A 56,149-nucleotide genomic window follows, 5' to 3' on the forward strand; every position below is an offset into this window, starting at 1 on the left:
TCGGCGGTTTTCGCCGCTTTGACTGCCATTTTTGCCAAGGTCGGCATTGAAAACATTAACTCCGATTTTGCCACCCTCATACGCACCTTTGTTATTATTGGAGCACTCTGTCTTTTTCTTACAGTGAGCGGCCAATGGCAGGGACTCTCGACCATTTCAACTAAGACATGGACGTTTCTCATTCTGTCAGGTTTGGCGACTGGGGCATCGTGGCTCGCGTATTTCAGGGCATTGAAGATTGGGGATGCAGCGCGTGTTGCACCAATCGACAAGCTATCAATCGTTATGGTTGCTATATTCGGTGTAGTATTCTTGGGTGAGCGGCTGTCGGCCATAAATTGGCTCGGCGTCATTCTGATTGCTGGCGGTGTTATTCTCTTGAGCCTCCGACTCTAGAAAAGGCGTGACAACCAAATCCGGACTGGATTGTCACTATCAAGCAATAGCTTGGTGGCCAGAGCCAAGCAGACGACTATAAGGAGCGGCTTGATTATCTTTGCTCCGTTTTTCATTGCCATGCCTGCGCCGACGCGTGCGCCAATAAATTGCGCAACACCCATCATCAAGCCTATTTTCCAATTGATTGCCCCAAGAAACGCGAAGGTGAGGAGACCGCCAACGTTAGATGAGAAATTCAGCAGCTTTGTATGGGCTGTTGCTTTCAGCAGGCCATAGCCCGCAAGGGAAACAAATGACAGCATAAAGAATGAACCAGTACCCGGTCCGAAGAGCCCATCATAAAAACCAATCAAAGGTACGATCGTGAAGCCGAAGACAAAGGGTGTTAGGCGTTGTGCTCGGTCTATATCGTCCATATTCGGCTTCACCGCGAAGTAAATCGCAATGGCTATCAGCAACAATGGCAGAAAGGCACGCAATACATCTCCGGGCAAAAAGCCTGCCAGCAAAGCGCCGCCAACTGCACCAAGAGCTGACATCAAAGCTGATGGCAGCTGTTTTTTCAGATCAACGTGACCCTTTTGAGCGTAGGCGATTGTAGCGGACGCCGAGCCAAAGACTGATTGCAGCTTGTTGGTTCCAAGCGATTCAATTGGCGACATTCCGGTCAGTAGCAATGCTGGAACAGTCACCAGTCCACCGCCTCCGGCAATAGAGTCGATGAAACCTGCTGCAAACGCGGCAGCGATCAAAATCAGATGAACATTGTCGAAGAACGTGGGCATTGCGGGAGACTCGTTGGAACGACGCGGACAATAGTTGGATTTCGTTGTTTGGCGAGTGGTTTTGCGCAAGGTTTTCCCCCAGCGGGACGAATAACCCGCTGCTGTGTTGTTTGCGCACTTGAATTTGAGGGATTGCGCTGCAATCAATCAGGTAAATCACTTTGGGGGCACAATGAGCGAGAGCATTTTTGATCGGATTACAGCATTTCTGGGCACGAAAAGTGCTGTACAGAAAGTGGCGGATGATCCGGTGTTGACAGCAGAGCTTTTGCTGCTCTTGCATGTAGCCTTGGCTGATGGAAAAACAGAAAAGGCAGAATATGCTGCGATTATGCGCATCGCATCGACAGATTTTGGTATTTCACCTGATGAGTTTGGCGAAGTTGCTGAGTATTTGAAAGACTTCGGTTACGAGACAACGAGCAGTCAGGCAGCTCTAGCCTTCGCCGATGTTCCTTTTGAGCGTAAGGTGCAATTGTTGCGCCATCTTCTGACGATTGCCAACGCGGATAATGAGCTTGATCCCAAGGAAGCCAACCTTATCCGAAAAACAGCAGAGATGTTGGGCGTTACTCCGGAAGAACTGCACAAGCCTCATTGATGGTTACGGTCTATTCCCTTGGCCTTGGCTGCGAGCTGGGATGCGCTCCATCCGAGTTGCTCGTTCTCGTGGAACAGGTCTTGAGTGAGGTTGTTCAGGACCATTCGCAGCTGACTGGTGTGTTCACCATAGACCAACGCAGGGATGAGCCAGCCATAGGCGGTGTAGCCGCTAGTCTTGGTGTTCCTTTACGAACATTTGACGCAACTACACTTGAGGCCATGACGCCACGTCTGCTGAACCCTTCCAAAAGGGTTTTTGCGCTTGTCGGGTGTCATGGTGTGGCAGAAGCGGCAGCTCTGGCAGGCGCGGGCCTTGGCTCACGTCTTATTGTCGGGAAAACAAAATCAGCTCATGCCACTGCAGCACTTGCGGTTTGTGACACGAATCCATAGCGAGTTTCGATGATTGTTCATTTTATTGGTGCGGGTCCCGGTTCACCGGATCTTATAACAGTGCGGGGATTGAAGCTTATTCAGTCTTGTCCCGTTTGTCTTTATGCAGGTTCGCTGGTTCCGCCGGAGATGGTTGCAGAGGTGCCGGAAGGCGCGCGAGTCGTTGATACGTCATCGCTGAATCTTGACCAGATTATTGCTGAGTTTGAGATGGCGCATGCACAAGGCAAAGATGTGGCTCGTGTTCATTCCGGTGATCCTTCGATTTATGGAGCCATGGCCGAGCAAATGCGTCGTCTTGATGCGCTTGGCATTGAATATGATGTGACACCGGGAGTACCTGCATTTGCTGCTGCCGCTGCTGTGCTTAAAAAGGAACTCACAGTTCCAGAAATATGCCAGACCATTATCCTTACGCGCACATCCATGAAATCGTCCGCCATGCCGGAAGGTGAGGAGCTGTCAACGCTGGGTAAGTCTGGTGCCACACTGGTGATCCATCTGTCGATCCGTAATCTGAAGCGCATCGAGGAAGAACTTTCGCCGCTTTACGGCGCGGATTGTCCCGTCATTATTGCCTACCGGGTAGGGTGGCCGGATGAACAATTTCTTCACGGAACGCTTGCGGATATTGCGAGCAAGGTCGCAGATTCCGGTTTGACCCGATCCGCAATGATTTTCGTCGGGCGAGGATTGTCGGCTGACGGGTTCAGAGATTCCGCGCTTTATCACAAGAGCCATAGCCACACATTGCGCTCCGGCTCAGAGTAAGTTCAGTGTTTCTTCGACAAAGTGAGTAACGCTTTCTATGTCCGGTAACGTATGGATTTTAGGACGAAGCGGCCGTTCAACCATAATGACTGGAATGCCCAGATCTCGCGCCGCCCGGATCTTCGCGTAGGAAGCCTTTCCGCCAGAATTACGGCAGACAATATGGCTGATCTTCTTAGTATCAAGGAAATGAGTTTCACGTTCGACTGTACCAGGTTTTGACAGTTCAAGTTCGAAATCAACAAGGTCGAGAGGGGTCTCCGGCGGGTCGATCATACGCACAATGAAAAGCACATTGTTTCGCTCGGAAAATGCGGAGATATGCTGTTTGCCGAGAGCCAGCAGGACGCGTGCCTTTGATGGAATAATTTCTGCCGCTTGTTGCAAAGAGCCAACTAAAGTCCATTTGTCACCAGGCTTGGCCTGCCAAGGCGGACGCTCAAGCCTCACGAACGGAAGATTTGCTGCAATTGCCGCATTAATTGCATTGTCTGATATTTGCGTGGCGAAGGGATGGGTAGCATCGATCATCAGGGTAATTTTCTCAAGGCTGAGATAATTAGCCAATCCCTTCGATCCTCCAAACCCGCCCACACGAACCTCACCCTCGATTTCAGCCGGTGCGAGAGTTCTCCCGGCAAGCGATGAAATTACACGGCGATCTGGGGCTTGCAGCCGGGATGCAAGCTTCGATGACTCCGCCGTTCCGCCCAAAATGAGAATTATGTGTTCAGACACGGGCGAGCACTATGCCTTTGCGATCAGTCACGATTACCTCTACTTCAACTGGCGCGCCCTTCAGCGTGTGAATTGCAGTCTGTTTAGCTTTCAAGGCAATTGACTTTGCCAGATCAATCTCAAGGCTCTGAGTTATTTCAAGCACTTCCTGAGCTGTGTTCGCATTTAGAATCCGACTTCTCTCGGCCCCATCAAGTCCGAGACTTTCGGCTTCATCCGCTAAAAAAGCCATATTGACTTGACTGCGACCCGAATGAAGATCAAGCGCGCCTTGCGCAAGTTTTGTCAGTTTTGCAAACCCGCCTGCAATTGTGAGCTTGTCGATTGGGTGAACACGCAGATATTTGAGCAACCCACCAGCAAAGTCGCCCATATCAAGAAGAGCGATCTCCGGCAGATCATAGATCGCCTGCGCTGCGTCCTCAGATGTCGAACCAGTCGCGGCGAGTACATGCTTCAATCCTGCCGCGCGGGAAACATCAATGCCGCGATGGATGGAATGTATCCACGCCGCGCACGAAAAGGGGTGAACTATTCCCGTTGTTCCCAATATGGAAATACCCCCTACAATACCAAGGCGAGGGTTCCAGGTCTGCTTCGCCAGTTCCTCACCCTCGGGAACTGATATTGCAATTAGCAAGTCGGCGGGCAAATCATACTGTGCGCATATCTCTTCACAAACCTTCGTCATCATCGTTCGAGGTACGGGGTTAATTGCAGCTTCGCCGGGAAGAATGGGGAGGCCGGGCAGGGTAACTGTGCCGACACCTTCGCCAGCAACAAACTGTATGCCGCTTCCCGGCGGTGCCGGAAACACCGTGGAGATTATGGTCGCGCCATGTGTAACATCAGGATCATCCCCGGCATCTTTGACAATACCCGCCATCGCATAACCTTCTCCAATCGATTCTATGGCAAGCTGGAAATGCGGAACTTCACCTTTCGGCAGAATGATTGCGACCGGATCGGGAAATTCACCGGTAATCAGGGCAAGTAAGGCAGCTTTTGTGGCCGCAGTCGCACACGCGCCAGTGGTCCAGCCACGTCGCAATGGTGGCCCATCCGCTTCCTGTGGTTTGCGCAAAGCTGTCTCAGGCTCTTCATTCATTCCGACCTTATAGACCAGCTTGCGCAATCGTTGCATGATTTTTCCGACAGGTGCATTCTTGCAGACAGAAAAATTGTGCTATGCGCAGATGAGCGGGGTTAAGCAATGCGCGCAAAGCGAAACAAGTTACCGAAATTTGAGGCCGGACATGTCTGGCTTGTGGGAGCGGGGCCGGGTGATCCAGGGCTTTTGACATTACATGCGGTCAATGCGCTCGAACAGGCCGATGTCATTGTCTACGATGCGCTTGTCAATGAAGAATGCCTTTCATTTGCCGATCCCTCCGTAGTTCTGGAGTATGCTGGCAAACGTGGCGGCAAACCGTCGCCACAGCAACGCGATATCTCCTTGCGACTTGTAGAACTCGCTCGTGCAGGAAATCGGGTACTACGCTTAAAGGGCGGTGATCCATTCGTGTTTGGCAGAGGCGGCGAGGAGGCGCTGACATTGATGGAAAACAATGTGCCTTTCCGGATCGTGCCCGGTATAACCGCGGGCATCGGTGGTCTTGCCTATGCGGGTATTCCGGTAACACATCGTGAAACCAACCAGAGTGTAACCTTCCTGACAGGGCATGACGCAACCGGCCTTGTCCCAGATTCAATGGATTGGCAGAGTATTGCAAAGGGCTCTGCTGTCATCGTCATGTATATGGCCATGAAACATATTGGTCTTATCGCCTCCCGCTTGATGGATGCAGGCCGCTCGCACGATGAGCCTGTAGCATTTGTTTGCAACGCCAGCACGGATCATCAACAAGTTCTGGAAACGACACTTGAAAAAGCTGCGTCCGATGTGGCGGCAGCCAATCTTAAACCGCCAGCTATCGTGGTTGTCGGGCAGGTTGTGCGATTACGCGGCGCGTTGGATTGGCTGGGCGCTCTTGAAGGCCGTGTCCTTAAACAGGACCCGTTAGGTACCCGGCGGGCAAAGGACGCAGGATGAAAGGTTTGCTGATCGCCGCGCCGTCATCAGGCAGCGGAAAAACCACTGTTACGCTGGGTCTGTTGCGGGCATTACGCAATCTTGGGGTAAATATCGCGCCGGCGAAGGCAGGACCCGACTATATTGATCCAGCTTATCATACGGTTGCGAGTGGCGTTCCATGTTTGAATCTTGACCCTTGGGCGATGCGACCCGACTTGATTAGCGCACTTGCTTCCCGTCATACTGAAGGCGAGAAAACGCTGATCGTTGAAGGGATGATGGGACTGTTTGACGGTGCTTTGGATGGGAAAGGCTCTGCAGCTGATCTGGCGAGCCATTTGTCTTTGCCGATCGTGCTTGTTGTCGACTGCGCGCGTCAATCACATTCAATTGCAGCGCTCGTCAGCGGTTTCCGCAATTTTCGACGAAATGTCATGATTGCCGGACTTATCCTTAATCGGGTGGGTAGCACGCGCCATGAAATGATGCTGCGCTCTGCGTTGAGCCCGGTGGGCATCCCGATACTTGGCTCGTTGCCCAAAAGCGAACAATTGCAATTGCCTGAGCGCCATCTCGGTCTCGTTCAAGCGGGTGAACACCGTGACCTCGAGAGTTTCATTGAAAGTGCTGCTTCCACGATTTCGGAACGAGTGGATATTCATGGCATCCTTGATATTGCAGGGCGGTATGGTTCGACGGAATCCATGGCTAATATTAAGCGTATCCCACCGCTTGGGCAGAGAATAGCAGTGGCGCGAGATAATGCTTTTGCTTTTTCTTATGTCCATTTGCTTGATGGTTGGCGCAGGCGTGGCGCTGAGATCAACTTCTTTTCCCCGCTTGCCGATGAAGCTCCTGCTGCTGATAGCGATGCGATCTATCTGCCCGGTGGTTATCCTGAGCTTTATGCGGGGCAACTGGCTGCAGCGGGTGGCTTTGCTAAAGGCATCGCTCAGGCAGCAAGTAAAAGCACGTTAATCTATGGTGAGTGCGGCGGGTACATGGTCTTGGGCGAAAGCATTGAAGATGCCGCAGGCATCACGCACAAGATGCTAGGCCTTTTGCCCGTTGAAACGAGCTTTTTGAAACGGAAAATGCATTTGGGCTATCGCCGATTGGAACCTCTCGAGGGCTCACTCTTCAACGCGCCTTTGACTGCTCATGAGTTTCACTATGCCAGTATTATACGCGAGGGAGAGGCCAAACGCCTCTTCCGCGTTAGGGATGCGTTGGGCGAGGATCTTGGAGAGGTTGGCTTGCGCGTAGGCTCGGTCAGTGGCTCTTACATGCACATAATTGATTTGGTTGGGTAATGCAGATTGAACATGGTGGTGCGCTTGACCGCGCTGTGATGCATTTTGGTGGTCCGCCTGCAGACTGGATTGATCTTTCGACTGGTATCAACCCGGAGGTCTTTCCCTTACCCGTGATCTCAACGGCAATCTGGAATCGGTTGCCGGACCAGATGCTGTTGGCCTCAACAGTTGAGGCGGCAAGAATCTACTATGGTGTTGGAAGCGAGGCAGGCATTGTTGCCGCGCCCGGTACTCAGGCTTTGATCCAGATATTGCCGGAACTGAAGACGGTGGGTGAGGTGGCAATACTTGGTCCGACCTATCAGGAGCATGCGTTTTCATTCCAGCAGGCGAAATGGCACGTTTCGCATTGTGCCAGCATCGAAGAAATTTCTGAATCGGCAAATGTTGCGGTGATTGTTAATCCGAACAATCCTGATGGGCGGATTACTTCTGTGGAAAGCTTGGTCGATCTTGCTAGAAAGATGCACGGTAGAGGTGGTTTTCTCATTGTCGATGAAGCGTTCGCCGACCCGCATCCAGAGACAAGCCTGGCTGCCCATGCGGGTATGGACGGACTTATTATTCTCAAGTCATTCGGGAAGTTCTTTGGTCTTGGTGGCTTGCGTCTCGGCTTTGCTCTGACCAGTCAAGGAACTGCTGAACGATTAAAGCTACGGCTTGGTCCGTGGGCTGTATCGGGACCGGCGCTGGTCATTGCAGCTCATGCCTTTTCCGATGCGAAACGACTAGACGATTACACGTCTCGATTGAAGATTCGCCGCAAATTGCTTGCAGATGTTCTAGCCGAGGTAAAGTTAACTGAGATTGGTGGGACAATGCTATTTTCTCTCATTGAGTTCGAGCAAGCTCACAAACTCCATGATGAACTCTGCCAGAAACATGTCCTGACACGAAAATTTGCTTATGCACCACACTGGCTACGATTTGGACTCCCGCTGGATGAGTCCGCCGCCAGCCGTTTGCATAAGCGCCTTGTTCTCGCAATAAGCGCAGTTCAAAGCTGATGTTTGATTCAACAGGATAGAATCTATATGGAAATCAATCTCTTGATCCTGTTTCTTGCGTTGCTGGCGGATCGCTATTTTGGTGATCCAGAATGGCTATGGCAAAAAATTCCACATCCTGTCGTTATGTTTGGCAAAGCTATTTCATATGTGGACAAGCGCTTCAATAAAGCAACCAATTCGGACCAGCAGAGACGGCGTGACGGCTTTCTGGCTATACTCGTACTGCTTTTACTGTCTGCCGCCGCCGGGTTCTTTGTTCATCTCGCGCTACGGACAATTCCGCCGTTTGGTGGGCTTATCGAAGCTATTATCGTAGCGGTATTTTTAGCCCAGAAAAGCCTTGGCGAGCATGTGGAGCGGGTCGCGGGGGCATTGCGGGAAGAGGGACTGATTGGGGCTCGGCGCGCCGTTTCCATGATTGTTGGTCGTGATCCGGACGTTCTCGACGAATCTGCTATTAGCCGTGCTGCAATTGAGAGTCTTGCAGAGAACACTTCCGATGGCATCATTGCACCGGCGTTCTGGTATGCCTTGCTGGGTCTGCCGGGCCTGTTCGTTTATAAAATGCTGAATACGGCTGACTCAATGATCGGGCACCTGAATGATCGCCATCGTAATTTTGGTCGTTTTGCTGCAAAGCTTGATGATGTTGCAAATTGGATACCTGCACGGTTGACCGGCCTGTTGATCGCAAGCGCGGCGTGGACCTTTCATGGGTATGGTGCTGCAAAGCAATCCTTTGATGTCATGATGCGGGACGCCCGACTGCACAGATCGCCAAATGCGGGTTGGCCGGAGGCTGCAATGGCTGGGGCAATCGATGTGGCATTGGCGGGGCCACGTATCTATGGTGGCGTTATAGCCAATGAACCGATGTTGAATGGTGCGGGGCGACGCGATGCGGGATCGGAAAATATCGAAGATGCACTTCATATCTTCCGGGCAACAACCGCAATCTTCGCGATAGTGGTCCTGATTTTCTTTGCGGCTGGACTATTCTTCTAACGCATGTACCGCAATTTCGGGTCGAGAAGGTCTCTCAAGCCATCACCCAGCAGGTTAAGTCCAAGCACAGTCATCATGATGGCAAGCCCTGGAAACAGTGCCATGTGTGGTGCAAGGCTGATCATCGTTTGTGCCTCGAACAACATGCGTCCCCAGCTTGGCATGGGCGGCTGAGAGCCCAGACCGACATAGGACAGACCAGCTTCGGCGAGAATACCAAGTGAAAACTGGATAGTCCCTTGGATGATCAGGACATTGGCCATGTTTGGCAGGATATGGTCTATGGTTATGCGCCCCTCATCTTTGCCGATTGCACGAGCCGCCAGAACAAACTCCCGCACCCAAAGTGACAAGGCCGCACCTCGTGCAACCCGCGCAAAAACCGGGATGTTGAAAATTCCGATAGCAATAATTGCGTTGATTGCTCCGGGGCCAAATATTGCGGTGATCATAACTGCCGACAGGAGAGCGGGGAAAGCAAAAACAAGATCATTGAAGCGCATAAGAATTTCATCGACAACACCACCGCTGGCAGCAGCCCAAAGACCTAGCGGAATGCCGATACCCGCGCCAATTGCTACTGAAACAAATGCCACCAGAATTGACGCGCGGCTGCCGACCATAATCATCGAGAGGATATCACGGCCGAAATGATCCGTGCCCAGCCAGTGCGTCATGGACGGTGGCTTTAATTTGGCTACGACATCTAAAGCGGAGACGTTGTAGGGCGTCCACATGAACGAGAGGCCTGCCATAATCGCTATAATCAACGTAATGATGGCACCAATCAAAAATGATCTGTTGGTGAGTACGTTCCTTAAGTCTGCCCTGGTGCTCATCTACGGCTCCACAAGCGTGGATCGACGATGGCATAAGCAAGATCGACAACCAGATTGACGATGATCACAGTGGCAACAAGAAGGATTACAACACCTTCTACAACGATCAAATCCCGCTGGGTAATAGCCTGGAATACAAGCCGTCCAAGGCCGGGGAGATAAAAGACATTCTCAACAATGATTGTACCGGCAAGCAGGAAGGAGAATTGCATGCCCAGAATTGTCAGGACCGGTATTAGCGCGTTGCGCAAAGCGTGATGATAAAGCACCCGGCGGCGGGATAGTCCTTTAGCGCGGGCAGTCCTGATGTAATCTTCACCGAGCACGTCGAGCAAAGACGAACGGGTTACCCGGGCAAGAATGGAAGCCTGAGGCAGGGCCAACGCGATAGATGGCAAAATCAGAGATTTGATACTTGGCCAAAGGCCATTCTCCCATCCTGTAAATCCGCCAGCCGGCAACAAACGCAGCATAACTGCGAATACGTAGACAAGAAGGAGAGCGAACCAGAAATTCGGAATCGCTATGCCGATTTGTGCTGCTCCCATCGCGGCGGTATCTGCAATGCTGCCACGTCTTGACGCTGAAAACAGACCGACCGGAATGGCAATAACAGTGGAAAGCGCTAATGAGATCAATGCCAGAGGCAAAGAAACAGCCACTCTTTCCTTGATAAGATCAAATACGGGAACTGAATAGGTATAGGACTTGCCAAAATCACCTGTGAGCAAGCCGCCAAGCCAACTGAAATACCGCGAAATCAGCGGCTGGTTAAATCCCATCTGCTCCTGCAAGGTGCGGACAGCATCCTCGGTGGCATTCATACCCAGCATTAATCGCGCCGGATCACCCGGTACAATTTCGAGAACGGCAAAGACAATGATTGATGCTGCGAGCAATGTAACTATGCCAACCGACACGCGTTTTGACGCGTAACTCAGCATGTGATTCCTTTGCTCAAGCTGCCTAGCATTTCAATCGATCCATTTGACAGCAGTAAGATCGTTGGCTTGAATCGGCCCATTTTCCCAAAGACCTTCAATCTTTGCATCCCAAATTCCAGTTTTCGGCAACTGAAACAGAAATGCCGCTGGCTCGTCGGCTGCAAGGAGCTTCTGCGCCTGTTGGTAAAGCTCTGTACGCTTTGGACCATCGGAAGTCGCTTCAATCTGCTTGATCAGTTCTTTGAATGTTGCGCTGTCATAATTGAAATAATAGTCATCGCGCGCAAAAATGTTGAGATCGTTCGGCTCAGTGTGAGAAACGATCGTCATGTCATAATCTTTGTTTTTAAAGACCTGATCGAGCCACTGTGCCCACTCGACCGGGATGATTTCTGCATCAATACCGATCTCACGTAGCTCTGCTGCAATAATTTCACCGCCGCGCCGCGCATAGGTAGGAGGTGGCAGTTTTAGCGTCGTCTTGAAGCCATTAGGATGGCCTGCCTCAGCCAGAAGCTTTTTGGCAAGCTCTGGATCATAGGTTGTCTCTGCCGTCAGGTCAAAATAAGCTGGGTGATGCGGCGGAAAGAATGAACCAATCGGTGCGCCGAATCCGAACATGGCGCCGTCGATAACTGTCTTTCTGTCGATGGCGTGCGCAATGGCTTGCCGCACGTTTACATTATCGAATGGCGGTTTCTTGTTATTCATCCCCAAGACGGTTTCGCCTTCAGTGGTGCCAATGACTACCTTGAAGCGTGGATCAGTCTGAAACTGTGCAATGGTTTCATAGCTTGGGAAAACCGGAAATGCCTGTACATCTCCGGCCAGTAAAGCTGCCGTTGCTGCTGCTGGATCGGGAATAATGCGGAATGTTGCTTTTTCGAGCTTCGCAGGCGTTCCCCAGTAATCCGGATTTTTCGCAATAACAATTTGCGAGCCTTTTTCCCAATTCTCCAACTTGAAAGGACCTGTACCTATCGGCTTGTCCTTGTTGGTATCGGCGCTTTCCGGAGCGACAATTACCGCATCACCCCAAGCCATATTATAGAGGAAATCACCGCTGGGCTGTTTTAAAGTCACTTTAACTGTCAGCGAATCTACAGTCTCGACAGTATCTATCGCAGCGAAGAGACCTTTCTGGGCATTTGTCGATTTGTCACCGCGCGCCCGGTCGAGCGAAAACTTTACATCCTCCGCATCGAAGCCTGTGCCGTCATGAAATTTTACATCTTTATGCAGCTTGAACGTATAGACCTTGCCATCGTCTGATAGAATCCAGCTCTCCGACAGAGCAGGTAAAACATCACCCTTTGGCCCAATCCGCGTCAGGCCTTCGAATATGTTTGCATATACAATCTCATCGATAGCAGCCGCTGCTCCCGCTGTAGGGTCCAGATGGGGTGGCTCCAGAACTATGCCGAGCACGAGATCAGTCTTTGCCGCAAAGGATGTTGTCGCCGGAAGCAACGCAATTGCTGTGCCAATTAGAAATGACTTCCAGATATTCATTCGACGTCTCCCCTTAAATCGAACCGGACAATAATATCTTCAAGCCAAGAGCCATGACTTTGGCTGACTCGATCATATCTTCAATTCCAACATATTCATCCGGTCGATGTGCAAGATCGAGAATTCCGGGGCCATAAGCAATGCAATCATGCAAAAGTCCAATGCGTGCAATATGCTTTTGATCGTAAGTGCCGGGCGAGATCACATAGTCAGGCTCTTTACCGAATACCGATCTAATCCCTTGCGCGACGGCAGACACCACGGGAGCGTCGCGTTCGGTCATCAATGGCTGTACTTCCATGATGTCGCGAATTTTATAGTGAAACTTTGGCCGCTCCCATTTCAAGCGGTCGAGAATGGAGGTGACCTCGCGCTTGACCTCGTTGATATCTTCTTCGAGAAGGAAGCGACGGTCTATGATCAATCGGCAGGAATCCGGCACATTCGGCGAAGGTAATCCCGTAAAATCATCGGTCTGCCCACCATGAACCGAATTGATATTCATGGTGGATCGCCGCGCCCCTTCCGGCACCACGGGCATGCGTGTTTGTTTTTGGTCGAGGGCTGGAAACAAATCCTTCTCGAATGCATCCAACACAGCACCCATGTGACGAACTGCACAGTCGCCAAGGAAGGGCATTGATCCGTGAGCAATTTCTCCTTTGGTTTCGATTTCCGCCCACCAAACGCCCCGATGGCCCAGACAGATACGATCCTTATTGAGTGGCTCGGGTATGATTACATGGTCAACTCGGGGCTTTGAGAAAAAACCTTTGCTGGCAAGATAAGCAACGCCGCCAAATCCGCCGGATTCCTCGTCAACGGTACCTGAAATTTCGATGGCGCCGGTAAAATCCGGGTAGACCTCCAGAAAAGCCTCGGCAGCAATGATTGAAGCTGCCAATCCACCTTTCATGTCGCAGGCGCCGCGGCCGTAGACCTTGCCATCCTTGACGATTCCTCCAAATGGATCAACGGTCCAACCATCACCCGTATCAACGACATCGATATGGGAATTGAAATGTACCGTTTGGCCATGCGTGCGGCCATCGAAACGTGCGACGACATTGGTGCGCGGATATCGGTCTGTATCACCGGGCGATCCTTCCGCGCGAATCAATTGCGTCTCGAAGCCAACCTTTTGCAACCGCTGCGCGATATACTCCGCACAGGGTGTATAAGCCTCACCCGGCGGGTTTATCGTTGGAAATCGAATAAGATCCTGCGTCAACGCAATGAGGTCATCACGTCGTTTATCGATTGCGCGGGAGAGCTTTTCGTCCATCTGGACATCAAATCAGGCGGTATCCTGATTTGGCAAGAGGCAAGTTTCTAACGGATGGCAAAATGCCACTTTCTTGGTGAGATGTCGTTTGAGTGTTTGGTAGATTGGAATTGTTCTTATAAAACAGGAGCTGAAGCTGATAATAAGCGGGGCAACAAGACATGAATTCCGAACCACGCCTTGCCTTGTCGCTGCCGGTTGGTGACGAAGTTGCCAAAACCACCTGTTATATGTGTGCCTGCCGCTGCGGAATTGATGTCCATTTGAAGGATGGTAAAGTCCGTTACATCGAGGGCAATCGCGATCATCCAATCAATAAGGGTGTGCTGTGCGCTAAAGGTTCTGCCGGAATTATGCAGCATTATTCGCCAGCTCGATTGCGTGCACCGTTGCTGCGCACCGGCCCGCGTGGATCGGGCGAATTCAAGGAAATCAGCTGGGAGGAAGCGCTTTCACTGGCTGTAGATTGGTTGCAACCAATCCGCAATACTGCACCGCAAAGGCTCGCTTTCTTTACCGGGCGAGATCAAAGCCAAGCGTTAACAAGCTTCTGGGCGCAGAATTTTGGAACCCCCAATTATGCGGCGCATGGCGGCTTCTGCTCGGTTAACATGGCCGCTGCCGGTATCTATACAATCGGCGGAGCCTTTTGGGAGTTCGGTGCGCCGGATTGGGATAAAACGAAGCTGTTCGTGCTCTTCGGCGTGGCAGAAGATCATGATTCCAATCCTATCAAGATCGGCATTTCCAAGCTGAAAAAGCGGGGCGCGCGCTTTGTTTCAGTCAATCCCGTTCGCACGGGATATTCCGCCATAGCCGATAATTGGATTGGAATCAGGCCGGGTACCGACGGGCTGCTTGTGCTCAGTATTATTCATGAGCTTTTCCGCACAGGCAAAATCGATCTCGATTATCTTGCCCGATACACCAATGCCCCTTGGCTCGTTATAGATAAAGAAGGGCATGAAGATCATGGCCTGTTTCTGCGTGATGATCTTGGTAAGGCGTTGGTAAGAGACCGGAAGTCCGGTGCCATTATACGCTTTGACGCACCGGGCTATATCGCCGATCTTAACGCCGATTTCGTCACACCGGATGGAGTAAAGGTGCGTAGTGTTCTGCGCTTGATGGCGGAGAAATATCTGGATTCCCAATATGCACCGGATTCAATCGCTGCTGAAACCGGAATCTCAGCACAAACAATTCGCGGACTGGCAGCAGAAATTGCCCGTGTTGCCTTTGAAGAAGAAATCATTGTCGAGCAGCCTTGGACCGATATGAAAGGTGAACAGCATGAGGTTATGATCGGTCGTCCCGTGAGCTTTCATGCCATGCGTGGTATCTCGGCCCACTCGAACGGTTTTCAATCGGCCCGCGCTCTACATGTCTTGCAGACGATAATTGGCTCAATCGATTGTCCAGGTGGCTATCGTTACAAGCCGCCATACCCCAAACCGGCCACAGCACATCCACGGCCTCATGGCCGCCCCGAGCATGTCGTGCCTGGCAAGCCTTTGGCGGGGCCGCATCTCGGCTATCCGCTTGGGCCGGAAGATTTGCTTGTTGACGCTAACGGCAAGCCACAGCGTATCGACAAGGCTTTTTCGTGGGAGGCTCCACTGTCTGCCCATGGAATGATGCATATGGTCATCGCCAATGCTCACGCGGGCGACCCTTATCCAGTCGACGTCTTGTTCCTCTATATGGCGAATATGGCGTGGAATTCCTCGATGAATACGCGCGGCACGATAAAGATGTTGGAGGAGCGCGATGAGGCAACTGGCGAGTATAAGATTCCGAAAATTATCTACTCAGATGCCTATTCGTCGGAGATGGTTGCGTACGCTGATCTTATTTTGCCGGACACGACTTATCTTGAGCGCCATGATTGTATTTCTCTGCTGGACCGGCCGATTTCCGAGCCGGAAGCTGTATGCGATGCAATTCGCTGGCCTGTCATAAAACCTGATCGCGATGTACGCGGGTTTCAATCGGTGCTGATCGATCTTGGAGCCCGATTGAAATTGCCAGGCTTTGTAAATGAACGGGGCGAGGCGCTTTATAAAGATTATGCGGACTATATCGTCAATCATCAGCGCAAGCCGGGAATCGGGCCATTGTCCGGTTGGCGTGGCGAGAAAGCTGATAGCGAGGGTAGGGGCGACCCAAATCAGGATCAGATAAAAAACTATATTGATAATGGAGCATTCTGGACAAAGCATATTCCACAGGAAGCGCTTTACTTCAAACACCACAATGCCGCGTATCAGCAGTTTGCAATCGATATGGGTTTCTTCGATACGCCGCAGCCAGTGACGATCCAATTATACGTCGAGACGTTGCAGAAATTCCGCTTGTCAGCGCAAGGCATCCGAAAACCTATCGCACCTGAGCAATACAGGCAACGCTTGCTGGATTGTTTCGACCCGCTGCCAGACTGGTACCGCCCCTTTGAAGAGCAGGGCATTAACACGGTTGAATTTCCCTACCACGCCATTACACAGCGTCCGATGGCTATGTATCATTCTTGGGGATCGCAAAATGCATGGCTGCGGCAAATCCATACGAAAAACCCGCTCTATGTGCCCGGTGGAATTTGTGATGAGCTTGGACTGAGGGATGGCGATTGGGTATGGGTGATCTCGCATCACGGCCGGATCAAATGCGAAATCGCTCGAACTGATGCAGTAAACGGTAGAACCATGTGGACATGGAACGCGATCGGTAAACGCGGGGGCGCTTGGGCCCTTGATCCCAAGGCACCTGAAGCTACGAAGGGATTTCTTCTCAATCATCTCATTCACGAGTTATTGCCGCCAAAATCCGACGGCATGCGCTGGTCCAATTCTGATCCGGTTACAGGTCAGGCAGCATGGTATGATTTGCGGGTGCGGATAGAAAAGGCGGAAGCGGGTGAGAGGATCAGCGAGCCGCATTTCAAGGCTATAAATCGTCCCGGTAGTCAGAATCCGGCGGCAGATGAGTTGCGGTATGGACAAGAGTGGGCGAAATGACAAGCCTGCCGCACAACCGTACCTCGAAGAAGCTTGGTCTGGTTATCGATCTTGATGTTTGCGTAGGCTGTCATGCATGTGTGATCAGCTGCAAGGAATGGAATACTGGCGGTTATGGCAATGCCTTGTCCGACCAGCATGCCTATGGTGCTGACGTGTCAGGCACATTTCTTAACCGCATCCACAGCTTCGAAGTGGTTCCCGAAGGTGGGCAGATCATCGGCGAAGCGGGAGAAGCACGTGTGGTGCATTTTCCGAAATCCTGTCTTCACTGCGAGGATGCACCTTGCGTGACAGTCTGTCCGACAGGGGCCTCCTACAAGCGCGCTGAGGATGGCATTGTTCTGGTCGATGAGAAAAAGTGCATCGGTTGCGGGCTTTGCGCTTGGTCCTGCGCCTATGGCGCACGCGAGATGGATCTGGCCGCAGGAGTGATGAAGAAATGCACGCTATGTGTTGATCGGGTCTACAATGAAACCCTGAAGCAAGAGGATCGTATTCCCTCCTGCGTCAGAACCTGCCCAGTCAATGCCCGGCACTTTGGCGATCTTGGCGATCCGCTTTCGGATGTATCGATCATGGTTGCTGAACGAGGTGGTTTTGATCTCATGCCCGAGCAAGATACGAGGCCGACAAATAAGTACCTGCCACCTCGTCCGCGTCGCTCGCTTAGCGATGTCGCGCCAATCATTCCGCTTGCGGAAAATACGGAAGGTGCGCGCGGTTTCTTTGCGTGGTTAGATAAGACGCTGGATAGAATCTGATGCATCCGGCTTTTTCGATGATCATTTTTACGACTTTGTCGGGAATGGGCTACGGTCTTGCGGTCGTGCTCGGGCTTGGTTTTCTCGATCCACCTGTGATTGCGACGAAGCTTGCCTATCTGATGTCCATTACCCTGATTGGAGCAGGGTTGATTGCATCGCTTTTCCATCTGGGCAATCCACAGAGAGCATGGCGGGCGTTGAGCCAATGGCGCTCCAGCTGGTTATCGCGCGAAGGCGTTATGGCTATCACCACGTTCATTCCTTTAACGCTGAGTGCCGGTTTGGCAATTTTCGCTAACAGGTTTGATTTGATTTTGGGCTTGATTGGTATTCTCGGATCACTGATCACAGTCTATTGCACATCAATGATATATGGCTCACTCAAGACCGTAGATTCTTGGCATACGAAGCTCACGCCAATCTGTTTCCTGCTGTTTTCACTAGCCAGTGGATTTTTGCTGGCAAGTGCTTTCTCCGGAGCGCTGGTGCTGAAGTTGTTGGCTATAGTGTTCCTGCTTATGGCGCTGATTGCCAAGATGATCTGGCGCAATCGCAGCGGGACACTTACACCCCTATCGACACCTGAGAGCGCCACCGGACTTGGTTTCATCGGTAAGGTGCGGTTGTTTGAACGGCCACATTCCCTCGACAATTATCTCACACGCGAGATGGGTTTTCGCATTGCTCGCAAACATGCTGCCAAGCTTTGGATTATTGCGTTACTAAGCGGGGTAGTTTTACCCGTCATAGCTTTGCTCGCAGCTATGGCGTTGGGCAATGGCCTGACAGAAAAAGTATTAATGAGCGTTGCTGTTGCTAGTCATGCGTTGGGTATTTTTGTTGAGCGTTGGCTGTTTTTTGCCGAAGCAAAGCATGCAGTCATGAACTATTACTAAGTTGCTATTTATTCCAGCGTTTGTGGAACCACATCCACTGACCGGGATATTCACGAACCCAGCTTTCAACCTTGTCGTTCAGCGCCTGTGCTGTTGCAGTGAGGTCGATAGCGCCTTTTTCATCGCGCGGCAGTTCCATTTTTTCTTCAAGTTCCAGACGGAAACGTCCGCCCGGCAGACGCACGCAACGAGCTGGATAGACGTCGCACTCATACTGGCGTGCAAGTTTGGCCAATAGAGGATTGGTCTTGCAGGGACGATTAAAGAAAGTCGTTGGAATGCCACGGTGGAATTTTTGATCGACCAACATGCCAACATTACCGTCTGCGTTCAAAACACTGGCAAGCGACCACGCTGCGCCCGCTTTTGATGGCACCAAATGACCCATATTCGTGCGTCGTGCGCCGAGAATTTTTTTGGCGACATAAGGATTGTTCGGCGGGCGAAAAAGAGCCGTTACGTTCAATTCGAACGTTGCGGCGCAGATGGGCAATAGTTCGAAGTTACCGGTATGGCCGGTAAAGAAAATATGGGGACGGTCTTTCTCATCGCGAATACGCTCGAAGATTTCACGGCCCTGAACTTCTATCAGTCCTTGCTTGTCGCTATGAGGGTCGTAATCAAAGATTGCATCAAGAAAGACATACTCAGCAGTCAGCCGTGCCATGTTTCCCCACATGTCGCGCGCTATCTGCTGTAGCTCTTCTTCAGATTTTTCCGGATAGGCTTTGCGCAGATTGGTCATGGCTACGCGGTGTCGACCCATCAGGGGACCGATCTTGCGAGCGGAAGCATCAATGAAATCCATCGCTGCTTTGGCTGGCAACTGGCGTAGAAGCCAAAGTGTGCCGAAAATAATATTCGCCGAGAGCCAGTAGTTGACCGACTTCAACCTCTGGCTCCATCGGTACAGCGCTAGTTTTTTGTCGAGTTTCATACGGAATCAGTTAACGCGCAAAATGATCTTGCCGAAAACATCCCGGCCTTCCATCCGCTTTAGGGCTGTATCAATATCATCGAAACCGACTTCCGTATCGATGACAGGATGGACCAGACCGCGCGCCATCTTCTGCATCGCATCTGCCATGTTTTCCATGCGGCAACCAAATGAACCAAGCAGTTTCAATTGCTGCTGGAATAGCATCATCAGGTTCATGCTTGTTGACACGCCTGACGTTGACCCACAGGTAACGAGACGACCACCGCGCCGAAGTGACAGCATAGAGCCAGCCCAGGTATCGGCGCCAACATGCTCGAAAACAACATCAACACCTTTTTTCTTGGTAAGTTTACGCACGACGCCTTCGAAACGGTCTTCGCGGTAATTGATGACGTGATCCGCGCCAAGCGCCTTGGCTTTTTCGATCTTGTTGTCAGAACCAACAGTCGTGATGACCGTGCAGCCCATTTTCTTGGCAAGCTGGATTGCGGCAGAACCGATGCCCGATCCACCAGCATGCACCAGAATGGTTTCACCTGCTTCAAGTTTCGCATTGTCAAACAACATATGTTCAACCGTGCCGAATGTGACCGGAGCAACGGCTGCGCCGATTTCATCAACGCCGGGAGGTGCGGGAACCAGAAGCCGCGCCTTGAGGTTCACCTTCTCCTGAGCAAAACCATCAAGATGGAAGCCGTGAACGCCTGAAACATGCTCGCAAAGATTGTCACGACCTTCGCGGCAAGCGCGGCAAAGGCCGCAGGTCTGTGCGCCATAAATCGAAACCAGTTGCCCGGGCAGGAGATTGCTGACACCTGGGCCAATGGCGTCGACCACGCCGGATGCTTCCGCTCCGATAGTCAAGGGCATTTTCCGTTTGGCAAAGGCCATGCCACGCCAGCCCCAAACATCGATATGGTTGAGTGCAACCGCTTTGATGTTGACTGTCACTTCGCCGGGACCGGGTGGAGGCGGAGGAGCAACATCAACGATTTCGAGTTTGCGATCTTCGATCAGCTGTAATGCACGCATGTCCGTTTCCCGGAACGACGCTGCCTTGGAAAGGCAGTGGGCCGCTCATTTTTGGTTTATGCACTTCCGTCTGGAAAAGCGATTTTCGCCTTTTCTCTGGAATTGCTCTAATTCAGGCCCCGGATTAGTTCGGTTCTGCCGTCATGACAAGACATGTATTTTGTCCGCCGAACCCAAAAGAGCTGGAAAGCACCGCCGAAACGCTTGCTTCACGCTTCACGTTGGGAACAACGTCGAGCACTATTGCAGGATCCGGGTTGTCATAATTGATGGTTGGCGGGATCGTTCCGGTCTGAATTGTCAGAACAGAAAAGACTGCTTCGATAGCACCAGCAGCAGTCAGTGTATGGCCAATCATCGACTTGTTCGAGGAAACCGGCAGCGATGAGATGCGCTCACCGAATACTGTCGAAAGAGCCAAATACTCCATCTTGTCGTTTTCCGGAGTCGAGGTGCCATGTGCATTGATATAATCAATAGCGTCTTCCTTGATGCCCGCATCATCCAAAGCGGCGCGGACGGCGCCAATCGCTGGCGAGCCATCTGGCTTTGACCGCGTACGATGGAAATCATCGGCCTTTTCGCCACAACCACGCATGATGCCAAGAATATTGGCTCCACGGGCAACGGCAGCTTCAAGCGACTCCATAACAAGTGCTCCCGAACCCTCGGCCATGACGAAACCGTCACGGTCCTTGGAGAATGGCTTTGCTGCCTTGTGAGCAGGCTCATTATGAGTTGAAAGCGCCGATAGCAGTGAGAAGCGGATCAGAGCTTCGGCCGAAACCGAGCCGTCTGTTCCGATTGACAGAACGCGGTCGCTTTCACCGCGCCGGATCGCTTCCACACCAAGCTGAATTGCCGTTGCACCGGATGCACAAGCGGTTGACAATGTGATCGGCAGTCCGCGCGTTCCAAACTTGTCGGCGATGCATTCGGCGATGAAACCAAACTCTGCGGTATTGAACATGGTGCTCTGCGGAGCTTTTCGGCAGGCAGCCAGCAACAGATCGTATCCGGGCTCACCTTCAGATTTCACCAATGCATCGAGCGCAAAGCGATTACGCCATTCGAGTTCAACAGGCGGTGCTGCCAGAAAAAGCGGCCCGCCAAAGTCATCAACTGGGAAGCCGGCTTGTGCAATTGCTTCTTCTGCTGCGAGTGACGCGAGTTTCTGCGAAAGTGCCGATGCGCCTTGATTGCTCTCTTCAAGAAAATCAACAGTCCCAGCAATCTGCGTACGCAGATTGTCCAGCGCAAAGCGCGTTATAGTGTGGATACCGGAAGTTCCGGAGGTTAGCGCCGCCCAGTTTTCTTCCTTGCCCTGTCCGAGCGAAGAGACAACGCCTAGACCAGTAATGGCGACGAGTGGACGACCTAGATGATCAGTATATTTGGACATTGGTATATCCTTTAAACCTTGCTCAGGCGAGCAACGCCTTCACTACGGGTCGCGCCAATGGATGTGGCAAGTGCGCTGGAGATACTCGCAGGACCAGCTTTCTCGTCTTTGCTATCGAGTGGCGGAAAGGCTGTTCCCTTGAAAACGCTCAGGGCTGCAATGGCAACAGCGAGAGGGAACTGCGCCTCGCGCAAATGTCCTGTCTTGCTTGAAAGTCCACGTATGGTGGAACTGGCAAAAGTATCAAGCGCTGATTTTTCTGCAGAAGTGGCTGCTTTTGCACCAGTCGCACCTGAAACAATCAGATCGGCTGGCTGGTCGGCGCTCGCGGCACCTAGAAGCTTGGCGATTGTTTCACCAAGATTTTCACGGTTGCGGCGAATCTGCGAACTGTAGATGCCATCGATAGCTGCATAGGCGCGAACGCCGCGCTTCTTCGCATGATCTGCACTTTCAAGGACGAGAAAAGCACCGCCTGAGCCGGTGACTATACCACCACCCGCCGAACTGTCTCTTTGCCAAACGGGAGACCAGCCATCGGTCTTCAGCATCTGGTTCAGTTCGAACCCAAGCAACATGTCGGGATGTTCGGCATTGTACGAGCCGCCCACAAGAGCGTGTGTGCTTTGACCGGAGCGGATACGCGACACCGCCGTGTCGATTGCCGAAATACCAGCACCTTCTTCACCCATGAAAGTGCGCGAAGACCCTGTTACCTTGTGAACAATCGAAATATTACCGGCGAGCAGATTGGAAAGTTGCGCGAGGAAAAGCGTCGGGCGCAGTTCCGTGGACAGCTTTTCATTCAACATTGTTCCGAGATCGTTGCGAACGCGTGCTTCAGCGAGAATTTGAGTGTCTACTGTGACATCTCTTTCACCGCCACCCGCTGCCACAACCATATCCATTGTCGCACAGAGGGCTTCGTCGTCCTTGATGCCAGCATCCTGCAAGGCAAGTCCGGCAGTATAAGTGCCGATACGCTGCCAAGTTTCCATTTGCCGCTGATCGCCGCGCTTCGGTATCTGGCTGTTCCAGTCTACTTCACCGAGCGGATGCACGGTGTATGGCTTGAACCGCTCACCATCTATACGTGGTTTTGCTCCATCGTTGAAAGCCTGCCAATGGGCATCAACGCCTTCACCCAACGAGGAAATCAGTCCGATGCCTGTGATAACGACGGTGTTGTTCTGCATTGTCTCGCAACACCGTTGTTACGGTGCATCCGGTTAATAGGTATATTCAGCTTCCACGACGTTCTGCGGATCAGACCTTCTTGGCAGCGACGAGCTCGTCGATTTTGGCGCAGAGATTCTTCAACACGAAGTATTCTTCGGTCGGAACCTTGCCGTCATTGACTTCCTGCGTCCACTGTTCAAGTGGAATCTTGATGCCGAATGCCTTATCGATTGCGAAAACGATATCGAGGAAGTCCAGACTGTCGATGCCAAGATCGTCGATTGTATGGCTTTCCGGCGTGATGCTGTCGCGATCAATTTCGCTGGTTTCAGCAATGATGTCGGCGACTTTGTCAAATGTATCGGACAATTGATTTTCCTTTTGTTTCCGGTGTCTCGTCTAAGACACTGCTATCTGATGAGCCGGTATCTAGCTTTTTTCGCAAGCTAGGGAAAGACCCAACAGTAAGTGGTGATTAGTCGAATATGATTCTTCCGGCAACGTGAATGGTTTCTCCGTCCTCGGTCGGTGCTGTTACAACGGCTTCGGTAGGTCTGGGTGTAACCCCTGTCAGGGCCATTATATTGGTACGATCTGTCAACAACACCAGGTTACCGGAGCCCTTAAAAGAGAGGATAGCGGTTCGAATCTGTTCCAGTTGGGTTTTACGTGCGGCACCGTCGCTGGGAGCCGGATCAAGAGGGATAAATATTTCTGCGGGAGTTGACCCAAAGGAGAGGCGGGCTGTTTCACGCGCATTGCAGGTGGAACTGGTTAAAACCTTGTCGATCCGAACGCCTCTTGCGGCAAATCGCGCACCGAGTTTCTGGGCCAACTGGTGTCCGCGATCAGATAGCGTACGTGCCGTACAATCAGTAGACGTGTCAGTTGCGGGGCTTTGGGCACCTGAAGCGTCACCGCCCTGAATGAGAATGGTATAGCCTCCGCGTTGAACTCTTGCCCAAGCAGCATCTGTAGCGTTAGCGGGCGACGTCACAAGAACGAATCCCGATATCAGCAACAGCATAGATAATAGCGAACGACCTGTTTGATGTATCATTCATTCTCCTTAGCAGGCAGATGGGGATTCGGCTCGCAAAAATAAAGTGATCGTGTTCTGGACTTGCCCCCGGAAACTTCGAGGCTTATTCGGGAAGATCATGAGTCTTGTTCAAACAATCATCGTCGTCTTTGGTGTCATCGCTATCGCTTATGCCGCAGCGCATTTCAAATTGCTTGATGAGCGGGTGGGGGATGGGCTCTCTGATTTTGTTTTCATGATCGCCGCGCCGCTTCTGTTGTTCAGAACTATGGTGACCGCAGATTTTCACGGTGCCGCACCATGGACGCTGTGGATTGCATATTTCACAGGTGTCATTGTTGCGTGGGCTGCGTCTGATCTGGCTATCAAATATATGTTTGGCAGGGACAATCGAGCGGGTGTCGTCGCTGGAGTGTCCGGATCGTTCTCCAATCTGGTTTTTTTGGGAATGCCGCTTGTTCTTGGGGTTTTCGGCCAAAGTGGCTTTGCAATACTTTCGCTTATCGTCGCCATACATATGCCAATCATGATGGCTGCTTCGATCAGCTTGCACGAGATCGCAATGCGGCGGGATGGCGTATTCAGTGGTGAGGGCCATTTAACTGCGGTTGTGCTGTCGTTTTTCAAAAGCCTGCTGCGAAATCCGTTCGTGCTTGGGATTCTGGCCGGGTGGATTTGGCGGCTCGTTGGTCTGCCAATGCCGCAGACGGCTGATGCGCTCATACAAACCTTGGCAAGTGTCGCTGGCCCCGTCGCACTATTCGCAATGGGCATGGGTCTGAAGAAGTTTGGCGTGTCAGGCAATATAGCTGCGGCACTCGTCATGTCTGTCATCAAATTGTTGCTGATGCCTGCAATCGTTTTAGGGGCTGTGTGGCTGTTGGGACTTGCGCCATTTACTGCCAAGATTGCCGTTGTGTCGGCTGCTCTGCCTGCTGGTGTAAACTCTTACCTTATTGCCACACGCTTCGGTACAGGGCAGGCGCTGGCTTCAAACTCGATGGTTATGGCTACCGCTTTATCAGCGCTAACCCTCGCATTCTGGGTCTCAGTTGTTACTTATATATTTGGCTAGCTGCACCGTTGCAGCTTTTACCAAAAAGGAGCAGGGTGTGCTCACGGCCTTACTCAAGGCTCAATTGCCAAGCGCAATATGGTTATCCTTCACGGAATTCACCAAAAGAGCATAACCCTTCGAACACAGGGAGAATATGATGTTGCAGAAATCCAGCCAGTTCATGAAGCAGGCGAATCTTATCAATGGCGAGTGGATCGCAGCAGATTCGGGCAAGACGATCAATGTCATCAATCCCGCGACGGGGCTCGTCATCGGTACAGTGCCTAATTCCGGTAAGGCCGAAACCAAGCGCGCCATTGACGCTGCGGCTGAGGCCTTCAAGACATGGCGCAAAACATCGGCTTTGGAACGCTCCAAGCTTATGCGAAAGCTGCACGATGCCATAATCGACAATCAGGATGCGCTAGCTGAGTTGCTGACGCTTGAGCAGGGTAAGTCGCTGGCTGAATCCAAGGGTGAGGTTGGTATGTCTGCCGCTTATATCCTTTGGTATGCCGAAGAGGCGCGGCGCACTTATGGCGACACCGTGCCATCACCCTGGGCTGACCGGCGAATCATGATTACCAAAGAACCCGTGGGTGTTATCGGTGCGATTACCCCTTGGAATTTCCCATCATCCATGTTGGCACGTAAAATTGGTCCTGCTCTTGCTTCCGGTTGTACAGCCGTCGTCAAACCTGCAACGCAGACACCTTATTCCGGGCTGGCTTGGGGAATTTTGTGCGAACAGGCAGGTATTCCCAAGGGTGTGGTGAATATTCTTACAGGTTCTGCCAGCGAGATCGGCGGCGAAATCACCAGCAATCCTATTGTTCGCAAAATAACATTTACGGGTTCTACGGAGATCGGCAAAATTCTGATCAAGCAGGCTGCTGATACAGTCAAGAAGGTATCGATGGAGCTTGGCGGAAATGCGCCGTTTATCGTGTTCGACGATGCTGATGTTGACCGTGCTGTCGATGGCGCGATCATGGCGAAATTCCGTAATTCCGGCCAGACTTGTGTTTGCACCAACCGGTTTCTGGTTCAGGCTGGAATTTACGACAGTTTTGTCGAGAAGTTTGCTGCAAAAACCGCAAAGCTCAAGATTGGCAATGGTCTTGAAAGCGGAACCGAACAGGGCCCGTTGATTGATGAAAAGGCTGTCGAGAAGGTCGAAGAATTTATCGCTGATGCAAAGCAGAAGGGCGGGAAAGTCATCACCGGCGGCAAGCGCCATTCGTTGGGTGGAAGCTTCTTTGAACCGACAGTGATCGGCGATGCAAAACCGGACATGCTTTTCACCACTGAAGAAATTTTCGGCCCTGTTGCACCGATCTACAAGTTTAAGACAGAGCAGGAAGCCATTGACCTCGCCAACAACACTCAGTTTGGGCTTGCCAGCTATTTCTACACACAGGATCTTGGACGTGTTTTTCGCGTTTCCGAAGGTTTGAAGTATGGCATGGTGGGCGTGAATGAAGGGCTGATCACGACAGTCGAAGCTCCTTTCGGTGGTGTCAAGGAATCCGGGCTCGGCAAGGAAGGCGGACATCAGGGGATCGAAGACTATCTGGATACAAAGTATGTCTGCATTGGCGGGCTTGGTCTCTAATCAACGGTAATCATATAAGAAGCATGCGGAACAGCAACGTGTCCGCATGTTTCGCCAAAGTGAAGGATTAGCTGAAACCTTCGCTACCGGTCATTCAGCAGACAAAGGTTTTCAAAATCAAATGGATACGGAAGTTTTCGGTCATACTGATTCAGGTGAGCCGGTACACCGCATTACGATAGCTGGCGGCGGTCTGACAGCCAAAATACTGACATGGGGTGCAGTTATTCAGGACCTGCGGCTAAAAGGGCATGAGCATCCTTTGGTGCTTGGCTATCAGGACTTTGCGGACTATCCGGCCTATTCGCCCTATCTTGGCGCCACTATCGGGCGCTCCATCAATCGCATCCGTGACGGTGAACTCACTATTGATGGAAAGACCTACGAGCTGCAGAAGAACTTCCGTGGTCTGCACAATATTCATGGTGGCACGGAAGGCGCAGGCAAACGTCTTTGGCAGGTGGTCGCGGTCGGTCCGGATTACGTCACGCTGACAATCCAGTTGGCTGATGGAGAAATGGGCTTTCCCGGCAATCTGAATATTACATGTACTTACATGCTTGAGTCGAAGGGCACTCTGGCTATTCGAATGGATGCAGTCACAGACAAGGCAACGATCTGCAATCTGGCCCATCACAGCTATTTCAATCTCGATGATGGCGGGGCGACAGACGCACTGGATCACCAGGTCAGAATAGATGCGCAGGCTTATCTACCCACAGACGCAGATCTTTTGCCCGATGGGCGGGTATTGCCAGTCGCCGGTACTACACATGATTTTCGCGAGTTCAGAACCGTCAGACGCGAGGAGAATGGCAAACAAGTCATCTATGACAACAATTTTTGTCTGGCGAGCCAGCGTCGTCCACTATGTCATGTCGCATCAGCCAAGGGTGCTCGCTCAGGCGTTGAACTTACTGTATCAACAACTGAGCCGGGCGTTCAGCTTTATGCGGCCAACACGCTCGGCGGAAAGCCTGCCATTGGGCTGACCGGCAGAACCTATGAAAACTACGCTGCGCTATGTTTTGAAGCGCAGACTTGGCCAGACTCAACACATTTTCCGTACTTCCCACAGGCGATCCTACGGCCGGACGAAACCTACAGTCAGATGACCAAGTACAGTTTTAAAAAATCTTAAGCAATAAATGCGGCACGCGCCTCGCTCATGGGGGCAAGCGCGCCGTGGAATTCAACCACGCGGGCGGCTACCTTGTGGGCGCTCGTGGCTGCCTCGACGGGATTGAGACCACCCAGACGTGCAGCAATATACCCGCCATTGAAACTATCGCCTGCGCCCGTCGTGTCGACTGCTTTTGCGATTGCCGCCGGTACGCTGGTCCGATTACCTTCGGCGACAACAAGCGCCGGTTCCGTTCCATCTTTGACAACAATTTCCCGCACACCATAGCTTGCGATGCGGTTGGCCGTATCTTCTGGTGTAGCATCGCCAAAAAGTGCATTCTCATCAGGGAATGTTGGTAATGCGATGTCTGCGACGTGGAATGCATTACTCAACACCTGACGGGCGGTTTCTGCGTTTTCCCAGAGGCGAGGGCGGTAGTTGGCGTCAAAGGCGATGGTGGAGCCTTGCCTGCGCGCATTGCTGACTGCGTTTAGAACGTTCTGGCGGTTCTTGGGGCTCAAAATTCCCATGGTGATGCCAGAAAAATAAATGATCTCCCTTCCATCAAGGCTCTTTGCCAATGCATCCGTATCGTCTGCGAGTTGGCGAGCAGCGGCGTCGTTTCGCCAATAGGTAAATGAGCGCTCTGCTCCCGTCAGCGTAATGGCGTACAGCCCGGGTCGTGCGCCTGTAATGATGGGGCTATTGGCGGTCTCGATACCATTTTCACTGAGAAATGCGCGTTGTTTGACGGAGAAGGGGTCGTCGCCGAAGGCCGTGACATAATCTACTGGATATTCGGGCTTGGTGAGCGCGCGGACATACCAAGTGGTATTAAGTGTGTCGCCGGCAAAACCCATCCGCCATTGGTCGCCATTGGCACCGGAAAGTTCAATCATACACTCGCCAATCGCCGCAAACCCGCCCATGCCGTCTCTCCCAATCATTGGTTGCGCGACTGATATACTAGTGAGTCCGATCTGTCATTTCGAAAGTGATAGCTGTCATAAACGTTTCGCCATGGCATGTTAGTCGGCGAACGCCTATGCAGGAGAAAATGATGACCCGAATTACCTCGATAGAACAACTTGAAAACATTTATAGCGGCGTATCGGAAGCTTCGACTGCCAAAGTGGCTGACCGAATCACTCCGGATTACCGCTTGCTAATCGAGGCTTCGCCGTTTGTCGCTTTTGCCACCAGTGGTCCGGAAGGACTCGATTGCTCGCCACGAGGTGATCTGGCTGGCTTCATTCGAGTTCATGATGACCGAACACTAATGATGCCGGATCGTCGCGGTAATAACCGCATCGATTCGCTGCGCAATATTGTTCGTGATCCGCGCGTAGCCCTGCTTTTTCTCATACCGGGATTAACGACGACATTCCGCGTCAATGGGCGTGCTTATATCGAGACCGATCAAGTCTTGCTTGAGAGCTTCAATGTCGATGGTAAAGCGCCTCGTTCCGTAACTGTGATTGAGGTCGAAGAAGCTTATTTCCAATGTGCCCGCGCAATCATTCGGTCTGAACTCTGGAATCCTGCAAAGCAACGTTCGGCAAAGGAATTTCCAACGCCGGGTCAGATATTGGCTGCATTGAGCGAGGTCCGCTTTGATGGCGACACGTATGATCGTGAGTGGCCGGAACGGGCCGCAAAAACAATGTGGTAGCTCATAGGGTTGTATTGCTGCCGATTGCGATTTCCATGCGGTCGGCAGCAAATCGGGTTATCGCATATTCGACCGGACGCCCCGCCATGTCGACATTTATGGCAGTTGCCACGAGAACGATGGCACCGGGCGACAGTCTCAAATGCCGTAAATCCTCCGCGTCAGCGTGACGGGCACCAATAATTGTTGATTTACGTAAATAATCGGCAATCCCGGCCTGTCTGAATGCAGTGGTGACGGAACCTGACGTTCTATAATCCTCTACGATATTTGGTACACGCGCGGCGTCAAACCAAGATGTGGCGCAGGAAATCGGGTTTTCATCCGCCGTATGCATCGTATCAATCCTGATGACCATGCCGTCTTCTATCCCTAGTGCGCGCGCAATTTCAGAGGTTGGTTGCTCTAGGCTTGATCCAAGGAGTATCCCCTTTGTTTTTCTCACTTGGGTCGATAAAATTTCCGAAAATCTTGTGCGCTCGCCGATGCGGTAAGTGAGCTTCTTGGCATTCGCTACAAAAGTACCTCGTCCCTGTTCGGCCCGAAGAACGCCTTCCTTGGTTAGTGCTGCTATTGCACTACGGATTGTGTGGCGGTTAACGGCAAATCGCCCTGCAAGTTCGATTTCGGGCGGCATACGCACACCGCTGGCCATTTTGCCCGCAGAAATATCGCCCCTGATCTGATCCGCGATTTGTCTCCAGACAGCGACGCCGCTGTTTCTCGTTATCAAATGGCTTGAGCGCATGCTTTGTCATGCTCCTGTCATTGACGGGTATTATAACCACGTTTATTGTCTAGTTGTATAGATAAATAGACAAGTTGTTGCGAGGTGTCAATGAGCAATTCAAATTTGAAGATGGATACGCACCCTGAAGGGGATACTGGCCGCAAAGCAGCTATGGCTCTTCTGGCGCAGGCAACTGTTCAGGAGATGCGGCAGTTCTGGGACAGCTGGAGTGACAAGCCGACCGTTGAAGCATTGCGTGGGCCTGAAACCGGATTGGTCATGGTTCGGGGGCGCATCGGCGGTGGCGGTTCTGCTTTTAATCTGGGTGAGGCGACGGTAACTCGGGCAACTGTGCGGCTTTGCAACGGTGCTGTCGGCCACGCCTATGCACTCGGGCGTTCAAGCGAAAAGGTAAAGTTGGCAGCAGTATTTGATGCGCTTTGGCAAGAGCATGCTCATCGCCAGACTGTGGAAGATACTGTGCTCGCCTCCATCGCCCGGCGTCTCAATGAAGATGCTGAGCAGAAGCGCGCCGAGATAGCTGCAACCAAAGTCGATTTTTTCACTATGGTGCGAGGAGACGATTGATGCGCGCAGCAACTCAGGTTTTTGAAGGTGGTTTCACTGATACAGTTCTCAATTCGCAGGAAGTATTTCGTGCATTGATGGATGCCATGGCTAATCCCGGTCGCGTTATATCTGTTGGCGATCTGACTGCTGCACCGTCGCCCCTGTCATCGGTTGCAGCCTCCATTGCTGCTACATTGTTTGATCACGATGCCACTGTTTGGTGTGACAAACCGATAAAGACATCGGAAGCCGTAATTGGCTGGTTGAAGTTTCATACCGGGCTTGAACTGACCGGTGATCCCTCGAATGCTGATTTTGCGTTGATTAGCGATATTGAGAGCATGCCGTCGTTTGATGCATTCGCTAAAGGCACATCTGAATATCCCGACCGTTCGACCACCATCATCTTGCAGGTCAGTGGCTTTGATGGGCAGCAGGAACTGACGCTGGAGGGCCCCGGGATCAAAGACTCACAAACGTTTGCTCCCAGCCAACTTCCAAGATTGTTTGTCGAACAATGGGTGGGAAATCGCGATGCTTTCCCACGCGGCGTCGACCTGATTTTTGCCGGAGGCGACGCACTCGCAGCATTGCCACGTACTACCCGCATTTCAAAAAAGGAGGCTTGAGCCATGTATGTTGCCGTCAAAGGTGGCGAAGCAGCCATTCGCAATGCACACAAGCTTCTCGCTGACCGTCGTCGCGGTGATCGCTCGGTTCCAGCCATTGGCCTGGATCAGATTGTTGAACAGTTGGCCCTTGCGGTCGACCGCGTGATGGCAGAGGGTTCGCTTTATGACACGGAGCTTGCGGCGCTTGCTGTAAAACAGGCTCGCGGTGATATGATAGAGGCGATTTTCCTCGTTCGTGCCTATCGCACTACCTTGCCACGTTTCGGCTATACGAAGCCTGTTGAAACGTCGCAGATGACAATTGAACGGCGCATCTCCGCGACATTCAAGGATTTGCCGGGCGGGCAGTTGCTTGGACCTACATTCGACTATACGCACCGTCTGCTTGATCCCGAACTTGCTGAAGACACGCCTGTAGAAGTGGCTGAGCAACGTGTCGAGGCTTATGAGCACACGCCGCGGGTTACAGACATCCTCGGCCATGACGGTATGATCGAAGCCGATGGCGATATGCCGGATGGCGCTGAAACGGGCGACCTGACGCGTGAGCCTCTGACCTTTCCCCTTGAGCGGGATTTGCGACTGCAGGCATTGGCGCGTGGTGATGAAGGCTTTCTGCTGGGATTGGCCTATTCCACCCAGCGAGGCTATGCGCGAAGCCATCCTTTTGCCGGTGAGATCCGTATCGGCGAAGTTGAAGTCGAACTTGAGGTCGCCGAACTGGATTTTCCGCTGACGCTTGGCCGCATTCGTCTCACCGAGTGCCAGATGGTCAATCAGTTCAAGGGATCATCGAAGCAGCCACCACAATTCACACGCGGATATGGCCTCGTTTTCGGCCAAAGCGAACGCAAATCGATGTCCATGGCACTTTGCGATCGTGCATTGCGAGCAAGGGAACTTGGCGAAGATATTACCGCTGCTGCTCAAGATGAAGAGTTTGTTATTTCCCACAGCGACAACGTCCAGTCCACCGGCTTCGTCGAGCACCTGAAGCTGCCGCACTATGTGGACTTTCAGGCAGAACTCGATCTCGTGCGCCGCATGCGCGGTGAACATGAAAGTCAAAAAAGTCAAATCAATGAGGCCGCGGAATGACCGAGCTTGCGACGTATAATTTTGCTTATCTTGACGAGCAGACAAAGCGAATGATCAGGCGGGCTATCCTCAAGGCCATCGCCATTCCTGGATATCAGGTACCGTTCGCCAGCCGCGAAATGCCCATGCCCTACGGTTGGGGTACCGGCGGCGTTCAAGTGACGGCGGCCATTATCGGCCCGAAGGACACGCTGAAGGTAATTGATCAGGGTGCAGATGACACGACGAATGCGGTATCAATCCGCGCGTTCTTCCAAAAGGTTGCCAATGTTCCGGTAACGACAAAAACCACTGACGCTACAATCATCCAGACCCGGCATCGCATTCCTGAGACGTCGCTTCGGGCAGGGCAGACACTGGTTTATCAGGTGCCGATTCCGGAACCTCTGCGTTTTCTCGAGCCACGTGAGACCGAAACCCGCAAGATGCATGCTCTCGAAGAATATGGGCTCATGCATGTGAAGCTCTATGAAGATATTGCCCGTCATGGCCATATCGCCACCACCTATGCCTATCCGGTGAAGGTCGAGGGGCGTTATGTGATGGACCCATCGCCAACGCCCAAGTTCGATAACCCCAAGATGCATAACTCTCCGGCACTGCAGCTTTTCGGGGCAGGGCGAGAAAAGCGTATTTACGCGATCCCTCCCTATACGCAGGTTGTCAGCCTCGATTTCGAGGATCATCCATTCGAAATCCAGACATTTTCACAGCCATGTGCCCTGTGCGGTGCCAAGGGCAGCTATCTCGACGAGGTAATTCTCGACGACAGGGGCGGGAGCATGTTCGTCTGCTCCGACACCGATTTCTGTGAAGAACGGCAGGTTGCGGGGCATCGCGGCCACCTATCGGCAGCACAAGCGGAGGCAGCAGAATGAACGATATACCTCTTTTGAAAGTCGGGGCGCTTTCCAAATTTTATGGTAGCCGCATTGGTTGCCAGAACGTTTCATTTGAACTCTTTCCGGGAGAAGTTCTCGCTGTCGTTGGCGAATCCGGTTCGGGCAAAACTACTTTGCTCAACTGTCTGGCCACGCGGCTGGCTCCTTCCGCCGGAACAGTTGAGTATCGCACGCGCGATGGAAATTTCCGTGATCTTTACCGCATGGGCGAGGCCGAACGACGTTTCCTGATGCGTACCGACTGGGGTTTCGTTCACCAGAATCCTGCTGATGGCTTGAGAATGACTGTCTCCGCCGGGGCGAATGTCGGTGAGCGGCTGATGGCAATTGGTGACCGGCACTACGGCAATATTCGTGCTACCGCAACTGATTGGCTGGGCCGTGTCGAAATTGCGGGTGATCGTATCGATGACCAACCGCGCGACTTTTCCGGCGGTATGCGTCAGCGCCTGCAGATTGCGCGTAATCTTGTTACCAGCCCGCGTCTTGTTTTCATGGATGAGCCCACCGGTGGGTTGGATGTTTCGGTGCAGGCACGGCTTCTTGATCTTCTTCGTGGTCTTGTAAGCGATCTTGGGCTCGCTGCAATCGTCGTAACCCATGATCTTGCCGTCGCCCGCCTGCTCTCGCATCGCATGATGGTCATGAAGGATGGTCACGTCGTTGAAACCGGTCTTACCGATCGCGTTCTGGATGATCCGCAAGCACCATACACCCAGCTTCTTGTTTCCTCCATTTTACAGGTTTGATCATGCCGACACCCCTCGTTGTTTCCGATGTCGCCAAGAGCTTCACCATGCATCTACGTGATGGCATCCGCCTGCCGGTGGTTGCTAATGTATCGTTCTCAATAAAAGCGGGCGAATGCGCTGTACTCGGAGGCCCCTCAGGAGCAGGCAAAAGTTCGATCCTGAAAATGATCTATGGCAATTATGCCGTTGATACCGGCCAGATTATCGTGCCTTACCGAGACAAGCTGGTTGATGTGGCAAACGTCGATCCGCGCACTATGCTGGGCATTCGCCGGGACCTGATCGGATATGTCAGTCAGTTCTTACGTACGGTCCCGCGTGTTTCCGCGCTCGATGTGGTTGCCGAACCACTGGTTGCGCGCGGTGTCGAGCGTGATGAAGCACGGGTCAAGGCTGCTGTACTGCTTGCCGGGCTCAACTTGCCGGAGCGCCTGTGGTCACTGCCACCAGCTACGTTTTCGGGTGGTGAACAGCAACGGGTCAATATCGCGCGGGGTTTCATTACGGATCATCCGATCCTGTTGCTTGACGAGCCGACGGCATCGCTTGACGCCAAAAATCGTGATGTCGTTGTTTCAATGATCCGCGACAAGAAGAATGCTGGCGTGGCTATGCTTGGCATATTCCATGACGATGATGTGCGTGAAGCTGTCGCTGACCGGATTATCGATGTGACCGCGTTTTCGGTTCAAAATGGGGTTGCAGCATGAGCCGTTTGTCCGAAGCGCCTTTCATACACGAAACCGCTACTGTCCAGGCCTCTGAGTTGGGACGGTATACTGAAGTTTCGGAGCGTTGCCGCATCAGTGAAACCACGCTGGGTGATTATTCCTACATCATGCAGGACGGGGCGGTCTGGTGCGCGAAAATTGGCAAGTTTGCAAATATTGCTGCCAGTGTTCGCATCAACGCTACCAACCATCCGACATGGCGTCCAACTTTGCACCATTTTACCTATCGCTCCGCCGAATATTGGGATGATGCAGATAGTGACGAAGAGTTTTTTGACTGGCGACGGTCAAATCTTGTCACCATTGGTCATGATGTCTGGATTGGTCACGGCGCAACGGTTCTGCCCGGAGTAAGTGTCGGAGATGGCGCGGTTATCGGTGCCGGGGCTGTCGTTTCCAAAGATGTAGCGCCGTACACAATTGTAGGCGGAGTTCCGGCAAAAAAAATCCGAGACCGGTTTGATCCAAGTATTGCAGAGCGGCTGCAAGAATTGGCTTGGTGGGATTGGGATCACGCCAAATTGCGCGCTACGCTTGAGGATTTTCGCCGTTTAGACATTCAGGAATTCCTGGAAAAACACAGCACTTAATAACAACCCACAGTTGTCACGTAACTGAGACGAAACTGCCATCGCAGGTTCACACAATCCCTCTACGACAAGTTGACGCCAACAGAGGTTAACTGGATGCTGAAAATCGAAAATGTGACGCGGCGCTTTGGCAATAATATCGCCATCGACAACGTCAATGTAGAAATTCCGCAAGGTCAGATGGTTGGCATCATCGGCCGCTCCGGAGCTGGAAAATCCACGTTATTGCGTATGATCAACCGGCTGATCGATCCATCGGAAGGATCGATCATTTTTGACGGTACGGATGTTGCGAAACTGCGAGGCAGTAATTTGCGCAACTGGCAGCGCGATTGCGCCATGATCTTCCAGCAGTTCAATCTCGTACCCCGCCTCGACGTGCTGACCAATGTCTTACTGGGGCGTCTTAATCACCGCTCGACGATCAAGAGTCTGCTTGGCATCTTTTCGCGTGAAGAACGCGCTATGGCGATCGCCGCTCTTGAGCGTTTGGATATAGCGAAAACAGCCCTGCAACGTGCTGGTACGCTTTCTGGCGGTCAGCAGCAGCGTGTGGCGATTGCCCGCGCCTTGATGCAAAATCCCAAGGTTATTCTGGCTGATGAACCTATTGCATCCCTTGATCCGCGTAACGCTCAAGTGGTCATGGAATCGCTGCGCGACATCAATGAGAAAGAAGGCCTGACCGTCATTACCAATCTGCATACCCTCGACACCGCACGGCATTTTTGCCAGCGGATCATCGGCATGCAGGGCGGAAAGGTTGTTTTCGACGGTGGGCCAGATGACCTGACAGAACTGGCAGCGCGCCGGATTTACGGTGCGGATGGCCTGAAGGACGCATTCTCCGAAGCTATTACATCGACAAGCATTTCGCGCAGTGCGCCGAAACCCATTCCCGAGCTTGAGGCCATTCTGGCCGCTCGCTGAGAGATCGTCTAGCCCACGTCACGGGCAACCATGAACAGATCACAAACTCAAACAGAAGTTTGACAGGAGAGACCAATGTTGCTCAAAAAAGCCCTTCTCGGTGCCATCGCAATCGGCGCAATGCTTGCCGGTTCCATGGCTCGTGCAGAAAACCTCGAGACATTCCGCGTTGGCATTATCGGTGGTGAGAATGAAGCCGACCGTTTGCGTAATTATCAGTGCATTGTTGATCAGCTGCCAAAGGTTCTCGGCGTCAAGGATGTAAAACTATTCCCGGCGACCGATTATGATGGTGTTATTCAAGGTCTGCTCGGCGGAACACTTGATTATGCCGAACTTGGTGCATCAGGTTTTGCGAAAATCTATCTGACAGACCCCAAAGCTGTTGAACCAATCCTGACCACGGTTCAGACTGATGATGCCACCGGCTATTATTCGATCATGGTGGCCCGCAAGGACAGCGGCATCAAGACACTTGCGGATATGAAGGGTAAGAAGCTCGGCTTTGCTGACCCGGATTCAACTTCCGGCTACCTCATTCCTGTTACTTCTTTACCAAAAGACATCAAAACCTCGGTGAAGGAATACTTTAGCGAAACCGGTTTTGGCGGCGGTCATGAGAATCTTGTTCTCGCGGTCAAGGACGGCAAGTTCGACGCAGGCACGACATTCGGTTCCGGTGTTGGCACGTTCGACGAAGGCTACACTTCCGGCAATCTACGCAAGATGGTCGACAAGGGCATCATCGACATGAAGGACTTTGTTGAGGTGTGGAAGTCACCACTCATTCCGAACGGTCCGATTGTTGTTCGTACTTCGTTGGACAGTGACCTCAAAACAAAGTTCAAGAACTTCATGATGGATCTTCCAAAGTCAGATCCAGCCTGCTTTGCGGCGACAATGGGCGGCGACTTCAAGAGCTATACGGAAGTTAATACTGAATTCTATCAGCCAATTATTGACGCCCGCAAAGCGCAGATCGGCGGTTAATTCGACCATTTTCGTCACGGCCGGGTCATCTGATCTGGCCGTGATTTTATGTCCCGGAAGGACACGCTCATGAGTCGCGCCAATTCAACAGAACTAACAGCCGAAGGTATTGAGATTGAACGCCACTGGCAGGAACTCGCTGGCCGTCGTCGCGCTTACTCCTGGCTGATTGGAATTGGCCTGCTTATCGCGGTTTCCGGCTCGCTCTGGTTTGCAAACGAGTCAAATGCAGGCAAGTTCTTTGATCGCCTTCCGCATTTTTTCGATTTCGCTGGTGATTTGATCCCGCGTGATGGCTGGGAAGTCTGGCGGGCTCTCTTCGACTTGCCATCTCCATATTTCGATGGAAGTTTGAAATTCGATTACCCCGAGGGCCGAGTTTATGTTCTTGGCGCGTTCTACATCCCCGAATACTTCTACAAAATGCTGGAGACGCTGAATATCGCTATCATATCCACATTGGTGGGAGCGTTCCTCGGGTTTCTTCTCTGCTTTCTGGCCGCCAGAAATCTTGTGAAGAGTAAACTCATAAGGTTTGCAGCGCGCCGTTACATGGAAATCCTGCGTGCTTTTCCGGAAATCGTCATTGCCGGGTTCTTCGCTGCCATACTCTCGCTTGGGCCTATCCCGGCCATGTTCGCGGTCGGTATTCATACCGTCGGTGCGCTCGGCAAGTTGTTCTTCGAAGTGGTCGAGAATGCGGATATGAAGGCAGATGAAGGCTTGCGCGCTGTTGGTGCCAACTGGTTCGAACGGGTCGGCTTTGGCATCGTCCCACAGGTCATGCCGAACTTCATGTCCTATGCCTTGCTGCGTCTCGAAATCAACGTTCGTGCCTCGACGATTATCGGTGCTGTGGGCGGCGGCGGGATCGGCGAAGAATTGCGATTGTCAATTGGACGCGGGCATCAGGCCAAGACACTGGCAATTGTTCTGCTGCTCTTGGCCACAATCATTGCCGTTGACCAATTCTCTGCTTGGTTGCGTCGACGCCTGGTCGGTAATCAGGCTTTCGCTTTCGGAGGTAAACAGTCGTGAGCGCTACAACCTCCCTTAATATCGCTGACTTCGAATCCCGCTATCCGGATGTCTTTAATCCCTCCATATTAAAGCGCTTCATGCCTCTGATTATCGGGGCAGGCGTAGTGCTTTATCTGATCTACTGCTGGTGGTTTTTTTCCATCGGAACCGTTCTTGCGACAGGCCAGTGGCAACGTGCGGAAATCTACGCACGCGATTGGGTATCCTATGCGATCCGCACTACCGTTCGAATGAGTGCGGAAGGGACAACGATCAGCTATCCGCGGTTTTCTGAGCTGGGCGATAATCCGAAGCCCGACTGGGCTATACAGCAGGGCAACGATGTCACTGTGACATTCGGTGCAGATAAATCACTTGAAATTAGCCCAACGCAGGTAATCGCTACCCGTGGAAGAGAAGAGCTTCTCGTTCGGATTGAACCAGATGGTGCGAAGCCTCAGGGGGTCTTGCCGGACTGGGCTACACTTAAGGAAGATCAGGTCACCGTTAATTTCGGGTTTGCCGGAACGGCGGATATCATTCCAGAGCGTGTTGTCATCAGCCGCCGTTTCCTCGGCTGGGCAAATTTTATTTTTGATACGGCCTCGCCATTCTGGAACAAATCCATTGGCGAAGTTACATCCATGATCGTGAGTGGAGAGCGCATAAAGCCCGAGATGTCCAATGCTGCTCTGGCCTTCGACAATATCTGGTACAATTCCTCTTGGCAGCATGGCGATGTATGGACCAAGTTGATGCAGACCATTGTGATGGCTTTCGTCGGGACACTCCTTGCAACGCTCGTATCATTTCCACTGGCCTTCATTGCCGCGCGCAATATCATGCCGAATTTCTTTGCCAATCAGATTACAAAGCGCTTCTTCGATTTTCTGCGCTCGGTGGACATGCTGATCTGGGCATTGTTTTTCACCCGTGCCTTCGGTCCGGGGCCACTTGCCGGTATTTCCGCGATCTTTTTCACCGATACAGGCACACTCGGTAAGGTTTATTCTGAAACGCTGGAGAACATCGATGACAAACAACGCGAAGGCGTCAAGTCTGTTGGTGCGGCACCTGTGAATGTCCAGCGCTACGGCGTTCTGCCGCAAGTACTCCCGGTCTTTGCCAGTCAGGCACTCTATTTCTGGGAGTCAAATACCCGCTCGGCAACGATTATCGGAGCTGTGGGGGCAGGGGGTATCGGTCTGAAGCTCTGGGAGGCGATGCGCACCAATACCAACTGGCATAATGTTGCCTATATGGTCGTGCTTATCCTGGCGGTAATCTTTATCTTTGATGGAATATCCAATGCCTTGAGGTCCCGTCTCATGGGAAAACAGCATTAGACAAGGTGACGCTGGCTACATTCAAAGGCTTGTCATAATCGGAGCGTAACGCGACACTGCTCCGGAGGAATCAAAATGCGCTATGCGATTTACTTCACCCCGCCTTCAAGTGATCCCTTGCTAAGGGTTGCGGCTAACTGGCTCGGCCGGAATGCCTTTACCGGGCAGCCGGTGCGGCCGCCCCAGATACGCAATCTCGCGCATGAGGAAATAACGAAACTGACGGAATCTGCCCGTCGTTATGGATTCCACGCAACGCTCAAAGCTCCTTTTTACCTTGCTGAAGGGCTGGAAGAGCGCGAGCTGTTGTCGGCATTGATGCACTTTGCCTCCTCGATGAATCCTGTCGAGATTCCTAAATTGAAGATTGCAAATCTTGATGGCTTCTTCGCACTGATTCCTGAAGAGCCTGTCGCTAAACTCAACCAATTGGCTAATGATATCGTTGTAGCATTCGACCGTTTCCGGGCGCCTCCAAGCGCGCAGGAAATTGCAAGGCGAAATCCTGAGAAAATGAGCCCGTCAGAGCGGCGCAATCTGGAGCAATGGGGCTACCCTTACGTGTTTGAAGACTTTCGTTTTCACATGACGTTGACCAATCCCGTGGCCGAGTCCGATCGGGAGAGGATTTCACACATGCTTAGCGAGTTTCTCGAGCCGGTACTCGAAGAGCCAGTTGAAATAAACAACATCGCTTTGTTTATCGAGGCAGAGCCCAGTGCTCCATTTGAAGTACACTCCCTGCACCCTTTGGCAGGAACGAACATAAGAAAGACCGCTTAAGATGTCCGCCGAAATTATACTGAACAACGCTAAAATCGTTCTCGAGAACGAAGTCTTGCCGGGATCTGTTGTCATTCGCGACGGTAAGATCGCCGATATCTCAAGCAAGTCCGCTGCCGGGGGCGAAGATTTCGAGGGTGACTACCTTATTCCTGGTCTGATTGAGCTTCATACGGATCATTTGGAAGGGCATTATATGCCGCGCCCAAAAGTGCGTTGGAACCCTATTGCCTCTGTGCTCGCTCATGATGCGCAGATTGCCACGTCAGGCATAACAACTGTGCTTGATGCCCTACGGGTCGGCATGGACGAAGATGCCGAAATGACGCCGCAGGAAATTCGTAAACTTGCCGATGCAATTGAAGATAGCGTTCAACAGAATCGTCTGCGCGCAGATCACTATTTTCATCTGCGCTGTGAGGTCTCGGCGGCGGACTGTTTGGATGGGTTCGCCTTTTTCGAAAATGATAGCCGCGTCCGCTTGGCTTCCCTTATGGATCATGCTCCGGGTCAGCGGCAGTTCGTAAATCTCGAAACCTATGCAACCTATTATCAGCGCAAGCTGAAACTCTCTGATGTTGAGTTTAACGCGTTCTGCGAAAAGAGAATGGCGCAGTCAGCAGAGAATTCTGGTCCGCATCGTAAAGCGATCGCAGATTTCTGCCGGGAACGTGGGATCGTTCTGGCGAGTCACGATGATGCAACAACGGCCCATGTCGATGAGGCTGTTGAGCAGGGTATTCAGGTTGCGGAGTTTCCAACAACGCTGGAGGCTGCGGCTGCATCCAAACAGGCAGGACTCTCGGTACTAATGGGCGCGCCGAACGTCGTTCGCGGCGGATCGCATTCCGGCAATGTGTCGGCGCGCGAACTTGCCGAGCATGGGCACCTTGATATCCTCTCCTCGGATTACATTCCATTCAGCTTGATTCAGTCGACTTTCTTTCTGAGCGAAGCTGTCGATAGCATTACGCTGCCAGAAGCTATTCAGCTGGTTACCAAGAACCCGGCCAAAGCGGTGGGTTTTGAAGACCGGGGTGTCATTGAAGTTGGTAAACGTGCGGATATTGTTCGTGTGCGTGTTGATGAGCACATTCCGGTCGTGCGTACGGTTTGGCGTGAAGGTCGCAGAGTGGTGTAATGGTGGCTTCGGCGTCTATAGAGCGTTTGCTTGATACTACGGCTGGTTCGGTTGAAAACGGGGTGTTTGTTGCCGTTGTTGGCCCGAGCGGTGCTGGCAAAGATACGATTATCGATTATGCCCGAACAGCATTAATTGACCAGCCAGGATTTCATTTTGTGCGCCGCGTCGTTACCCGCCCGTCATCAATCGATGCGGAGGACCACGACACCCTGAGTGAAGAAGAATTCGACAAAGCTTCGCAATCAGGTGCTTTTTCCCATCAATGGGAAGCCCACGGCCTTTGCTACGGCTTGCCCAGATCAGTACACCTCGAAATTGAGCATGGTGCTGTTGCGATTGCGAATGTCTCGCGGGGCATTATTCCAGCACTTCGTACAGCCTATGCAAATTTTGTGGTTGTGCACGTAACGGCCTCTCATGAGGTGTTGGCGAAAAGGCTCGCAGCGCGGGGGCGCGAAAGCGCCGAGGAGATCCAGCATCGCTTGATACGTGCCGGTAATAATCCTTGCGATCCATCCGATGCCATCATGATCGATAACTCAGGTGAGATGGAAAAGGCCGGGGACGAATTCGTCGAGGTTCTAAGGAAAATGGCGATGCGAGTAGCGATTTCCGAACAGGTATAATGTGATTTTAATTTGAGCAATAAAAAACACCGGCAACCTGGATTGCCGGTGTTTTTGTTTCTGCGCTTGACAGCTGGAATTAGAAATCGCGCTGGAAACGGATGATACCGCCAAATGCGTTATCGTCTCCACCGTCAGCAAGTGCCTGATCCTTACGTGCACCATCAAACTTGGTGTAGTTAACTTCTGGCGTGATAGTGAACCCCGGGACCAGTTCATAACCTACGTTAAGAGCAAAAGCGTAAGTGCCTTCATCTTCATAAGCGCCCTGACCATTGATCGTTGCCTTATCCGATACCTTGGCAGCAAAACCTGCCCAAGCAGCCCAATCGCCCTCCCACTGGCCATACCAGTTACGATTTGAATTCGTTCCGAATGAATCCTGATCATAGTCGGACTGATAACCAGCCATCGCCCAGACAGAAAATACATCGTTGACCTTCACATCAAGACGGGCTTTGACGCCAACAGCTTCCGTTACAGCGTCGTAACCTACGATACCGCCGATCGATCCCCAGTTCTGCTCGAACTTTGCACCGGCAGCCACATGCGGCATGTAATCGTCGATTGTATAATCATAGTCGTTTTCGTTGTTGCCCTGTTCGGCAGCGATGACTGCAGAGAAGCCGTTTCCACCGACATAAGTGTAACGAATCTCGTTGGTCGAGAAACTGTCGCTGCTGTACTGGATCACGTCATCGTTAATGATGTCGCCGGCATCGCCCAGCCAAGAGCCGAAGATCGGGTCGTTGACACCAACCTGGAAACCGCCAAGCTCGATATAACCCTGGTGAAGGTCGCTACCACTGCCATTCTCGCCATCTGTAAAGTTGAAACGCACGTCAGCGTAAGAGCGCAATGTGCCAAGTTCAGTTTCTGTACGGGCATCGAAACGGAGTGTAGCGCGTGATTGCTTTGCCCATGTGTCGAGTTCACCGCCGCTGTAAACGTCGTCGCCAGCCTGAGCATCGTAACGCAGATAACCAGAGATACGAAGGCATGTTTCAGTACCTGGAATGTAGAAGAAACCTTCACCATACGTATCGCAAACGCGGACATACTCAACTGGTTCTGGCTCAGCGACGACGACAGCGTCAGCGGCACGTGCACTGGTGAAAGCAACAAGCGTTGCAGCGGAAGCTAGAAGGCAGCTTTTGATATTCATTTGTATCTCCGTTCGAAATACTGGTTTCAGAAACTCATGTTCTTGAGCCGAGGTATATTCCTGTTTGTAGTCGGTTGCAAAAGCCAACTTTAATCGAACTGGCGGTTCGTTAAGGGGTGTTGCGGTTTTAACACGCAACCAACTCTGCATTGGACAAAGGCGTTGAAGTGGACAATTGCGGTATGGGGTATTATGTGAGGCGAATAAGCGGCTATCCGAAACAACACAATGGCGAGACAATGCCCGTTAGCAGTACATATGGTGATCACCGCTTTGCGGTAGCGCCGATGATCGACTGGACAGACAGGCATTGCCGGACTTTGCATCGCCAATTCACGCGCAATGCTTTGCTGTACACAGAGATGGTAGTAGCCGATGCTGCCATACATGGAAACCGCGAACGTATATTGGGTTTCGCCAATGCGGAGCATCCTGTCGCTTTGCAGTTGGGCGGCTCGGATGCTGCCAAGCTCGCGGAAGCTGCCCGCATCGGGGAGGTGATGGGGTATATTGAGATCAATCTCAATGTCGGATGCCCTTCTGATCGTGTGCAATCTGGTACTTTCGGTGCTTGCTTGATGAAAACACCGGATGTTGTCACAGAGGCCATCTCTGCCATGAAGCGGGCGGTTTCTGTTCCTGTCACGGTTAAGTGCCGGATAGGCGTTGATGATCAGGACACGGAAACAGCGCTGGGCGATCTAGCGGAAGGTATCTTTGATGCTGGCGCTGACGCCTTGTGGGTCCATGCGCGCAAGGCTTGGTTGAAGGGGCTTTCACCAAAGGAAAATCGCGATATTCCGCCTTTGGACTATGATCGTGTCTATCGGCTCAAACGGCAATATCCGAGTCAATTCATCGGGATAAATGGTGGTATTCAGACGATTGAAGAAGGCCTTCAGCATTTGAATCACGTTGATGGTGTCATGCTTGGACGCGCTGTCTATCATAACCCGATGATGCTGTCGGACGTTGATCAAACCATTTATGGCGATCAGCATAGCCGGAGTTCAATTGATACCATTATCGATCATATGTGCCGCTACACCGATGAGCATATTGCTGCTGGTGGACGTTTGTCCCACGTGGCGCGGCATATGGTGGGACTGTTTCATGGCGCTTCCGGAGCTAGGCGCTGGAGGCAGATTCTGTCGACTGAAGCCAATCAGACTGGCGCAACCAGCGATGTTATTCGCCGTGCGTATGAGGCCGTGCAGACTGCTGTCGTAGAACAAGCAGCTTAATCGGTAAGCACCAGCCGGTCACCGCGTACCGAAAATCCACTGAGTGTATTCAAGAAATTCATGCCGAGTAGACTGCCATCCATGCGGCCGTCCTGTGTAACCATAGCGCGTATGTTTCGCCGCTCAATATCGCCAATCCGGATGCTGTCGAGGGTAATGTTTGCTGCATTTGCAAGTCCATTGGCTGTCATGACCGGCGTACTGTAGGTCAGTTTATCTGGTTCGATGCCCGCTCTGCGTGCGTCATCGGCTGAAAGCACTATGGAGGACGCCCCTGTATCGATCATGAAGGGCACCGTTTCTCCATTGACCTGACCACGCACTTCGAAATGCCCGTTTTCCGCCTTGGCCAAAGTCACGGAAATCAGACCGTCATTATCCCGTGTCGAGATCGGGCTGCCCGGTATCAAGCCAGCTGTAATGCGATGTCCTACATCCTGCAATTCGTAGCGATATTGATATCCGGTCACCAAGGTCAGGATAATAACAATCCATACTGCGAGATTACGCAGGGAATGACTGAGCGGGATGCCGGAACCTAATAGCGCAGAGCCGACAACCACACCCAATATGCCGAAATAAGCCAAGCGGGCGAATGAATCATTGGCCATTCCGAATGTTGAGCCGGCATCGTTATTTGACACCAGCAGCAGAAGAACGATGCCTATAAGAGCGATGGCAACCCAGAACAGACGCATATCATTGTTCCTGCTTTTCACGGGCCATACGGGTGCGGCGGGTTTCCCGGCGGGGGCGTCGTTCCAATGTAGCCAGCCGTGCGGGAAGTGATGTCATGATGGAACGGCGGCTATCCGGCGTCATCATTATCCATCCCGCAATCTCATCACGCGTTCGACCGCAACCGAAACAATATCCGGTCTTTATATCGATCGCACACACGAGGATGCAGGGTGACTCAATGCTCATACAGCAAATTTGGTATGGTTAGAGGGCAATGACAAGTCCAAGCTGCAGGGTAATTGTTGCCAATTGCTGTACGGCCCCCAGTGTATCGCCGGTGTGCCCACCGATTTTGCTCGTGCACAGTTGGCAAAAACCAAAAAACATGAGGGCCGACAGAACGGCAGCAAGGATGACAGCCAGCAGCCCGCCAGCGATACCGAAGGTTACAATACCGGCAATGGTGGCAGAAATCAGTGCGAAATTTGCGGACTGCACGTCGGGTAAACCGGCTGCGTCAGCAACTCCGCCTTTACGTGCTGAAGGCAGCATTTGCCAGAATTTCACCAGAAGTCCCCGGCTGACGGCTTCCGTTCCGACCAAGACGAGCAAGACTTGGAGCAACCCAACCTCATCAAGGATATTTCCCAACAGTGTCACACGCAAAAGTACAGTCAGTATCAAAGCAAGCGTGCCATAGGAACCAATACTCGAATCCTTCATGATTTCGAGGCGTCGCTCTGGCGTATTACCGCCGAAGAAGCCGTCTGCCACATCCGCGAGGCCATCCTCATGTAGTGCGCCGGTGGTCAAGATCAGCGCGGTCACCACGAGGATCGCAGTAATGATTTCCCCGATGTCGAGAAACCAGCAAACTACGAGGACAAACGCAGCTGGTAAGGAAAGCAGCACGCCTGCTGCTGGAAACCCACGCACACTTGCGGCAAGTGTGCTGCCGGACCCCTCGAACCATTTTGGAGCTACGTTCATTCTGGAAAGAAACGCAAGCGAACGCATCGTATCAGTGATCAGGTCCATGAGGCATACCCTGGTTGGCAGGTCGCGACACTCTGCGCTGAATGTTGACCTTTGCGTTTTCCCGTACAGCGCTTATAGGACGGGTAGTTCTGATTTGCCATGAAGAGTTGACCGCAAGGAACATCATGACCACTGGCCTGCCATTTGACGATTTCCGTACCCTCATTGAAACTTTGCCCGGACCGGACGAGGCGGCTGTTGCCGCCGTTCGTAAGCGTGATTCCATGTTGACCAAACCCCCGGGTGCTTTGGGCCGTCTGGAAGAAATCGTGGAGTGGCTTGCCGCTTGGACGGGAAGATCGCAGCCACAGGTTACACGACCGCTGGTCGCTGTTTTTGCAGGAAATCACGGCGTTACCGCCAAGGGCGTTTCGCCATACCCGTCGTCTGTTACGGCGCAGATGGTCGAAAATTTTGCTGCGGGCGGTGCTGCGATAAATCAAATCTGCATTGCCAATGATCTTGGCCTGAAAATCTTTGACCTTGCCTTGGAATATCCGACTGCGGATATCACCGAGGATGCGGCAATGGATGAAAAGACCTGCGCGGCAACTATGGCGTTTGGCATGGAGTCCATTGCTGGGGGGACTGATCTGCTTTGCATTGGGGAAATGGGAATTGGCAACACAACGATTGCCGCCGCCATTTTCCACGCGCTTTATGGCGGAACAGCCGAAGATTGGGTTGGTCCGGGCACTGGTTCCAATAGCGAGGGCATGAGACGCAAGGCTGACGCGGTACGTGCTGCGGTTGTGTTGCACAGCTCGCACCTCAAGGACCCGCTGGAAGTACTACGTCGTCTCGGTGGCCGGGAAGTTGCCGCAATGGTCGGTGCAATCCTGGCGACGCGTGTGGAGAAAATTCCGGTTATCATTGATGGCTACGTTGCCACTGCTGCTGCTGCAATTCTCCATGCTGCCAACCCTGAAGCGATTGATCATTGCATTATTGGCCATGTGTCAGCCGAGCCCGGCCATTACAAAGTGCTGGAGCGGCTTGGAAAGCGGCCTTTACTTGATCTTGGCATGAGACTTGGCGAGGGTACGGGCGCTGCACTTGCTGCCGGCATCGTTAAGGCAGCCGCGCTTTGCCATAGCGGTATGGCAACATTCGAGCAGGCTGGCGTCAGCAATCGCGATTAAGTAAGAGGCCCGCCGAAACGGGCCTTTTATTAGAACTCTTTACCGATCTTGGCATCAACCGAATGCGCATTGGCACCGCGGAAAAGGAAGAACAGCAGAACGAAAGTCCAGAGTATGGATTTCTCCGCACCGAAGAAACCTTGTCCGGCTGTAACCCAATGGAAATAGACCGTTACGATCAGGACAATCGTTGTCGCAAAGGCGGCTGGACGGGTGAACAGTCCCAGCACCAGCAAAATACCACCAAAAAATTCTGTGACGGCCAATAGCGGCGACCAGAAAACCCCAGGATAAAAACCAAGGCTTTGCACCATTTCAATGGAGCCAAACGGGTCGGTAATCTTGCCTGAGCCGTGAACGACGAGCAAAGCACCTGCAACTACGCGTAACAAGGTTTCGGCAAGCGTACCAAAGTTTGAATAAATTGCGCCGAGCGCTGGTATGAAAAGAGGGCGGTTATTTACGGCCATTGATTTCGGGTCCCCGAATTGTTGCAATGCAACAAGCAATTGCAGACCTGCTAACCCACTATCAAATAACAATAAGTTGAACTTGAGTTTTTTAGGCAGCTTTTTGGGGTTGTGTTGTTGTTCTGCCCTTAAAGCTTGTGGAAACCACACGACTACGCGGAAAAGTGGCAAGTGCCTCAGTTCCTTCGCGGAGTTTTGAGAATAGATGAAACTCGCCATCATGAACGTGTACAAGCGCTTGAACTATCGGTAATCCAAGTCCTGTACCCTGTTCTGCTGTCTTGATCGCAATTGATCCTTGACCAAAAGCGGAGAGGACGACAGGGATTTCATCCGCGGCTATGCCGGGGCCAGTATCACGAACCGAAAGATATTGTCCGCCGCCCGCGGTCCAGCCGATCTTGACGTAAATTTTCCCATTGGATGGCGTAAATTTTACTGCGTTCGCCATGAGGTTGAGCAGTATTTGCCGTAAGGAACGCTCATCGGCCATCATTGGAAGCATGCCTGACTCGAACTGCGGAATAAGAGTTATATCCTTGTTGCGTGCCTTCAGCGACATCATGCGAATGCATTCGTTTGCAACGTCGGTCAGCATCAGGGATTCTTCGCTTAATGTATGGCGGCCAGCCTCAATGCGGCTTAGATCGAGAATCTCGTTGATAAGATTGAGTAGATGTTCCCCGGAAGCATGAATATCTCCCGCATATTCGCGATAGGTGCCGTTTTCAATCGGCCCCAAAACTTCCTTCGCCATAACTTCCGAGAAGCCGAGAATCGCATTGAGCGGTGTACGCAGTTCGTGGCTCATTGAAGCCAGAAAGCGGGATTTAGCGAGGTTCGCTTCTTCCGCCCGCCGCCGTCCTTCGTCGGACATGGCATTGGCAGTCTCAAGCTCGGCAATCAGCGCATCTTTTTCGGCTTGGAGAGCCAAAGTCAAAACCACCGAATGGTTCAGGCGCGTGGCAACAAGATAGAAAAATGTCAGGCCTGCAAGCAACATGACCACCATGGTTGCTTGAACCGGCTCGGCAAGACTGCCGGATACGGTGCTGATATACGCAACGACTGGCAGCGTGAATGCGACCGGCACTGCCAGACGCAAGGCAGAGGAAAACACGGCAGTGATTGCCATCGCCAGAATAAGGACCACAGCCTTGATGATTGAAAACTGACCAATTCCGCAGACTTCGCATTGCAGGAATATGAAATATGTCCAGCCTGTGCCTGTGAGGAAGTGGCCAAGCAAATAAACAAGCTGCCACTGACGGATTTGGGTATCACGAATGGCGGATCTGTCGATCTGGCGTGCCATAAGGCCCAGTAAAGCGTAAAGACCTATGCCAATACATGCCCAAACGATCATTTGCTGACCAAATCCGGCAAAAATGCTCGTAACTGTAACAATGGCGATAAGCAGTGGAATAGTAGCCGCGTTAATAATCAACGCGCGCGTGTGCATGAACAGCAATTCCCGATCGAAATGCTCAATCTTCGTACGCTGCATGAGACGGTCGCGGGCGCTTCGAACAACGATAGACATATCGCGGTTGCGCGGCATCTTGCGCCGGTCAACTATGTTCTTGTCTGCATGGCTTGCGTCGAGTAGTGCCATAGGCCTCATTCCGGATGGATAAACGGCATGTGCCCACATTGCATCGCAAGCCCGTTCATAAATGATTAAAGTGGCGTTGATTACGGGTAAAAAAGCGAATCTATTCTTGGCGATAAAGGCAAATATGAAACAACTTTATCAATCAGGCAGATGGTGAGAGGACGCTTTCGCCCCTCGAGAAGGCGGACGGTGAATCAACCGGCTCCCCGCTCGGCCATCCGTAAATTGGCCGATATCTGCCTGATGCTCATCTTCTTCGGACTGGTCGCTTTGCTTGTCGCACGGATTGACCAGGACCCCGAGGCAGTTGGCTTGTCTGGCAGTGCCTACGTTATTGACGGAGACACACTGGTTATTTCGCAGCAGCATATTCGACTTAAGGGAATTGATGCACCGGAGCTTGCTCAGACCTGCGGCAGGCCCCCAGCGTTGCGTAATTGCGGGCAACTGGCCCGGCAAGCCCTGCAAAAGCTGGTTGCAAAAACAGAAGTGCACTGTGAGGAGCAGGGGCGTGACAAATTTGACCGTGTGCTGGCTACCTGTTTCGTCGGGCAAACCAATCTCAACCGGATAATGGTCGAGACCGGCCAGGCAATTGCCTACGGCGATTATCGTGACGCAGAGGTGATCGCTCGCGGACGTAAGCTTGGTATATGGGCCGATGCATTTGAAACGCCTCAGGATTGGCGTAGAACACATGATCAAGCTACTGAAACATCACAGCCGGAGCAGAGCCTTGTATCGGAGACTATCGACGGGGTTGTAGAGTGGGTTAATGGATTACTGGGAGGTATCTGGTGAAATTATATGATGGGGGTCGCGCACCCAACCCGAGACGTGCTCGGATATTTTTGGCCGAGAAAGGCTTGAACATATCGCTCGTCCCTGTGGATATGGCAGCCTTGGGACACCGCTCACAAGAAATACAGTCACTTAATCCATTGCAGAGATTGCCGGTTCTTGAACTTGACGATGGAACTGCGATTACGGAATCTGTTGCGATCTGTCGCTATTTTGAAGAACTCCATCCGGAGCCGCCGCTATTTGGTGAAGGTGCTTTAGGCAAAACACTCGTCGAAATGTGGAATCGCCGGGTCGAATTGCATTTTCTGGGGCCCGTTGCGGCAGCATTCCGTCACACTCATCCGGCCATGGTCGAATGGGAAGTTCCGCAAATCCCGGAATGGGGGGAGGCAAACCGGCCAAAGGCTGCAGCATTCATGAATGTGTTGGATGACCAGTTGGCAAAAAGTACATTCATTGCCGGAAACCAGTTTTCAATTGCCGATATAACATTGCTTGTCAGCGTCGACTTTTTGAAACCCGCCAAGATAGCCATGCCAGAAGAACTCACGCACCTGAGGCGCTGGCATGAAGCGGTATCGAACCGGCCAAGTGCAAAGGCCTGATATTGAACACTGTGGCAGATCCCTTTGCTCTCGATAGGCTGGGAACGGATATTAAGGCTTGCCGGATATGCCACGACAATCCGCGATATGGGGTGCCTTTACCACACGAGTCGAACCCGGTTTGTGTGACTTCAGCAATTGCGCGTATCGTGATCTGCGGGCAAGCTCCGGGCATCCGAGTTCACAATACCGGTATTCCCTTCAATGATCCCTCCGGTGTGCGTCTGCGCGAATGGCTCGGTGTTACCCCGGAAACGTTCTATGACCCCGACAAGTTCGCCATTGTGCCGATGGGGTTTTGCTTTCCGGGCTATGATGCAAAGGGTGGTGATCTACCGCCGCGCCGCGAATGCCGCGAGACTTGGCATGACCAACTTTTTGCAGCGATGCCGCAGGTGGAGTTGATCCTCACGATTGGACAATACGCGCAAGCCTACCACCTTGGCTCACGGCGCAAATCCGGCATGACTGAAACTGTGCGCAGCTGGCGCGAGTACTTCAGCGATCAATCGAAGCCTGCCATACTGCCTTTGCCTCATCCGTCTTGGCGTAACAGTGGCTGGTTGAAAAAGAATCCGTGGTTTGCGCAAGAAGTTCTACCTTTGCTTCGACAGACGGTTGAAAATCTAATTTGATCAGTTTTCGGATGAAAATTTTTCACAATCGCAAAAGATTGGAATAATTTTCTTGTACCATAGTAGTTTATCGGCTCATAAAGTATCCCATTCCAAGGGGATGACAAATGGACAGACTTGATCGTAAAATTCTTCGCCTTCTTCAAGAAGACGCCACGCTTGCTGTGGCTGATGTTGCCAAGAAAGTCGGGCTGTCAACAACGCCCTGCTGGCGCCGTATCCAGAAGCTTGAAGAGGATGGGGTGATCCAGCGCCGGGTCGCAATCCTTGATCCGGTTCGCGTCAATACCCGGGTTACAGTCTTCGTCTCCATCCGCACCGGCGCACATAACAACGAATGGCTCAAACGCTTTTCCGAGGTTGTCCAGGAGTTTCCGGAAGTAGTCGAGTTTTATCGCATGAGCGGTGATGTCGACTATCTGTTGCGCGTCGTGGTGCCGGATATCGCGGCTTATGACGCAGTATATAAGCGCCTGATCAGCAAAATCGACATTCGGGATGTATCGTCTGCCTTTGCCATGGAGCAGATCAAATACACCACCGAATTGCCGTTGGACTATATGAGCATCGACAAGGAATCGAACTGATTTCCTTGAGTGCGGCTGGTTACTTTTCCAGCCGCGCAAGCAGGGATGATGTATCCCAGCGCTTTCCGCCCATTACCTGAACATCCTTGTAGAACTGATCGACTAGCGCAGTGACCGGCAGTTTCGCGCTATTTCGGTCAGCTTCCGCAAGGCAGATGCCGAGATCCTTTCGCATCCAGTCAACGGCAAAGCCAAAATCATACTTTCCAGCGTTCATGGTCTTGTGCCGATTTTCCATTTGCCACGAACCTGCCGCGCCCTTGGAAATGACTTCGATAACTTTCTCGATATCAAGTCCTGCCTGTTTGCCGAAGTGAATACCCTCCGCCAATCCTTGGACGATGCCGGCAATGCAAATCTGGTTGATCATCTTGGTCAACTGTCCAGCGCCCGCATCGCCCATCAGGCCGACCATCTTCGCATAGGATTCGATCACAGGCTTGGCTTTATCGAACGCTGCCGATTCGCCGCCAACCATGACTGTCAGCGCACCATTTTCAGCGCCAGCCTGACCGCCGGAGACCGGAGCATCCAGAAAATGAAAGCCACGTTTGGCGGCTTCGGCGCTTAGTTCGCGGGCGACCTCAGCGGATGCAGTCGTGTTATCGATAAAGATTGCGCCCTTCTTCATCGAGTGAAAAGCACCGTTTTCACCAATTGTGACCGAGCGCAAATCGTCATCATTGCCGACGCAGCAGAAGATGAAATCCTTGCCTTCTGCGGCCTTTTCAGGCGTAGCGGCCTGCGATCCGGAAAACTGTTCTGCCCACTTGCTGGCCTTCTCTCCATTGCGGTTGAAGACAGTCACGTCATGACCGCCACGCGTCTTCAGATGGCCCGCCATCGGGTAGCCCATGACGCCCAGACCAATAAATGCAACACTTGCCATTCCGTAATTTCCTCTGTCTTATGGCCTTTAATCAGGTCGATTTGCGGAGGTTAGAATATTGCGGCGCATCATCAAAGGCCTGCTTTGGATTGTTTTTTCGCTTATACCTCTCGCTCTTCTTGCTTTTGTCGTCGGATATGTCTGGTTAGCGGGCTCGGTTGCACCGGCAACGGGCGAAACAAGCCTTGCGGGCCTGTCAGATCCGGTTACGATAACCCGTGATAAGAATGCCGTTCCCCATATCAGTGGAACCTCCGTCGAGGACGTATTCACCGCACTCGGTTTCGTCCATGCGCAGGAACGGCTCTGGCAAATGGAAGTTACCCGGATGGCGGGGCGTGGACGCCTGTCAGAGCTTTTCGGTGATAAAACCATTTCGACAGATACGTTCATCCGCACAATAGGTCTTTACGAATCTGCACAAAGTTCGATTGATTCGCTTGCGCCAGCGGATCGCGCCAAAGTCGATGCCTATGTCCGTGGCATCAATGCGTTCATAGATGGGGCTGGACCTTCCTTCGGCTCAAAATATTCGCCTGAGTTCGTTATTCTGCAGCATTTCCCAGAGCAATGGACTGCCGCAGACGTTATCGTCACGCTCAAGCTGATGTCGGTTACGCTTGCGGCTAATATTGACGACGAGGTCCTGCGGCTGAAATTCGCCCGCCTCGGCATGAATGAGCAGGAGATCGTTGACCTGCTGCCTCCTGTTGCTGGAGATGCACCGCCGCCGTTGCCGGATTTGCAGCAGTTGCTTGGCTTACCTACCGGAACCATCAAGACTGGAGCCATAGAGGCGGAACAACAATTTGCCGCGCTCAACGAGATCATGTCTACCGGGGCATCCAATAATTGGGTCGTAGGCGGTGTCCGTACAGTCAGCGGCAAACCGATTCTCGCCAATGATCCTCATCTGGGGATGACAGCGCCTGCCATCTGGTATCTCGCGCATCTTCAAGTGAAACAGGTTGATGGCTCGTCAAAAAATCTTGTTGGGGTGACACTGCCCGGCGCTCCTTTGGTTCTCCTTGGCCGCAATGACAGGATCGCCTGGGGCTTCACCAATACCGGTTCTGATGTCCAGGATATCTTCATCGAAAAAATGAACCCTGCAAATCGGGATGAATACCAGACGCCGGAGGGTTTCCGTCCATTTGAGAAGCAGCGGGTGGAAATTCGCGTTAAAGGCAGTGAAACCGTCAGTTTTGATCGCCGCATTACACGGCATGGCCCGGTTCTTCCGGCGGAATATCGCGGGCTTGACCATTATCTGGCCGATGACACAGTTGCATCGCTTTCCTGGACGGTGCTTGCGGGCGACGACAAGACCATCGCTGCCGGCTTCAAGCTTTGGGATTTCGCGAACGTATCGGATTTCCAGAATGGTATGGGCGATTATGTAACGCCGATGCAGTCGATGGTCATTGCGGATGTCGACGGCAATATCGGCATGATTGCGCCCGGCAAGGTTCCTGTCCGTGACCCGGCAAACCGGATTATGGGACGTGCGCCATCTCCGGGCTGGGATGCGACCTATGATTGGAAGGGCTATATTCCCTATAGCGAATTACCGCGCGTCTATAATCCGGCAGAGAACGTTCTTGCGACTGCCAATACCAAGATGGTTGATGCGGACTATCCGCATTTTCTGACCTTCGACTGGGATGAGCCATGGCGGTTGGAGCGCATAAAGTCGCTGATTTACAACGCCAATCAGCAAACCTTGGAAACAAATCGTGTCGTTCAGGGCGACGTCTACACAGGTGCCTATGCAGCACTGGCCCCAATTATGCTGAAACTCATTGAGGGCCGCGATGACATTGATCTGGCGGCTGTCGGGCAGTTGAAAAAGTGGGACTACATCGAAGACCGCGCTCGCACCGAGCCGCTTCTGTTCAATGCATGGTTGCGATTTTCCATGAAACGCATTCTGGAGGATGATCTGGGCGATACGTTCCCATCCTATTGGCAGGGCCGTGTTGATGCGATGCTGCGCTGGCTTGGCCCAAATCCCGGGCGGAACTGGTGCGATGACGGGCGCACGCCGGAAAAAGAGAATTGCAGCGATGTGCTCGCTCTGTCTCTTGCCGATGCGCTCAAGGATATTGAAACGCGACTTGGCAGCGACCGGGCAAAATGGAACTGGGGTGCGCTGCATTATGCTTACAGCGCGCACCGTCCTTTTGCCCAAGTGAGCCCGCTTGATAAGTTGTTTAATGTCACCGTGCCTGCTTCGGGTGGCGCTTATACTCTGGATCGGGGCAAATCGACGTTCACCGATGAGAGCAATCCCTATCGGGCCACGCATGGCTCAAGCTATCGGGGGTTGTTCGACCTCTCTGACCTCAACAAATCAACCTATATTCAGACCACCGGTCAGTCGGGTAACGTCTTTTCATCCAACTATCGTGACTTTGCTGAAAAGTGGTCGAATATCGAAGCCATCACGATTTCGACCGACGAGGCCGTTTATCAGGACGGCTTGCAAGGTGTCTGGCGTTTGAAACCGCAATGATTGCTCAGGTGAGGGGAATCATTACGGATTTCCGATAGGCGGGGCGCAACTTGAGCTGCTCATACCAACTTTTGAGATGAGGCAGGTCCGGGCGTTCAATGGCCATTTCGAACCACGCATAGACGAAACAGCCCACAGGAATATCGCCAACACCGAATTTTGAACCGGACAGATAAGGTTGCGATGCCAGCGCCTCGTCAACCATGGCAAATAACTTGCTGCATGTTTTCAGGCCGTTATCCTTTGCGGTAAGGTCCTGTTTATCTGGCGTCAGGCGAACAACATTCCAGAAGACATCGCGGAAAGGCAGAGCCAGTGATGATGTCGCCCAGTCCATCCAGCGCTCGGCTTTCGCACGTTGCCCCACATCAGCGATGAAAAGCTCCGGATTGCCGTACCGCGCGGCAATGTAGCGGACAATCGTATTGCTTTCCCAGAGAACAAGGTCCCCGTCTTCCAGTGTCGGCACCAGCCCATTCGGGTTCTTGGCTCGATATTCCGGATCGCTAACGATGCCGAAGGCACCACCTGCTGCGAT

At 52.3% G+C, this 56,149-nt stretch carries 59 protein-coding genes (2 of these 59 only partly in view); 36 read left to right on the forward strand and 23 right to left on the reverse strand.

Features of this window, described 5'->3' with window-relative positions:
* Positions 1-396, forward strand: partial view of an EamA family transporter gene (locus ABKW30_RS14210; RefSeq protein WP_348599567.1) — the 3' portion only. 33 nt of this gene lie to the left of the window's left edge; only the last 396 of its 429 coding nucleotides appear in the window; its start codon lies beyond the left edge, outside the window; it ends in the stop codon at positions 394-396.
* Here ABKW30_RS14210 and ABKW30_RS14215 read toward each other — a convergent pair.
* On the reverse strand, positions 393-1,184 hold the full coding sequence (locus ABKW30_RS14215; RefSeq protein WP_348599806.1) for a TSUP family transporter: 792 nt from the start codon (positions 1,182-1,184) through the stop codon (positions 393-395). The genes ABKW30_RS14210 and ABKW30_RS14215 overlap by 4 nt on opposite strands.
* 172 nt (positions 1,185-1,356) lie before the next feature.
* Here ABKW30_RS14215 and ABKW30_RS14220 point away from each other — a divergent pair, with 172 nt between their 5' ends.
* Genes ABKW30_RS14220 through cobM form a run of 3 tightly spaced genes read left to right on the forward strand, consistent with a single transcriptional unit; the run spans position 1,357 to position 2,951 of the window.
* Positions 1,357-1,785, forward strand: a complete 429-nt coding sequence (locus ABKW30_RS14220) for a TerB family tellurite resistance protein (protein ID WP_008123468.1) — start codon at positions 1,357-1,359, stop codon at positions 1,783-1,785.
* On the forward strand, positions 1,785-2,180 hold the full coding sequence (locus ABKW30_RS14225; RefSeq protein WP_348599568.1) for a cobalamin biosynthesis protein: 396 nt from the start codon (positions 1,785-1,787) through the stop codon (positions 2,178-2,180). The genes ABKW30_RS14220 and ABKW30_RS14225 overlap by 1 nt, the downstream gene beginning before the upstream one ends.
* 9 nt (positions 2,181-2,189) lie before the next feature.
* Positions 2,190-2,951: a precorrin-4 C(11)-methyltransferase gene (gene cobM, locus ABKW30_RS14230; RefSeq protein ID WP_348599569.1), complete on the forward strand. Its 762-nt coding sequence runs from the start codon at positions 2,190-2,192 to the stop codon at positions 2,949-2,951.
* Here cobM and ABKW30_RS14235 read toward each other — a convergent pair.
* A complete protein-coding gene (locus tag ABKW30_RS14235) occupies positions 2,943-3,689 on the reverse strand; it encodes a cobalt-precorrin-6A reductase (RefSeq protein ID WP_348599570.1) in 747 nt (248 codons plus the stop codon). The genes cobM and ABKW30_RS14235 overlap by 9 nt on opposite strands.
* Positions 3,682-4,797: a cobalt-precorrin-5B (C(1))-methyltransferase gene (locus ABKW30_RS14240; protein WP_348599807.1), complete on the reverse strand. Its 1,116-nt coding sequence runs from the start codon at positions 4,795-4,797 to the stop codon at positions 3,682-3,684. Before ABKW30_RS14240 ends, ABKW30_RS14235 begins: the two co-directional genes overlap by 8 nt.
* A 105-nt stretch (positions 4,798-4,902) precedes the next feature.
* Here ABKW30_RS14240 and cobA point away from each other — a divergent pair, with 105 nt between their 5' ends.
* Genes cobA through cbiB form a run of 4 tightly spaced genes read left to right on the forward strand, consistent with a single transcriptional unit; the run spans position 4,903 to position 9,055 of the window.
* Positions 4,903-5,742, forward strand: a complete 840-nt coding sequence (gene cobA / locus ABKW30_RS14245; protein ID WP_348599571.1) for a uroporphyrinogen-III C-methyltransferase — start codon at positions 4,903-4,905, stop codon at positions 5,740-5,742.
* A complete protein-coding gene (locus ABKW30_RS14250) occupies positions 5,739-7,037 on the forward strand; it encodes a cobyrinate a,c-diamide synthase (protein ID WP_348599572.1) in 1,299 nt (432 codons plus the stop codon). The genes cobA and ABKW30_RS14250 overlap by 4 nt, the downstream gene beginning before the upstream one ends.
* Positions 7,037-8,047: a threonine-phosphate decarboxylase CobD gene (cobD, locus tag ABKW30_RS14255; protein ID WP_348599573.1), complete on the forward strand. Its 1,011-nt coding sequence runs from the start codon at positions 7,037-7,039 to the stop codon at positions 8,045-8,047. The genes ABKW30_RS14250 and cobD overlap by 1 nt, the downstream gene beginning before the upstream one ends.
* Positions 8,048-8,074: 27 nt before the next feature.
* The gene (gene cbiB, locus ABKW30_RS14260) at positions 8,075-9,055 is read left to right on the forward strand and encodes an adenosylcobinamide-phosphate synthase CbiB (protein ID WP_348599574.1); all 981 of its coding nucleotides are present in this window, start codon (positions 8,075-8,077) and stop codon (positions 9,053-9,055) included.
* On the opposite strand, the gene ABKW30_RS14265 is transcribed toward cbiB, so the two are convergent.
* The 4 genes from ABKW30_RS14265 to ABKW30_RS14280 are packed head-to-tail and all read right to left on the reverse strand — an operon-like array spanning position 9,052 to position 13,635.
* Complete coding sequence (locus tag ABKW30_RS14265; protein WP_348599575.1) at positions 9,052-9,894, reverse strand: ABC transporter permease; 843 nt, start codon at positions 9,892-9,894, stop codon at positions 9,052-9,054. The two genes, cbiB and ABKW30_RS14265, sit on opposite strands and share 4 nt — an antisense overlap.
* Positions 9,891-10,838: an ABC transporter permease gene (locus ABKW30_RS14270; protein WP_348599576.1), complete on the reverse strand. Its 948-nt coding sequence runs from the start codon at positions 10,836-10,838 to the stop codon at positions 9,891-9,893. The genes ABKW30_RS14265 and ABKW30_RS14270 overlap by 4 nt, the downstream gene beginning before the upstream one ends.
* A gap of 30 nt (positions 10,839-10,868) precedes the next feature.
* On the reverse strand, positions 10,869-12,350 hold the full coding sequence (locus ABKW30_RS14275) for an ABC transporter substrate-binding protein (protein WP_348599577.1): 1,482 nt from the start codon (positions 12,348-12,350) through the stop codon (positions 10,869-10,871).
* A gap of 13 nt (positions 12,351-12,363) precedes the next feature.
* Positions 12,364-13,635, reverse strand: a complete 1,272-nt coding sequence (locus ABKW30_RS14280) for an acetylornithine deacetylase/succinyl-diaminopimelate desuccinylase family protein (protein WP_348599578.1) — start codon at positions 13,633-13,635, stop codon at positions 12,364-12,366.
* A 161-nt stretch (positions 13,636-13,796) separates the two neighbouring features.
* Here ABKW30_RS14280 and ABKW30_RS14285 point away from each other — a divergent pair, with 161 nt between their 5' ends.
* From ABKW30_RS14285 to ABKW30_RS14295, 3 genes are read left to right on the forward strand one after another with little or no spacing between them, the layout of a single operon-like run.
* Positions 13,797-16,649, forward strand: a complete 2,853-nt coding sequence (locus tag ABKW30_RS14285; RefSeq protein ID WP_348599579.1) for a molybdopterin oxidoreductase family protein — start codon at positions 13,797-13,799, stop codon at positions 16,647-16,649.
* On the forward strand, positions 16,646-17,413 hold the full coding sequence (locus tag ABKW30_RS14290; RefSeq protein WP_348599580.1) for a 4Fe-4S dicluster domain-containing protein: 768 nt from the start codon (positions 16,646-16,648) through the stop codon (positions 17,411-17,413). Before ABKW30_RS14285 ends, ABKW30_RS14290 begins: the two co-directional genes overlap by 4 nt.
* The gene (locus ABKW30_RS14295; RefSeq protein WP_348599581.1) at positions 17,413-18,312 is read left to right on the forward strand and encodes a DmsC/YnfH family molybdoenzyme membrane anchor subunit; all 900 of its coding nucleotides are present in this window, start codon (positions 17,413-17,415) and stop codon (positions 18,310-18,312) included. The genes ABKW30_RS14290 and ABKW30_RS14295 overlap by 1 nt, the downstream gene beginning before the upstream one ends.
* Positions 18,313-18,316: 4 nt before the next feature.
* Here ABKW30_RS14295 and ABKW30_RS14300 read toward each other — a convergent pair whose 3' ends face one another.
* The 6 genes from ABKW30_RS14300 to ABKW30_RS14325 all read right to left on the reverse strand — a co-directional run bounded on the left by ABKW30_RS14300 (position 18,317) and on the right by ABKW30_RS14325 (position 23,925).
* On the reverse strand, positions 18,317-19,249 hold the full coding sequence (locus tag ABKW30_RS14300; RefSeq protein ID WP_348599582.1) for a lipid A biosynthesis lauroyl acyltransferase: 933 nt from the start codon (positions 19,247-19,249) through the stop codon (positions 18,317-18,319).
* Positions 19,250-19,255: 6 nt separating this feature from the next.
* On the reverse strand, positions 19,256-20,284 hold the full coding sequence (locus tag ABKW30_RS14305) for a zinc-binding dehydrogenase (RefSeq protein WP_348599583.1): 1,029 nt from the start codon (positions 20,282-20,284) through the stop codon (positions 19,256-19,258).
* A 124-nt stretch (positions 20,285-20,408) separates the two neighbouring features.
* On the reverse strand, positions 20,409-21,686 hold the full coding sequence (locus tag ABKW30_RS14310; protein ID WP_348599584.1) for a beta-ketoacyl-ACP synthase: 1,278 nt from the start codon (positions 21,684-21,686) through the stop codon (positions 20,409-20,411).
* Positions 21,687-21,697: 11 nt separating this feature from the next.
* Positions 21,698-22,882 (reverse strand): beta-ketoacyl-ACP synthase, encoded by a 1,185-nt coding sequence (locus ABKW30_RS14315; protein WP_348599585.1) that lies wholly within the window; start codon positions 22,880-22,882, stop codon positions 21,698-21,700.
* Positions 22,883-22,952: 70 nt separating this feature from the next.
* Entirely contained in the window at positions 22,953-23,234 is a 282-nt protein-coding gene (locus ABKW30_RS14320) for an acyl carrier protein (protein WP_348599586.1), read from the reverse strand.
* Between the two features lie 106 nt (positions 23,235-23,340).
* Positions 23,341-23,925, reverse strand: coding sequence for a histidine phosphatase family protein (locus ABKW30_RS14325; protein ID WP_348599587.1), 585 nt, complete (start codon positions 23,923-23,925; stop codon positions 23,341-23,343).
* 97 nt (positions 23,926-24,022) lie between these two features.
* Here ABKW30_RS14325 and ABKW30_RS14330 point away from each other — a divergent pair, with 97 nt between their 5' ends.
* From ABKW30_RS14330 to ABKW30_RS14340, 3 genes are all read left to right on the forward strand, one after another.
* Positions 24,023-24,982 carry an AEC family transporter gene (locus tag ABKW30_RS14330; RefSeq protein ID WP_348599808.1) on the forward strand — a complete coding sequence of 320 codons (960 nt, stop codon included), beginning with the start codon at positions 24,023-24,025 and terminating at the stop codon, positions 24,980-24,982.
* 139 nt (positions 24,983-25,121) lie between these two features.
* Positions 25,122-26,579, forward strand: a complete 1,458-nt coding sequence (locus ABKW30_RS14335; protein ID WP_348599809.1) for an NAD-dependent succinate-semialdehyde dehydrogenase — start codon at positions 25,122-25,124, stop codon at positions 26,577-26,579.
* Positions 26,580-26,700: 121 nt separating this feature from the next.
* Positions 26,701-27,720 (forward strand): aldose epimerase family protein, encoded by a 1,020-nt coding sequence (locus tag ABKW30_RS14340; RefSeq protein ID WP_348599588.1) that lies wholly within the window; start codon positions 26,701-26,703, stop codon positions 27,718-27,720.
* On the opposite strand, the gene ABKW30_RS14345 is transcribed toward ABKW30_RS14340, so the two are convergent.
* A complete protein-coding gene (locus ABKW30_RS14345; RefSeq protein ID WP_348599589.1) occupies positions 27,717-28,634 on the reverse strand; it encodes a sugar kinase in 918 nt (305 codons plus the stop codon). The genes ABKW30_RS14340 and ABKW30_RS14345 overlap by 4 nt on opposite strands.
* Before the next feature lie 131 nt (positions 28,635-28,765).
* On the opposite strand from ABKW30_RS14345, the gene ABKW30_RS14350 reads away from it, so the two are divergent.
* The gene (locus ABKW30_RS14350) at positions 28,766-29,377 is read left to right on the forward strand and encodes a pyridoxamine 5'-phosphate oxidase family protein (RefSeq protein WP_348599810.1); all 612 of its coding nucleotides are present in this window, start codon (positions 28,766-28,768) and stop codon (positions 29,375-29,377) included.
* Between the two features lies 1 nt (position 29,378).
* On the opposite strand, the gene phnF is transcribed toward ABKW30_RS14350, so the two are convergent.
* Positions 29,379-30,125 carry a phosphonate metabolism transcriptional regulator PhnF gene (gene phnF, locus ABKW30_RS14355; protein WP_348599590.1) on the reverse strand — a complete coding sequence of 249 codons (747 nt, stop codon included), beginning with the start codon at positions 30,123-30,125 and terminating at the stop codon, positions 29,379-29,381.
* A gap of 90 nt (positions 30,126-30,215) precedes the next feature.
* Between phnF and phnG the strand changes: the two genes are divergently transcribed.
* The 14 genes from phnG to phnN all read left to right on the forward strand — a co-directional run bounded on the left by phnG (position 30,216) and on the right by phnN (position 42,221).
* On the forward strand, positions 30,216-30,695 hold the full coding sequence (gene phnG / locus ABKW30_RS14360; protein WP_348599591.1) for a phosphonate C-P lyase system protein PhnG: 480 nt from the start codon (positions 30,216-30,218) through the stop codon (positions 30,693-30,695).
* On the forward strand, positions 30,695-31,306 hold the full coding sequence (phnH, locus tag ABKW30_RS14365) for a phosphonate C-P lyase system protein PhnH (protein ID WP_348599592.1): 612 nt from the start codon (positions 30,695-30,697) through the stop codon (positions 31,304-31,306). Before phnG ends, phnH begins: the two co-directional genes overlap by 1 nt.
* Before the next feature lie 3 nt (positions 31,307-31,309).
* Positions 31,310-32,407 carry a carbon-phosphorus lyase complex subunit PhnI gene (locus ABKW30_RS14370; protein WP_348599593.1) on the forward strand — a complete coding sequence of 366 codons (1,098 nt, stop codon included), beginning with the start codon at positions 31,310-31,312 and terminating at the stop codon, positions 32,405-32,407.
* Positions 32,404-33,285 (forward strand): alpha-D-ribose 1-methylphosphonate 5-phosphate C-P-lyase PhnJ, encoded by an 882-nt coding sequence (locus ABKW30_RS14375; RefSeq protein ID WP_348599594.1) that lies wholly within the window; start codon positions 32,404-32,406, stop codon positions 33,283-33,285. Before ABKW30_RS14370 ends, ABKW30_RS14375 begins: the two co-directional genes overlap by 4 nt.
* Positions 33,282-34,058 (forward strand): phosphonate C-P lyase system protein PhnK, encoded by a 777-nt coding sequence (gene phnK / locus ABKW30_RS14380; RefSeq protein ID WP_348599595.1) that lies wholly within the window; start codon positions 33,282-33,284, stop codon positions 34,056-34,058. Before ABKW30_RS14375 ends, phnK begins: the two co-directional genes overlap by 4 nt.
* Positions 34,059-34,060: 2 nt before the next feature.
* On the forward strand, positions 34,061-34,771 hold the full coding sequence (gene phnL, locus ABKW30_RS14385) for a phosphonate C-P lyase system protein PhnL (protein ID WP_348599596.1): 711 nt from the start codon (positions 34,061-34,063) through the stop codon (positions 34,769-34,771).
* Complete coding sequence (locus tag ABKW30_RS14390; protein WP_348599597.1) at positions 34,768-35,382, forward strand: DapH/DapD/GlmU-related protein; 615 nt, start codon at positions 34,768-34,770, stop codon at positions 35,380-35,382. The genes phnL and ABKW30_RS14390 overlap by 4 nt, the downstream gene beginning before the upstream one ends.
* A 96-nt stretch (positions 35,383-35,478) precedes the next feature.
* Entirely contained in the window at positions 35,479-36,312 is an 834-nt protein-coding gene (gene phnC, locus ABKW30_RS14395; protein ID WP_348599598.1) for a phosphonate ABC transporter ATP-binding protein, read from the forward strand.
* A gap of 78 nt (positions 36,313-36,390) precedes the next feature.
* Entirely contained in the window at positions 36,391-37,302 is a 912-nt protein-coding gene (phnD, locus tag ABKW30_RS14400; RefSeq protein ID WP_348599811.1) for a phosphonate ABC transporter substrate-binding protein, read from the forward strand.
* Positions 37,303-37,371: 69 nt separating this feature from the next.
* Positions 37,372-38,340 carry a phosphonate ABC transporter, permease protein PhnE gene (gene phnE, locus ABKW30_RS14405; RefSeq protein WP_348599599.1) on the forward strand — a complete coding sequence of 323 codons (969 nt, stop codon included), beginning with the start codon at positions 37,372-37,374 and terminating at the stop codon, positions 38,338-38,340.
* Positions 38,337-39,668: a phosphonate ABC transporter, permease protein PhnE gene (phnE, locus tag ABKW30_RS14410; protein ID WP_348599600.1), complete on the forward strand. Its 1,332-nt coding sequence runs from the start codon at positions 38,337-38,339 to the stop codon at positions 39,666-39,668. Before phnE (ABKW30_RS14405) ends, phnE (ABKW30_RS14410) begins: the two co-directional genes overlap by 4 nt.
* A 75-nt stretch (positions 39,669-39,743) precedes the next feature.
* Positions 39,744-40,451, forward strand: coding sequence for a DUF1045 domain-containing protein (locus tag ABKW30_RS14415; protein ID WP_348599601.1), 708 nt, complete (start codon positions 39,744-39,746; stop codon positions 40,449-40,451).
* Position 40,452: 1 nt separating this feature from the next.
* On the forward strand, positions 40,453-41,592 hold the full coding sequence (locus ABKW30_RS14420) for an alpha-D-ribose 1-methylphosphonate 5-triphosphate diphosphatase (RefSeq protein WP_348599602.1): 1,140 nt from the start codon (positions 40,453-40,455) through the stop codon (positions 41,590-41,592).
* Positions 41,592-42,221, forward strand: coding sequence for a phosphonate metabolism protein/1,5-bisphosphokinase (PRPP-forming) PhnN (gene phnN / locus ABKW30_RS14425; RefSeq protein ID WP_348599603.1), 630 nt, complete (start codon positions 41,592-41,594; stop codon positions 42,219-42,221). The genes ABKW30_RS14420 and phnN overlap by 1 nt, the downstream gene beginning before the upstream one ends.
* 79 nt (positions 42,222-42,300) lie before the next feature.
* Here phnN and ABKW30_RS14430 read toward each other — a convergent pair whose 3' ends face one another.
* Positions 42,301-43,386 (reverse strand): porin, encoded by a 1,086-nt coding sequence (locus ABKW30_RS14430; protein ID WP_348599604.1) that lies wholly within the window; start codon positions 43,384-43,386, stop codon positions 42,301-42,303.
* Positions 43,387-43,625: 239 nt separating this feature from the next.
* Between ABKW30_RS14430 and dusA the strand changes: the two genes are divergently transcribed.
* Complete coding sequence (gene dusA / locus ABKW30_RS14435; RefSeq protein WP_348599605.1) at positions 43,626-44,630, forward strand: tRNA dihydrouridine(20/20a) synthase DusA; 1,005 nt, start codon at positions 43,626-43,628, stop codon at positions 44,628-44,630.
* Here dusA and ABKW30_RS14440 read toward each other — a convergent pair.
* The 3 genes from ABKW30_RS14440 to ABKW30_RS14450 are packed head-to-tail and all read right to left on the reverse strand — an operon-like array spanning position 44,627 to position 46,349.
* Positions 44,627-45,328 carry a TIGR02281 family clan AA aspartic protease gene (locus ABKW30_RS14440; protein WP_348599606.1) on the reverse strand — a complete coding sequence of 234 codons (702 nt, stop codon included), beginning with the start codon at positions 45,326-45,328 and terminating at the stop codon, positions 44,627-44,629. The two genes, dusA and ABKW30_RS14440, sit on opposite strands and share 4 nt — an antisense overlap.
* Before the next feature lies 1 nt (position 45,329).
* Positions 45,330-45,557, reverse strand: coding sequence for a DUF1289 domain-containing protein (locus ABKW30_RS14445; RefSeq protein ID WP_348599607.1), 228 nt, complete (start codon positions 45,555-45,557; stop codon positions 45,330-45,332).
* Positions 45,558-45,575: 18 nt separating this feature from the next.
* The gene (locus ABKW30_RS14450) at positions 45,576-46,349 is read right to left on the reverse strand and encodes an adenosylcobinamide-GDP ribazoletransferase (protein WP_348599608.1); all 774 of its coding nucleotides are present in this window, start codon (positions 46,347-46,349) and stop codon (positions 45,576-45,578) included.
* 122 nt (positions 46,350-46,471) lie between these two features.
* On the opposite strand from ABKW30_RS14450, the gene cobT reads away from it, so the two are divergent.
* On the forward strand, positions 46,472-47,491 hold the full coding sequence (cobT, locus tag ABKW30_RS14455) for a nicotinate-nucleotide--dimethylbenzimidazole phosphoribosyltransferase (RefSeq protein WP_348599812.1): 1,020 nt from the start codon (positions 46,472-46,474) through the stop codon (positions 47,489-47,491).
* A 29-nt stretch (positions 47,492-47,520) separates the two neighbouring features.
* Here the strand turns inward: cobT and ABKW30_RS14460 are convergent, their stop codons facing one another.
* On the reverse strand, positions 47,521-47,961 hold the full coding sequence (locus ABKW30_RS14460) for a DoxX family protein (protein ID WP_348599609.1): 441 nt from the start codon (positions 47,959-47,961) through the stop codon (positions 47,521-47,523).
* A gap of 91 nt (positions 47,962-48,052) precedes the next feature.
* Complete coding sequence (locus tag ABKW30_RS14465) at positions 48,053-49,576, reverse strand: HAMP domain-containing sensor histidine kinase (RefSeq protein WP_348599610.1); 1,524 nt, start codon at positions 49,574-49,576, stop codon at positions 48,053-48,055.
* Between the two features lie 189 nt (positions 49,577-49,765).
* On the opposite strand from ABKW30_RS14465, the gene ABKW30_RS14470 reads away from it, so the two are divergent.
* The 4 genes from ABKW30_RS14470 (at position 49,766) to ABKW30_RS14485 (ending at position 52,207) form a co-directional block, all read left to right on the forward strand.
* On the forward strand, positions 49,766-50,377 hold the full coding sequence (locus ABKW30_RS14470; protein WP_348599611.1) for a thermonuclease family protein: 612 nt from the start codon (positions 49,766-49,768) through the stop codon (positions 50,375-50,377).
* Positions 50,374-50,985 (forward strand): glutathione S-transferase, encoded by a 612-nt coding sequence (locus ABKW30_RS14475; protein ID WP_348599612.1) that lies wholly within the window; start codon positions 50,374-50,376, stop codon positions 50,983-50,985. The genes ABKW30_RS14470 and ABKW30_RS14475 overlap by 4 nt, the downstream gene beginning before the upstream one ends.
* An 11-nt stretch (positions 50,986-50,996) precedes the next feature.
* Entirely contained in the window at positions 50,997-51,620 is a 624-nt protein-coding gene (locus ABKW30_RS14480) for a uracil-DNA glycosylase family protein (protein WP_348599813.1), read from the forward strand.
* A 107-nt stretch (positions 51,621-51,727) separates the two neighbouring features.
* Positions 51,728-52,207, forward strand: coding sequence for an Lrp/AsnC family transcriptional regulator (locus ABKW30_RS14485; protein WP_348599613.1), 480 nt, complete (start codon positions 51,728-51,730; stop codon positions 52,205-52,207).
* Positions 52,208-52,226: 19 nt separating this feature from the next.
* On the opposite strand, the gene ABKW30_RS14490 is transcribed toward ABKW30_RS14485, so the two are convergent.
* A complete protein-coding gene (locus ABKW30_RS14490; protein ID WP_348599614.1) occupies positions 52,227-53,096 on the reverse strand; it encodes an NAD(P)-dependent oxidoreductase in 870 nt (289 codons plus the stop codon).
* A 58-nt stretch (positions 53,097-53,154) separates the two neighbouring features.
* On the opposite strand from ABKW30_RS14490, the gene ABKW30_RS14495 reads away from it, so the two are divergent.
* Entirely contained in the window at positions 53,155-55,611 is a 2,457-nt protein-coding gene (locus tag ABKW30_RS14495; protein ID WP_348599615.1) for a penicillin acylase family protein, read from the forward strand.
* A gap of 4 nt (positions 55,612-55,615) precedes the next feature.
* On the opposite strand, the gene ABKW30_RS14500 is transcribed toward ABKW30_RS14495, so the two are convergent.
* A protein-coding gene (locus ABKW30_RS14500) for a glutathione S-transferase (protein WP_348599616.1) crosses the window boundary here: on the reverse strand, positions 55,616-56,149 show its 3' portion. It continues 87 nt past the right edge of the window; 534 of the gene's 621 nt are visible here — the last part of the coding sequence; its start codon lies off the right edge, out of view; its stop codon occupies positions 55,616-55,618.

The sequence above is a fragment of the Phyllobacterium sp. SB3 genome (assembly GCF_040009165.1).
GTDB lineage: Bacteria > Pseudomonadota > Alphaproteobacteria > Rhizobiales > Rhizobiaceae > Phyllobacterium.

Bases quoted from the DNA above. Each gene is read 5' to 3' on its own strand.
- ABKW30_RS14215 (WP_348599806.1), bottom strand. From the start codon at position 1,184: ATGCCCACGTTCTTCGACAATGTTCATCTGATTTTGATCGCTGCCGCG.
- ABKW30_RS14220 (WP_008123468.1), top strand. From the start codon at position 1,357: ATGAGCGAGAGCATTTTTGATCGGATTACAGCATTTCTGGGCACGAAA.
- ABKW30_RS14225 (WP_348599568.1), top strand. From the start codon at position 1,785: ATGGTTACGGTCTATTCCCTTGGCCTTGGCTGCGAGCTGGGATGCGCT.
- cobM (WP_348599569.1), top strand. From the start codon at position 2,190: ATGATTGTTCATTTTATTGGTGCGGGTCCCGGTTCACCGGATCTTATA.
- ABKW30_RS14240 (WP_348599807.1), bottom strand. From the start codon at position 4,797: ATGAATGAAGAGCCTGAGACAGCTTTGCGCAAACCACAGGAAGCGGAT.
- cobA (WP_348599571.1), top strand. From the start codon at position 4,903: ATGCGCGCAAAGCGAAACAAGTTACCGAAATTTGAGGCCGGACATGTC.
- ABKW30_RS14250 (WP_348599572.1), top strand. From the start codon at position 5,739: ATGAAAGGTTTGCTGATCGCCGCGCCGTCATCAGGCAGCGGAAAAACC.
- cobD (WP_348599573.1), top strand. From the start codon at position 7,037: ATGCAGATTGAACATGGTGGTGCGCTTGACCGCGCTGTGATGCATTTT.
- cbiB (WP_348599574.1), top strand. From the start codon at position 8,075: ATGGAAATCAATCTCTTGATCCTGTTTCTTGCGTTGCTGGCGGATCGC.
- ABKW30_RS14265 (WP_348599575.1), bottom strand. From the start codon at position 9,894: ATGAGCACCAGGGCAGACTTAAGGAACGTACTCACCAACAGATCATTT.
- ABKW30_RS14270 (WP_348599576.1), bottom strand. From the start codon at position 10,838: ATGCTGAGTTACGCGTCAAAACGCGTGTCGGTTGGCATAGTTACATTG.
- ABKW30_RS14275 (WP_348599577.1), bottom strand. From the start codon at position 12,350: ATGAATATCTGGAAGTCATTTCTAATTGGCACAGCAATTGCGTTGCTT.
- ABKW30_RS14280 (WP_348599578.1), bottom strand. From the start codon at position 13,635: ATGGACGAAAAGCTCTCCCGCGCAATCGATAAACGACGTGATGACCTC.
- ABKW30_RS14285 (WP_348599579.1), top strand. From the start codon at position 13,797: ATGAATTCCGAACCACGCCTTGCCTTGTCGCTGCCGGTTGGTGACGAA.
- ABKW30_RS14290 (WP_348599580.1), top strand. From the start codon at position 16,646: ATGACAAGCCTGCCGCACAACCGTACCTCGAAGAAGCTTGGTCTGGTT.
- ABKW30_RS14295 (WP_348599581.1), top strand. From the start codon at position 17,413: ATGCATCCGGCTTTTTCGATGATCATTTTTACGACTTTGTCGGGAATG.
- ABKW30_RS14300 (WP_348599582.1), bottom strand. From the start codon at position 19,249: ATGAAACTCGACAAAAAACTAGCGCTGTACCGATGGAGCCAGAGGTTG.
- ABKW30_RS14305 (WP_348599583.1), bottom strand. From the start codon at position 20,284: ATGCGTGCATTACAGCTGATCGAAGATCGCAAACTCGAAATCGTTGAT.
- ABKW30_RS14310 (WP_348599584.1), bottom strand. From the start codon at position 21,686: ATGTCCAAATATACTGATCATCTAGGTCGTCCACTCGTCGCCATTACT.
- ABKW30_RS14315 (WP_348599585.1), bottom strand. From the start codon at position 22,882: ATGCAGAACAACACCGTCGTTATCACAGGCATCGGACTGATTTCCTCG.
- ABKW30_RS14325 (WP_348599587.1), bottom strand. From the start codon at position 23,925: ATGATACATCAAACAGGTCGTTCGCTATTATCTATGCTGTTGCTGATA.
- ABKW30_RS14335 (WP_348599809.1), top strand. From the start codon at position 25,122: ATGTTGCAGAAATCCAGCCAGTTCATGAAGCAGGCGAATCTTATCAAT.
- ABKW30_RS14340 (WP_348599588.1), top strand. From the start codon at position 26,701: ATGGATACGGAAGTTTTCGGTCATACTGATTCAGGTGAGCCGGTACAC.
- ABKW30_RS14345 (WP_348599589.1), bottom strand. From the start codon at position 28,634: ATGGGCGGGTTTGCGGCGATTGGCGAGTGTATGATTGAACTTTCCGGT.
- ABKW30_RS14350 (WP_348599810.1), top strand. From the start codon at position 28,766: ATGACCCGAATTACCTCGATAGAACAACTTGAAAACATTTATAGCGGC.
- phnF (WP_348599590.1), bottom strand. From the start codon at position 30,125: ATGCGCTCAAGCCATTTGATAACGAGAAACAGCGGCGTCGCTGTCTGG.
- phnG (WP_348599591.1), top strand. From the start codon at position 30,216: ATGAGCAATTCAAATTTGAAGATGGATACGCACCCTGAAGGGGATACT.
- phnH (WP_348599592.1), top strand. From the start codon at position 30,695: ATGCGCGCAGCAACTCAGGTTTTTGAAGGTGGTTTCACTGATACAGTT.
- ABKW30_RS14370 (WP_348599593.1), top strand. From the start codon at position 31,310: ATGTATGTTGCCGTCAAAGGTGGCGAAGCAGCCATTCGCAATGCACAC.
- ABKW30_RS14375 (WP_348599594.1), top strand. From the start codon at position 32,404: ATGACCGAGCTTGCGACGTATAATTTTGCTTATCTTGACGAGCAGACA.
- phnK (WP_348599595.1), top strand. From the start codon at position 33,282: ATGAACGATATACCTCTTTTGAAAGTCGGGGCGCTTTCCAAATTTTAT.
- phnL (WP_348599596.1), top strand. From the start codon at position 34,061: ATGCCGACACCCCTCGTTGTTTCCGATGTCGCCAAGAGCTTCACCATG.
- ABKW30_RS14390 (WP_348599597.1), top strand. From the start codon at position 34,768: ATGAGCCGTTTGTCCGAAGCGCCTTTCATACACGAAACCGCTACTGTC.
- phnC (WP_348599598.1), top strand. From the start codon at position 35,479: ATGCTGAAAATCGAAAATGTGACGCGGCGCTTTGGCAATAATATCGCC.
- phnE (WP_348599599.1), top strand. From the start codon at position 37,372: ATGAGTCGCGCCAATTCAACAGAACTAACAGCCGAAGGTATTGAGATT.
- ABKW30_RS14415 (WP_348599601.1), top strand. From the start codon at position 39,744: ATGCGCTATGCGATTTACTTCACCCCGCCTTCAAGTGATCCCTTGCTA.
- ABKW30_RS14420 (WP_348599602.1), top strand. From the start codon at position 40,453: ATGTCCGCCGAAATTATACTGAACAACGCTAAAATCGTTCTCGAGAAC.
- phnN (WP_348599603.1), top strand. From the start codon at position 41,592: ATGGTGGCTTCGGCGTCTATAGAGCGTTTGCTTGATACTACGGCTGGT.
- ABKW30_RS14430 (WP_348599604.1), bottom strand. From the start codon at position 43,386: ATGAATATCAAAAGCTGCCTTCTAGCTTCCGCTGCAACGCTTGTTGCT.
- dusA (WP_348599605.1), top strand. From the start codon at position 43,626: ATGCCCGTTAGCAGTACATATGGTGATCACCGCTTTGCGGTAGCGCCG.
- ABKW30_RS14440 (WP_348599606.1), bottom strand. From the start codon at position 45,328: ATGCGTCTGTTCTGGGTTGCCATCGCTCTTATAGGCATCGTTCTTCTG.
- ABKW30_RS14445 (WP_348599607.1), bottom strand. From the start codon at position 45,557: ATGAGCATTGAGTCACCCTGCATCCTCGTGTGTGCGATCGATATAAAG.
- ABKW30_RS14450 (WP_348599608.1), bottom strand. From the start codon at position 46,349: ATGGACCTGATCACTGATACGATGCGTTCGCTTGCGTTTCTTTCCAGA.
- ABKW30_RS14460 (WP_348599609.1), bottom strand. From the start codon at position 47,961: ATGGCCGTAAATAACCGCCCTCTTTTCATACCAGCGCTCGGCGCAATT.
- ABKW30_RS14465 (WP_348599610.1), bottom strand. From the start codon at position 49,576: ATGGCACTACTCGACGCAAGCCATGCAGACAAGAACATAGTTGACCGG.
- ABKW30_RS14485 (WP_348599613.1), top strand. From the start codon at position 51,728: ATGGACAGACTTGATCGTAAAATTCTTCGCCTTCTTCAAGAAGACGCC.
- ABKW30_RS14490 (WP_348599614.1), bottom strand. From the start codon at position 53,096: ATGGCAAGTGTTGCATTTATTGGTCTGGGCGTCATGGGCTACCCGATG.